Here is a 55,172-nt window from a genome sequence, read left to right as displayed (position 1 = left end):
GCGGACCTACGACCTGCTGACGGTCGATGTCCCCGCCGAGTCCTGGATCCCCGCTCTCGAAACCGCCCGCGACCGGCTGGGCTGCACCTACTTCGACTGGCTGAGCGCGGTCGACGAGCCGGGCACAGGCTTCCGCGTCTGCGCCCATGTCGTCGCCCTGGAGGGCGGTACGGTCCGCCGGCTGCTGGTCCGTACGACCGTCCCGCACGACGCGGCCGTCCTGCCCACGGCCGTCGGCGTCTACGCGGGCGCGGGCTGGCACGAGCGCGAGACGCACGAGATGTTCGGCGTCTCCTTCTCCGGCCACCCCCATCTCGTTCCCCTCCTTCTCCCCGAGGAGTTCGAGGGGTATCCGCTGCGCAAGGACTTCGTTCTGGCGGCGCGGGTCGTCAAGGCGTGGCCGGGTGCGAAGGAGCCGGGGGAGTCCGAACACGGTGGCCCGAAGCGGCGCCAGATGCTCCCGCCCGGTGTGCCCGACCCGAACGAATGGGGCCCCCTCAAGGGACAGTTGCCCCCGGCGCCGGCCCGACCCGCCCGCGGGGCACGCGCCGCGGGTGCCGGTGGCGCGGGTGCCGGTGGCGGTGGCGCCGCGGGCGACCGCCCGGTCCGCCGCGCGCGCAGCGTCACGCAGGGCTCGGCGAGCCAGCAGCCGGAGGGCACGACCCCGGACGCGCCGTGGCGCAAGCCCCCTTCGACCGAGAACCCTGAGAGCGAAAGCCCCCGGAGCGAAGGTCCCAAGCCCCGAGGTCCCAAGCCCGAAAGCCCTAAGCCCGAAAGCCCCGAGCCCGAAAACCCCGAGAGCGACCGCCGCCCCGAAGGAGACGCGTGAACGACGTACTCGACGTCGCCCTCCGGCTGGCCGTCGTCTTCGCCGTGTTCCTGGTCGTTCCCCTTGTCGTCGGTCAGACCGAACACAAGGTGATGGCCCATATGCAGGGCCGTCTCGGCCCCATGCACGCGGGCGGCTTCCACGGCTGGGCCCAGCTCGTCGCGGACGGGGTCAAGTTCGCGCAGAAGGAGGATGTGGTCCCGGCCAACGCCGACCGCCGGATCTTCCAACTCGCCCCGGCCGTCGCGCTTCTGCCGTACCTCCTCGTGCTGGTCGCGATCCCCATCGGCCCGAGCGAGGGCGCGGTCGGCCAGGTCGTCGACGCGGGCATCTTCTTCGTGCTCGCCGTGATGGGCATCGGGGTGCTCGGCTCGCTCATGGCGGGCTGGGCCTCGGCCAACAAGTTCTCCCTCCTCGGTGGTCTGCGTACCGCCGCACAACTGCTCGCGTACGAGCTGCCGATGCTGCTCGCCGCCGCCTCCGTCGCGATGGCGGCCGGTACCGTCTCCCTGCCCGGCATCCTCAACGCCTTCGAGTGGTGGTGGCTGCCCTGGCAGATCGTCGGCGCCCTCGTCTTCTTCGTCGCCGGTCTCGCGGAACTCCAGCGCCCTCCCTTCGACATGCCCGTCGCCGACTCCGAGATCATCTTCGGCGCCTACACCGAATACACGGGACTGCGCTTCGCGCTTTTCCTGCTCGCCGAGTACGCGGGCATCGTCGTCCTCTGCGCACTGACCACCGTCCTCTTCCTCGGCGGCTGGCACGGCCCGCTCGGGGACGACGGACTCGGCTGGGTCTGGACGCTCCTCAAGGCGGCCGTCCTCGCGTTCCTCGTCATCTGGCTGCGGGTGAGCTACCCGCGGCTGCGTGAGGACCAGTTGCAGAAGCTCGCCTGGACCGTTCTCATCCCGCTCGCTCTCGCGCAGATCGCGCTCACCGGCATCGTGAAGGTGGCGATCAACTAATGGCCCCCTCGTTTCCCGGCTCCGGTCTGGCCAAGGGCCTGGCCGTCACCCTGCGGACGATGACCAAGAAGACCGTCACCCACCAGTACCCGGAAGCACAGCCCGAACTCCCGCCCCGCACCCGTGGGGTGATCGGACTGTTCGAGGAGAACTGCACGGTCTGCATGCTCTGCGCCCGTGAGTGCCCCGACTGGTGCATCTATATCGACTCCCACAAGGAGACGGTGCCGGCCGCCGTCCCCGGAGGGCGCGAACGCAGCCGCAATGTCCTCGACCGGTTCGCCATCGACTTCGCGCTCTGCATGTACTGCGGTATCTGCATCGAGGTCTGTCCTTTCGACGCTCTCTTCTGGTCGCCGGAGTTCGAGTACTCGGAGACGGACATCCGTGACCTCACCCACGAGCGGGACAAGCTCCGCGAGTGGATGTGGACGGTGCCCGCGCCGCCCGCTCTCGACCCGGCGGCCGAGGAGCCGAAGGAGCTCGGCGCCGCCCGCAAGACCGTCGAGAAGCTCGCGACGGCGGCGCGGCGGGAGCGGGAACAGGAGGCGGGCGAGTGAGCCCCGCAGCGCACGGCTTCCTGTCGCCCAGCGGTGTCGAGATCGCCTTCCTCCTCGTCGGGCTGGTCACCTTCGGCGCGGCCATCGTCACCGTCACGACCAAACAGCTGGTGCACGCCGCTCTCTGGCTGGTCGTCACGCTCGGCGGCCTGGCCGTCGAATATCTGCTGCTCACGGCGGAGTTCATCGCCTGGGTGCAGGTCCTGATCTATCTCGGTTCCGTGGTGGTCCTCCTTCTCTTCGGGCTGATGCTCACCAAGGCGCCCATCGGCCGCTCCCCGGACGCCGATTCGGGCAACCGTCCGGTCGCCCTCGCGGTGGCCGTCGTCGCCGCCGGGTCCCTGGTCTGGGTGGTCGTCGACGCGTTCCGTACGACCTGGATCGACCTGGACGGGCCCGCGCAGGGCTCCACCGAGGTGACCGGCCACTTCCTGTTCCGCAACTGGGTACTGCCCTTCGAAGCACTCTCCGTGCTCCTGCTGGCCGCACTCGTCGGAGCGATCGTCCTCTCCCGTAAGCGCGGCGCGACAGCGAAGAGCAGCACAGCGAAGAGCAGCACCGCCGCGAAGAACAGCACCGCCGCCAAGAACAGCCGTAGCGGTAAGGAGCAGCGCTGATGCATCTCGCCTATCCCGCCGTGCTCGCGGCCCTGCTGTTCTGCACCGGGCTGTACGGAGTGCTCGCGCGGCGCAACGCGATCCTCGTCCTGATGTCCGTCGAGCTGATGCTCAACGCCGTCAATCTCAATCTGGTCGCCTTCGACGTCTGGCTCCGCGACACCCTGCACGCCGGCCAGGCGCTCACCCTCTTCGTCATCGCCATCGCCGCCGCGGAGATCGGCATCGGCCTGGCGATCGTCCTGATGGTCTACCGCAACAGCGGCACCTCGGACATCGACAGGCTCCGCGACACCGCCGAAGGCTCCGGGGGCCCCGACACCCTTGGGGGCGCCGGACCGGAAGCGACCGACGCCGCCCCGGCGCAGAAGGCTGAGGCCACCGCGTGACCACCACGACCCTCGCCGTTCTCGTCCCCCTCCTGCCCTTCCTGGGCGCCGTCGCGGGGCTGCTGCTCGGCCGTGTCTCACCCGGGTTCGTACGCCCGCTTGCCATCCTGCCGACCCTGGCCGCGGCGGCGTTCGCCATCGCCGTGGCCGTACGCCAGGGCGGCGGCGACGGCAACGGAACGGCACCGCTGGACGCCGCGACCCAGCTCACCCCCACCGGCTCGGTCCCCATCGACCTCGCCCTGCACATCGACGGCTTCGCGGCCCTGGTCGCCGTCCTCGTCGGCGTCGTCGCGTCGTGCGTGCAGATCTACTCGACCGGCTATCTGCGCGGCGACGCGCGCTACCCCTCCTACGCGGCTCTGGTCTCGCTCTTCACCTCCGCCATGCTGCTCGTCGTCTACTCCGGCGACCTGATGGTGCTGCTGGTCGGCTGGGAGATCATGGGCATCTGCTCGTACTTCCTCGTCGGCCACTACTGGGAGACGCCCGAGGCGCGCGCGGCCTCCCTCAAGGCCTTCCTCGTCACCAAACTCGGTGATGTCCCCTTCCTGATCGGGCTGTTCGCGCTCGCCACCGACGCCGGGACGTTCCGTATCACCGGCGTGCTGAAGACCGTCGCCGACGGTGGCCTCGACCACCCCACCCTGATCGCGCTGCTGCTGCTCGCGGGTGTGGCCGGCAAGTCCGCGCAGTTCCCGCTGCACACCTGGCTGCCCGACGCGATGGCGGGTCCCACACCCGTCTCCGCGCTGATCCACGCCGCGACGATGGTCGCCGCCGGTACCTACTTCGTGGCCCGGCTCCTTCCCGTCTTCGCCGCCTCGGCCGCCGCCCTGGTGGTGCTCGCCGTGATGGCCGCGATCACGATGGTCGGCTCGGCGCTCGCCGCCCTCGCGCAGGACGACATCAAGCGCGTCCTCGCCTACTCGACCATCGGCCAACTCGGCTATATGTCGGGCGCCCTGGCCGTGGGCGACCGTGGCGCCGCCGTCTTCCATCTCATCGCGCACGGCGCGTTCAAGGCACTCCTCTTCCTCGGCGCGGGCGTGATCATCCATGCCGCCGGCACCAACTCACTGGCCGCCATGTCCCGGATGCGCGGCCTCTCCCAGCGCATCCCGGACGCCTACTGGACGGTGACCGTCGCCCTGCTCGCGCTCGCCGCGATCCCTCCCTTCGCCGGCTTCTTCTCCAAGGAGTCCGTCCTCGTCGCCGCCGAGCACACGGCCCTCGGCGAATCCGGCGGCGCCGCCCCGGGAGCGGCGGGCTGGACCGTACTGATCGCCGGACTGCTCACCGCCCTCCTCACCGCCGCCTACGCGGCCCGCCTCTGGCTGCTGACCTTCCGCGGCCGGGGCTCCGAGGTCCCCGACTACGGCAAGCAGCCCCTCTCCATGAACGCCGTCCTGTGGGTGCTGGCCATCCCCACCATCGGCCTCGGCCTGGCCATCGGCTATCTCCCCGGCTGGTTCGACGGCCACAGCCTCGCCCCGAACCTCACCACCTCCGTCCTGGGCACGGGCGTCGCGCTCGTCGGCGGTCTGATCACCTACGGCTGCTGGCGGCACACCTCGGCGCTGGCCGCCCGCACCCCGATCGGGGCCGTCGTCCCCCACCCCGACACGGAGCCCGCCCTCGCGGAGAGGGAAGCCATCGAGATCCACACCCAGGTGTACGGCTCCATCGCGGGCGCACCCGACCCCGCGGACCCCGCCCGTCTCCTGCTGGGGCCGCTCCACCGCCACGCGGCGGCCGGCTTCCATCTCGACGCCGTCTACCACCGGCTGTTCGTACGCCCCGTCCTGGCGGCCGCCCAGCTGGTCCGCTTCCTCGACCGCGAGGTCGTCGACACGTACGTACGCGGCGCGGCCACCGGCACCGGCTGGCTCGGTGCCGCCGTACGCCGTGCCCAGACCGGAAACGTGCAGACCTACCTCAGCGCCCTGCTGGCCGGCTCCGTCGTCCTGGCGATCGCCGCCGTACTCGTCGCCGCCGGAGCGTGAGCCGTGATCGATATCAGTGAATCCGTGATGCAGTTCCTTCTCGCGTTGATCGTCGTCGGGCCGCTCATCGGGGCCGTCGCGGCGCTCCTCCCGGCCCCGCCCGGACTGCGGGGCAAGAGCCCCGACCAGGCCGTGCTGCGCCACGGCGTGACAGTGACAGGCGCGATCCTCGTCGCCGTGATCGTCCTGGCACTCGGCTTCGACCATGACCAGCCGTCAAAGATCCAGGCCACGACGGACATCAGCTGGATCGCGGCCCTGGACGTCCGGATCCACCTCGGCATCGACGGCATTTCCCTCCCTCTTCTGGTCCTGACCGCGCTGCTGACCTTCCTCTGCGCGCTCTACAGCTACTTCAAGATGCCTCCGGGCCCCTCGCCCAAGGGATTCGTCGCCCTGCTGCTCGTGCTCGAATCCGGCACGCTCGCGACCTTCGCCGTCCTCGATCTCGTGCTCTTCTTCCTGGCCTTCGAGATGGTGCTGATCCCGATGTACTTCCTCATCGCCCGCTGGGGCGGCTCGGAAGGCGTCCCCGGCGGCAGGCAGGCCGCCGCCTGGAAGTTCATCCTCTATACGCTGCTCGGCTCCGTGGTCATGCTGCTCGGCCTGCTGCTGATCGGGCTCAACGCGGGCACATTCGACATGGTGGCACTCGCCACTGACAACGGCCGTGGGCTCAGCACATCCGTGCAGCTCATCGCCGTTCTGGCGATCGGCCTCGGCCTCGCGGTCAAGACCCCGATGTGGCCGCTGCACAGCTGGCTGCCCGACGCCCACACCGCCGCCCCGACCGTCGGCTCGGTGCTCCTCGCCGGCGTGCTGCTCAAAATGGGTACGTACGGCTTCGTCCGGATCATCCTGCCCATCGCCCCCGACGGCATGCGGACCTTCGCGCCGTATCTCGCGGCCTTCGCCGTCGTCGGCATCATCTACGGCTCCCTGGCCTGTCTCGCGCTGGCCAAGCAGGGCGCGGGCGGCGACCTCAAACGGCTGATCGCGTACTCCTCCGTCGGCCACATGGGCTTCGTCCTGCTCGGCATCGCGACCATGACGCCCACCGGCGTCAACGGCGCGCTCTTCGCCAACATCGCCCACGGCCTCATCACCGGCCTGCTGTTCTTCCTGGTCGGAGCGGTCAAGGAGCGGTACGGCAGCGCCGACCTCGACACCCTCGCCGGGGCGACCGGCGCCGCGCTCTACGGCCGTGCCCCCCGCCTCGGCGGTCTGCTCGCCTTCGCGGCCGTCGCCTCCCTCGGCCTGCCCGGCCTCGCCGGATTCTGGGGCGAGATGCTCGCGATGTTCGGGGCCTTCAACCCGGCGGAGGGGCTGAGCCGCCCCGCCTTCCTCACCTTCATGGTGATCGCGGGCTTCGGCACGCTGCTCACCGCCGCGTATCTGCTGATCGTCGTACGCCGCGTCTGCATGGGCGCGCACCCGCAGGAAGCCCCGCACCCGCAGGCAGCCCCGCACGGGCACGAAGGACCGCACGGGCCCGAAGGACCGACGGTGCCGACGGCGCCGACGGCGCGCTTCACCGACGTGCGGACCTATGAGTTCGCCGCCTGGACCCCGCTCGTCGTCCTCACCGTCCTCGCCGGACTCTGGCCCGCTGTCCTGCTCGGCCTCACCGACCCCGTCGTGCAGAAGCTCCTCGCAGGAGGCAAGTCGTGACCGTGGCCGCCGAGAGCGCCGCCGGCGCCGCCAGCCTCGTCCAGTCGATCGACTGGCTCGCGATCGCGCCCCCCACCATCACGGCAGTGGTCGCCCTGATCGTGCTCGTCGCCGATCTCTTCGTACCGGAACACCGCAAGCCGCTCCTCGGCGGTATCGCGATCGCCGGTCTGGTCGCGGCGCTCCTCACCCTCCTGCCGCTGCGCGCCGGCGACCGCTCGACGTTCTGCCTCACCAACGACGCCGACGTCTGCGGCTACACCGCCGACCACTTCGCGCTGGTCATCCAGCTGCTGGTGCTCGGCGGGGCGCTGCTCACCGCACTGATCTCGCTCCACGACAGCGGGAAACTCCCCGTAGGGGAGTACTGGTTCCTGCTGCTCGCCTCGGCGGCCGGCGCCGCCCTGCTGCCCGCCTCGCGTGATCTCGCCACTCTGGTCGTCGCCCTCGAAGTGGCGTCGCTGCCCGCGTTCGCGCTCGTCGGACTGCGGCGCGGTGACCGGCTCTCCTCCGAGGCCGCGCTGAAGTTCTTCCTCTCGTCGGTGACCGCGACCGCCGTGATGCTGCTGGGCGTCAGCTTCGTGTACGCCGCGACCGGCACCCTCCACCTCACCCGGATCGCCGCGGAACTGGGGCATGTCCCCGGCCAGCTGGACACCCTCGCCAAGGCGGGCGTCGCCCTGACCCTCGTCGGCTTCGCCTTCAAGACGGCCGCCGCCCCGTTCCACTTCTGGGTGCCCGACACCTATGTGGGCGCGCCCCTGCCCATCGCCGCGTACCTCTCCGTCGTCGGGAAGGCGGTCGGCTTCTCCGGCCTCATCCTCGTGACCGTCATCGCGTTCCCCTCGTACCGCGAGGTGTGGGGCCCGGTCCTCGCGGTCCTCGCCGCGCTCACCATGACCCTGGGCAACGCGGCGGCGCTGCGTCAGTCGGCCACCCGCGCGTGGAGCGCGGTACGGCTGCTGGCCTGGTCGTCCGTGGCCCAGGCGGGCTATCTCCTGGTGCCGATCGCCGCAGCGGCGTACGCGGGCGGCGACCGGATCGGATCGACCGTCGCGTACGCCCTGATGTACGCCGTCGTGAATCTGGGCGCCTTCGCGGTCGTCGCGCTGGTGGCCCGTACGAAGCCGCTGAACCGCCTCTCCGACTACCAGGGCCTCTACGCACGGCGGCCCCTCGTCGCCCTCGCGATGGGCTTCTTCCTGCTCTGCCTGGCCGGACTGCCGCCGGGCATCATCGGCCTGTTCGCCAAGGTCACGGTCTTCTCCGCGGCCGTCGACGCGGGCCTCGGCTGGCTGGCCGTCGTCATGGCCGCCAATGTGGTGATCGCGCTGTACTACTACCTCCAGTGGACGGCGGTCCTCTTCCGCGCGCCGGAGGCGGAGCCGGAGGCCGGTACCGGCGCGGCGGAAGCCGTCGGCGCGGCCCCGGAGTCCGGGGGCGACGAGGTGGCCATCGGCCGGCCCCCCGCGGCCCTCGCCGTCGCCATCGCGCTCACGGCCGCGGCCGGTGTCGCCCTCTCCGGGGTGCCCCAGCTCGTACTACGCTTCGCCGGTACGGGCCTCTTCTGAGCCGCGCGCCAACCGGCCTCTTCTGAGCCCCGTACCGACCCCGCGCACCACGTCACACCACCACGGCCCGTACCACCGCCACCCGGACGGCGTACGCCCCTGTCCGGCGGCACAAGGGAACCCGGGCCGCCCGCCTGGCGTTGACCAGTACGGAAGGGTCCACTGAAGAGTGGAGCAGCACCAGCAAAGGGTTCCCCTGCCGCACCACTTGGAGGGCGTACCGTGCACCGCCGGCACAACGGGCTCAGGACCGCCGTACTCCTCGGGGGACTGTCCGCACTCATCATCGCGATCGGCAGTTTCTTCGGCAGTACGGGCCTGATCGTCGCGCTTGTCGTGGCGATCGGCACGAACGCGTACGCCTACTGGAACAGCGACAAGCTGTCCCTGCGCGCCATGCGCGCCCGCCCCGTCAGCGAATTCGAGGCGCCTCAGCTCTACCGCATCGTCCGTGAGCTCTCGACCGCCGCCCGCCAGCCCATGCCACGGCTCTACATCTCGCCCACACAGGCCCCCAACGCGTTCGCCACCGGCCGTAACCCGCGCAATGCCGCCGTCTGCTGCACGGAAGGCATCCTCCAGATCCTGGACGAGCGCGAGCTGCGCGGAGTCCTCGGCCATGAGCTGAGCCATGTCTACAACCGGGACATCCTGATCTCCTCCGTCGCCGGAGCCCTCGCCTCAGTGGTGATGTTCCTGGTGAACTTCGCCTGGCTGATCCCTTTCGGCCGGTCCGACGACGATGACGGCCCCGGCATCTTCGGAATGCTGCTGATCATGATTCTGGGTCCCCTCGCGGCCTCGGTCATCCAGCTCGCGGTGAGCCGTTCGCGGGAGTACGAAGCCGATGCCTCGGGCGCCCAGATCACCGGCGACCCCCTCGCTCTGGCCAGTGCGCTGCGTAAACTGGACGCCGGGACGAAACAGCTCCCGCTGCCGCCCGAGCCACGTATCGAGACCGCGAGCCACATGATGATCGCGAACCCCTTCCGTCCCGGGGACGGGGTCTCGAAGCTGTTCTCCACGCACCCGCCGATGGCGGAGCGCATCGCCCGACTGGAACAGATGGCAGGTCGCCGACCATGAAGACAATCCTGAACGTCATATGGCTCGTTCTGTGCGGTTTCTGGATGTGCCTCGGCTATCTGCTGGCAGGCGCGCTGCTCTGCATCACGATCATCGGCATCCCCTTCGGGGTGGCCGCGTTCCGTATCGGGTTCTACGCGCTGTGGCCCTTCGGCTATACGGCGGTCGACCGCCGCGACGCGGGGGCGCCCTCGTGCGTCGGCAATGTGCTGTGGCTGGTTCTCGCGGGCTGGTGGCTCGCCCTCGGCCATGTCCTCACCGGCATCGCCCTGTGCGTCACGATCATCGGAATCCCGCTGGGCCTGGCCAACTTCAAGCTGATTCCCATCTCGCTGGCGCCGCTCGGCAAGGAAATCGTCCCCACTGACCAGCCGTTCGCGGCCCGCTGACCGCTTCCCGCGCTGCCGGCCGCTTCCTGTGCATACGCCATGAACTCCCGGCGGTCACGCCTCCAGGTGCAACCGCCACCCGCCCGTACAGCGTCTTCCAGGGCAAGACCGTACGAGAGGCAGGTTCATGGCATGGGTGTCATCAGCTGGATCATTCTAGGACTTCTCGCCGGGGCCGCCGCCAAGATTCTGCTCCCCGGCCGGGACCCGGGCGGACTGATCGGTACGACCCTCATCGGTATCGCGGGAGCCTTCATCGGCGGCTGGATCTCGGCCCGTTGGCTCGACCATCCCATCAGCAAGGAGTTCTACGACGGGGCGACCTGGATTTCGGCGATCGGCGGCGCTCTTGTGCTGCTCGTTCTCTACCGGCTTCTTTTCGGCCACTCCCGCGCCCGCTGACCCGGCTCCGCTGACCCGGCGGCCGTCGACCCCGCGCCCGCTGACCCCGGCTACACGAGGCCGGCTACGCGAGGCCGGCTAGGCGAGGTCGGCTACGCGAGGCCGGTCTCGCGCAGGGTGATGTTCAGCCGTCCGCCGCCCAGGCCCGTGGCCGGGTGGGCCGTATCCGGATAGACCTTGGGCACCCCGTGGTACGCGTACCGCGACGGTCCTCCGAAGACGAAGAGGTCCCCGGAGGAGAGCTCGACATCCGTGTACGGTCGCCCCCGGCTCTCCGTATTGCCGAAGCGGAAGACACAGCGATCACCGATGCTCAGGGACACCACCGGCGCCCCGGACCTCTCGTCCTTGTCCTGGTGCATCCCCATCTTCGCGGCGCCCTCGTAGAAGTTGATCAGCGCCGTGTCCGGGGTGTACGCCGCACCGGCCGCCGGATCGCCGTACGCCTCGACCAGCGCCTCGCGCCCCAACCCGACAAGCCAGTCCGGGAACTCCGCGACCCGCGCGCCGTTCACATCGCCCGCGGTACGGGTGTACGCGTACGGCTGCCAGTGCCAGCCCACGCAGACGGTCTGTACGGACATCACACCGCCGCTCGGCAGCACGGTGTGCCGGATCGGCACCGGCCCCCGCGCCCAGCCCCGGCAAGCGACCACCAGCTCCCGCTGCCGCTCCTCGGACAGCCAGGAGGGCACGTGCACGGCGCCGGGAGCGACGACGGCTCGCGGCCTCGGGAACAGTTCTCCGCTCATCACACCAGAGCGCCCTCCAGGCCGAGGAGCCGCTCCTTGCGGTCCACTCCGCCCGCGTACCCCCGCAGCGCCCCGTCCGCGCCGATCACCCGATGACACGGCCGTACGACAAGGAGCGGATTGCGCCCGATCGCGGTCCCGACGGCCCGCACCCCGGCCCCGGACGAGCCGACCTGCCCGGCGATCTGCCCGTAGGTCACGGTCACGCCGTACGGAATGGCGTCCACCGCCTGCCAGACCCGCCGCTGGAAGTCCGTACCGCTGTCCGCGTACTCGATCCGGAACCGCGTCAGCGTGCCGTCGAAATACGCCCCGAGCTGCCCGGCGATCTCCTCGAACGCCTCCGGCGCCCGGCCCCATCCGTCCTCGACGACGGCCGCGCCCTTCTGCCCCGGCAGGGAGAGCGAGGCGAGCGCGACGCCGCCGTTCGCGGTGGCGGACTCCTCGCCGACCAGCAGCAGTTCGCCCAGCGGGCTGTCCAGCGTCGTGTACATGGTCCTGGTCATCACTCGTTCCTCTCCTCGCAGTGCGTTCAGCTGCCTACGAGTAACGAGTCTCCGCCTCCCGCACCGCCGGAGCTGGCGGAATTCGGACAGCACGCCCGGCCGGCGGCCGGGGCGGGAGCGGAGCGCGCGCCCCGCACCCGTGCCGCCTACCTCACCGACGGCTCACCAGCGGTCACCGGCGGCTCACCGGTAGTTCACGAACTGGAGCGCGAAGTCGAAGTCATGCCCCTTCAGCAGGGAGATCACGGTCTGCAGGTCGTCGCGGCTCTTCGAGCTGACCCGCAGCTCGTCGCCCTGCACCTGCGCCTTGACGCCCTTGGGGCCCTCATCGCGGATGATCTTCGCGACCTTCTTGGCGTTGTCCTGGGAGATGCCTTCCTCGATCGAAGCGAAGATCTTGTACTCCTTGCCGGACAGCTGGGGCTCGCCCGCGTCCAGCGCCTTGAGCGAGATCCCGCGCTTGATCAGCTTGGACTGGAAGACGTCGAGGATCGCGTTGACCCGCTCCTCCGAATTCGCCTGCATGAGGATCTTCTCGCCGGACCAGCCGATCGAGGCGCCGACGTTCTTGAAGTCGTAACGCTGCGCGATCTCCTTCGAGGCCTGGTTGAGGGCGTTGTCGATCTCCTGCCGCTCGACCTTCGAGACGATGTCGAAACTGGAGTCGGCCATGTCCTGTGGCTCCTTGTATCGGTGCTGTTCGGGTGCTCATCGCATGCTCGCTGCGCGACCGGACACCGCCGGCCGCTGCCGTAAAGCCTAGTCACCCACGCCCGCCTGGAGTGCTGCTCAAACCGGTGGCAGAGCACCCCCGAGCATCGGGTATCGTTTACGTCGTTGCCACGGAGCACCGCACAAAGCGGCCTCTCCACCTGGCAGCGACATCCCATGGCGGTGTGCCCGAGTGGCCAATGGGAGCGGACTGTAAATCCGTCGGCTTAGCCTACCCAGGTTCGAATCCTGGCGCCGCCACGCGATAGAGATGGCCCCTGATCCACGTCAGACGTGAATCAGGGGCCATTCTCATTTCCGGCTTGTCGTCCGGAGCCGCCCGGAGCCCTCCGGAGCCGTCCGGTCAACGCCCCGCTACCCGCCCGGGGCCAGATCGGCGAGGCGGAACGCCAGCTCCGTCTCCCCGTTGGCCGGGTCCGCTTCCACCCGTGGGTCGGTCTTGTACGACTCCAGTCGGCAGCCCCAGTGCTCCACCCCGTCGACCACGGTCATGTCCCACTCCAGCCCCTCGTGCACCGCCCACTCCCGCAGCCCCCCGGCCACCTCCAACAGCCCGCTGGGATGGCCGAGGTGAGTGATCGTCGCGTAGTGGCCGGCGGGCAGTGTCCCGACGCGGATCTCGCCCTCCGGCTCCGGTGCCGACACCAGCGGGACGCCGGCCTCCACCTCCGACTCGCCGTCCATGTCGATGGTGCGGTAGCGGAAGAACGGCGCCCCCGCCAGTTCGAGCCCCTGGCCGAGCACCCAGCCGATGAGCTCGGGCAGCCGGTCGGCGATCGTCGGAAATTCCTCCATCCGGACGGATTTTCCGATGGCCACGTACGGCTGATCGCCCCGGCGGACGATTTTCGGCAGGCTCACGGACTCGCTCCGGTCCATTTCCTCACCCACGCCCCTCACCCACGCCCTCACTCACACGCTCATCGCTCATGTCCTCGTTCATGAGAGCAAGGACCGCCGCGGGGCCCGGAACTCATCGTCCGCCCGTCGCCGCCTTCACCGCCTCGGCCACCGGCACCGTCCCGCCGATGAGCTCCAGCGTCAGACCCGCGGTCCCGGGGGTCTCCGCCAACTCGGCCAGCACCGCCGCCACATCGTCACGCGGCACCGCCCCCCGTCCCGTCGACTCGGCGAGCTGTACGAGCCCCGTCCCGGGGTCGTTCGTCAGCAGCCCCGGCCGCAGGATCGTCCAGTCGAGCGCGGACCTGGACCGTACGTACATGTCCGCCGCGCCCTTGGCCCGCTGATACACGTCGAAGACGTCGTCGCCCCGGTGCTCCGGGTCCGCGCCCATGGACGAGACGACGAGGTGACGGCGTACGCCCGCGCGCTCGGCGGCGTCCGCGAAGAGCACCGCCGCGCCCTTGTCCACCGTCTCCTTGCGGGCCGCTCCGCTCCCGCCGCCCGCGCCCGCGGCGAACACCGCCGCGTCCGCGTCCTTCAGCACCGCGGCCACCTCCTCGACCGAGGCCGACTCCAGGTCCAGTACGACCGGTTCGGCACCGGCGTCGCGCAGATCCTCCGCCTGCCCCGGGTCGCGGATGATGCCCGCGGCCTCGTGTCCGCGGGCGGCGAGCAGTCGCTCCAGCCGCAGCGCGATCTGACCATGTCCTCCGGCAATCACGATTCGCATGCTCACGACCGTACGTCCGCGGGCCGTTCGCCGCCGACCGGCATCCCGCTCAGGGGCCGGGGTTCCCCAGGACGGACCGTCCCTGCCGGGGCAGTTCGAGCGCGACCGCCGCCGCCGAGTCGCAGTACTCCCGTACGGCGCTCGTCCGCGCCACCACCCGCCCGCGGTGGATGACGATCCTGCTGTACGCGAGAGACAGCGCGCCCTCGATCCGCTCCCCGCGCACGGCGAGCAGCTCCGCCGGAAAACCCGCCTCGACCCGTACCTCGGGCAGTCCCATCACCGCCCGCGCCGCCACGCTCACCGCGTCGTACGCGTCCGCCGCCGGCATCCCGCCCCGCGACGCCAGCAGATACGCGGCCTCCAGCGGATCGCCGCGCCCCACCGGATTCGACACGTCCCGCAGCGCCCCGCTGCCCGCCGCGATCCGCACACCGGCCGCCCGCAGCAGCTGTACGGGGGCGACGCCGCGCTCGGCGCCCGGTGGCCCGGAGCACCATGAGTCCGCGCCGGGCGACGCCGTACCGTGCCGGTCCGCACCGCTCCACCGGTCCGCGCCCACCCGCTCCACATCCGCGCCTTCCACGCCTCCGCAGCCGCCCTGCGGCAGACAGATCACCGTCACGCCGGCCGCCGCCAGCTGGTCTGCGGCCCGCCCCGCCGCCTCGGCGGGCAGTCCGGCCAGCCCCGCGCACGGCCCGAGCGCCACCCCGGGCCGCAGGCCGCCCGCCATCGCGGCCAGCCGGGCGAGCCGGACCGGATCGTCACCGTCCGTATGCAGATCGACGGGACAGCCGTGCTCGGCGGCGATCCCCAGCACCGCTTCCGCGTACCCGGCCGGATCCGGGTCCAGGTCGGGGCAGCCGCCCACCACACCCGCGCCCATCTTCACCGCGTCCCGCAGCATCGCGAGCCCGTCGGCGCCCGCGAGGCCGGTCAGCAGCCGCGGTACGGCGACGGCGGTCAGATTGGCGAGACCGCGCAGCGAACGCCGGGCCTGGAGCACCGCCTCCATCCGGCCCAGCTCCCGCGCGTCCCCGATCCGTACGTGGGAGCGCAGCGCGGTCGCGCCGTGCCCGAGTTGCAGCAGGGTGGCCTCGGTGGCGCGGCGCTGGACATCCTCGGGGGAGTAGGGGCCCGGTCCGTCGGGGGTGAGCGCGGTGAGGGCGGTGTCACTGTGGGCGTGCGGTTCGGCCGGCGCGGGGAGCAGCAGATAGCCGGCCAGATCCAGCCGTGTGCCGTGCGCGGCGAGACTGCCCGCCGTGCCCACGGCCTCGATCCGGCCCGAGCCGAGCCGTACGTCCACGACGCGGCCGTCGGTGAGACGGGCGCCGCACAGGACGAGCGCGGTGGTGTCGGCCGGGGCTCCGTCGAATGGCTGCGGCTGGCTGTCGGGCATCGGGCTCCTGGTGAGGGCTTTCTGGTCGGACTCCGGCGTGCGAGCTCACGCAGCGTGAGTCGACCTTAGGGGCGCCTCGGTCGGCCTTCGAGGAGGAGCGCGACAGTCGTACCGACGAGCCCACCAGTGGCGTACGGGACACCGTGGGACGCGTGGGGCGTGGGGCGGGAAAACGGATTTGGGCGATCGGCAACCGACCGTGTAATGTCTTCATCGCTCGCCCCAATAGCTCAGTCGGTAGAGCGTCTCCATGGTAAGGAGAAGGTCTACGGTTCGATTCCGTATTGGGGCTCAGATGTTCGGTGATCCTCGCCTTCGGGCGAGGAGATCCAACATCGAAGCGGTGTAGCTCAGTCGGTAGAGCAAGCGGCTCATAATCGCTGTGTCACCGGTTCAAGTCCGGTCACCGCTACACAAAGTAGCCGATTGTGGGGTCGGTCCTTCGATCGGCTACTCTTTTCTGCGTTCATCCGTTCATCCGTTGTCCGTCCAAGGAGCACTCACGTGGCTGCCACCGACGTCCGCCCGAAGATCACGCTGGCCTGCGTGGAGTGCAAGGAGCGGAACTACATCACCAAGAAGAACCGGCGTAACAACCCGGACCGTCTTGAGATGAAGAAGCACTGCCCGCGCTGCAACTCGCACACCGCGCACCGCGAAACGCGCTGAATCAGGCTCGTATGCGAGGCCGTCCCCGGTTGGGGACGGCCTCGTGTCGTTTCTCTTGTCCACGTCAAGCTTGTCTACATCAGGCTTGTGGTCATCAACATCAGGAGGGAGCGAGCCAGTGGCGCTCGATCAGTCCTTCGTGGGGCGGAGCTATCCGCCCACCGCGCCGTACGAGGTCGGCCGGGAGAAGATCCGCGAGTTCGCCGAGGCGGTGGGCGACCCCAATCCGGCGTACACCGATCTGGAGGCCGCCAAGGCCCTCGGGCACTGCGATGTGATCGCGCCGCCGACCTTTGTCTTCGCCATCACCTTCAAGGCCGCGGGTGAGGTCATCGCCGATCCGCAGCTGGGTCTGGACTACAGCCGTGTCGTGCACGGTGACCAGAAGTTCGCGTACACCCGCCCCGTGCGGGCGGGCGACCGGCTGAGCGTCACGTCGACCATCGAGGCGATCAAGTCCCTGGCCGGGAACGACATCATCGATGTCCGCGGTGAAGTGCGCGACGAGGCCGGCGAGCATGTCGTGACCGCGTGGACCAAGCTGGTGGCGCGCGCCGCCGAGGGGGCGTGAGGCCGGTGACCGCGAAGATCGGTTACGACGAGGTCGAGATCGGTACGGAGCTGCCGGCCCGTGGCTTCCCCCTCACCCGCGCGACGCTGGTGCGGTACGCGGGCGCTTCCGGGGACTTCAACCCGATCCACTGGAACGAGAAGTTCGCCAAGGAGGTCGGGCTCCCGGACGTCATCGCGCACGGCATGTTCACCATGGCCGAGGCGATCCAGGTGGTGACCGACTGGGTGGGCGACCCGGGAGCCGTCGTCGAGTACGGCGTCCGCTTCACCAAGCCGGTCGTGGTGCCCAATGACGACCAGGGCGCGCTGATCGAGGTCAGCGCCAAGGTCGCGGCCAAGCTGGAGGACAACAAGGTCCGGGTGGATCTGACGGCGATGAGCGCGGGGCAGAAGGTGCTGGGCATGTCCCGCGCCGTTGTCCGGCTCGCCTGAGCGATCGACCGAGCCGGCGATCGACCGAGTCATCGGCTGAGCGATCGACGAGTAAGGGGTGCCCGCAATGGGGAAGAGGCGAAGGAGCGCGAGCCCGCCGCCGTCTGATCCCGTCGGGGCAGGAGCCCCGTCCCGCCGCCGGGCAGGAGCCCCGCCCCGCCGGAGCAGGACCTACGGGCCGTCGAGATCCGATCCCCGGATCCCGGCGGCCCGTACTCTTGTCCCGTGCAGGAACTCCACGACGCCCCCCTCGCCCCACTGACCACCTTCCGCCTCGGCGGCCCGGCGACCCGCCTGGTCACGGCGGTCACCGACGACGAAGTGATCGCCACCGTGCGCGAGGCGGACGCCGCCGGTACGCCGCTGCTGATCATCGGCGGCGGCAGCAATCTGATCATCGGGGACAAGGGCTTCGACGGCACCGCCCTGCGCATCGCGACCAAGGGCTTCTCGTTCGACGGCACCACGCTGGAACTGGCCGCCGGAGAGATCTGGACCGACGCCGTCGCCCGTACCGTCCAAGCGGGCCTGGCCGGCATCGAATGCCTCGCCGGGATCCCCGGCTCGGCCGGTGCCACGCCGATCCAGAACGTCGGCGCGTACGGCCAGGAGGTGTCGAGCACCCTCACCGAGGTCGTCGCCTACGACCGCTCCGCCGGCCGGACGGTCACGCTCACCAACGCCGACTGCGGCTTCTCGTACCGCCACAGCCGGTTCAAGCGGCACCCCGACCGCTGGGTCGTCCTGCGGGTCCGCTTCGCTCTGGAGGACGCGCGGGGGCTCTCCGCCCCGCTCAAGTACGCCGAGACGGCGCGCGTCCTCGGTGTCGAACCCGGCGACCGCGTCCCGGTGGAGACCGCGCGGGACACCGTCCTCAAGCTGCGGGCGGGCAAGGGCATGGTGCTCGACCCCGAGGACCACGACACCTGGTCGGCCGGCTCCTTCTTCACCAACCCGATCCTCACCGACGGGGAGCACGCGGAGTTCGTCGCGCGCGTACGGGCCCGCCTCGGCGACGAGGTGACGCCGCCCGGGTTCCCGGACGGGGAGGGGCGTACGAAGACCTCCGCGGCCTGGCTGATCGACCGGGCCGGTTTCACCAAGGGATACGGCACGGGCCCGGCCCGTATCTCCACCAAGCACACCCTCGCCCTCACCAACCGGGGCGCGGCGACCACCGAGGATCTGCTCGCGCTCGCCCGCGAGGTGGTGGCCGGGGTCCAGGAGGCGTTCGGGATCACGCTGGTCAACGAGCCGGTGACGGTCGGCGTCAGCCTCTAGCGGGTTATCCGGCCGGATAAACGGGCGTCAGTCGGCCAGCCAGCCGTCGATGCCCGTCAGCAGCTTCTCCCGTACCTCCCGCGGCGCCGCCGAGCCACGCACCGACTGCCGCGCCAGCTCGGCCAGTTCGGTGTCGCTGAAGCCCTGGTGCCGGCGGGCCAGCTCGTACTGCGCCGCCAGCCGGGAGCCGAAGAGCAGCGGGTCGTCCGCGCCCAGCGCCATCGGGACCCCGGCGTCGAACAGCGTCCGCAACGGGACGTCCTCCGGCTTCTCGTAGACGCCCAGCGCGACATTCGAGGACGGGCAGACCTCGCAGGTCACCCCGTGCTCCGCGAGTTCGCGCAGCAGTTTCGGGTCCTCCGCCGCGCGGACGCCGTGCCCGATACGGGCCGCCCGCAGATCGTCCAGACAGTCCCGTACGGACGCGGGCCCGGTCAGCTCACCGCCGTGCGGCGCGGCCAGCAGCCCGCCGTCCCTGGCGATCGCGAAGGCCCGGTCGAAGTCCCTGGCCATCCCGCGTCGCTCGTCATTGGAGAGCCCGAAGCCGACGACACCCCGGTCCGCGTACCGCACGGCGAGCCGGGCCAGCGTCCTGGCCTCCAGCGGATGCTTCATCCGGTTCGCCGCCACCAGCACCCGCATCCCCAGACCGGTCTCCCTGGACGCGGTGTCCACGGCGTCCAGGATGATTTCCAGGGCCGGGATCAGTCCGCCGAGATGGGGGGCGTACGAGGTGGGGTCGACCTGGATCTCCAGCCAGCCCGAGCCGTCGCGTACGTCCTCCTCGGCAGCCTCGCGCACCAGCCGCTGGATGTCCTCGGGCGTCCGCAGACAGGACCGGGCGATGTCGTAGAGCCGCTGGAAGCGGAACCAGCCGCGTTCGTCGGTCGCGCGAAGCTTGGGCGGTTCGCCGCTGGTCAGCGCGTCGGGGAGGTGAACGCCGTACTTGTCGGCGAGTTCGAGCAGCGTCGTGGGCCGCATCGAACCGGTGAAGTGCAGATGCAGATGAGCCTTGGGCAGCAGGCTGAGATCGCGGGGGCGGGTGGTGCTCTCCATTCGTAGATCCTGCCGCATGCTCGCGCCGACCGGCAGCCACTTTCCCCGATCGAGATCTTGTCCGAACGCAAAAACGGGCTCCCGGCGATCGCCGGGAGCCCGTCGCGGACCACTCAGTCCCTGGCCTCGCCCAGCAGCTTCTGGATCCTGCCGATGCCCTCCGCCAGGTCCTCGTCACCGAGCGCGTACGACAGCCGCAGATAGCCGGGTGTGCCGAACGCCTCTCCGGGGACGACCGCGACCTCGGCCTCGTCCAGGATCAGCGCGGCCAGCTCGACCGACGTCCGGGGGCGCTTGCCGCGGATCTCCTTGCCCAGCAGGGCCTTCACCGACGGGTACGCGTAGAAGGCGCCCTCCGGCTCCGGGCAGACGACGCCGTCGATCTCGTTCAGCAGCCGCACGATGGTCTGACGGCGCCGGTCGAAGGCGGCACGCATCTCGGCGACCGCGGTGAGGTCACCGGAGACGGCGGCGATCGCCGCGGCCTGCGAGACATTGGCGACATTGGACGTGGCGTGCGACTGGAGGTTGGTCGCGGCCTTGACGACGTCCTTGGGGCCGACGATCCACCCCACACGCCAGCCGGTCATCGCATAGGTCTTGGCCACACCATTGACCACGACGCACTTGTCACGCAGCTCCGGCACGGCGGCCGGCAGGGAGGTGAAGGCGGCGTCGCCGTACACGAGGTGCTCGTAGATCTCGTCCGTCATCACCCACAGCCCGTGCTCGACGGCCCAGCGGCCGATGGCCCCGGTGTCGGCGGGGCTGTAGACGGCGCCCGTCGGGTTCGACGGCGAGACGAAGAGGACGACCTTCGTACGCTCGGTGCGCGCGGCCTCCAACTGCTCGACGGAGACCCGGTAGCCGGTGGTCTCGTCGGCCACGACCTCTACCGGGACACCGCCGGCCAGCCGGATCGACTCGGGGTACGTCGTCCAGTACGGAGCCGGGACGATGACCTCGTCGCCCGGGTCCAGGATGGCCGCGAACGCCTCGTAGATCGCCTGCTTGCCACCATTGGTCACCAGGACCTGGGAGGGCTCGATCTCGTAGCCGGAGTCGCGCAGCGTCTTCGCCACGATCGCGGCCTTGAGCTCGGGGAGCCCCCCGGCCGGCGTGTAGCGGTGGTACTTGGGGTTGCGGCACGCCTCGACAGCGGCATCGACGATGTAGCCGGGCGTCGGGAAGTCGGGCTCGCCGGCGCCGAAGCCGATCACCGGACGCCCGGCCGCCTTCAGGGCCTTGGCCTTGGCGTCCACGGCGAGGGTCGCGGACTCGGAGATCGCGCCGATACGGGCGGAGACCCGGCGCTCGGTCGGAGGGATTGCAGCGCTCATGCGCCCATGGTCCCAGACCCGAAACCTCGTCGGCACACAGGTTTCGCTGGGTGGACACATAGAAGGAGAACGGGCGAGCGGGACGGGGCCACGACTGTCGCGGCGGAAGCTGTTCGACGCGAGGGCCGGGACCACGTACACTCACTCGTCGTTGGCCCTCAGCCACCAGGTCCGTACCGCGCACTCCGTGCGTACGGTCGGATGCGGTAGGTTGGGGAAAACGCAAAGGGTCGTAGCTCAATTGGTAGAGCACTGGTCTCCAAAACCAGCGGTTGGGGGTTCAAGTCCCTCCGGCCCTGCTACACACATCCTCGCCAGGATGTGTGCGCATGTACGTACATTGAATGCATCGCCGTGCGGCTCCCCCGGGCGCGGCACGGCCACGACCCGGAATCAGGTGAGAGAGCGTGACGGACGCCGTGGGCTCCATCGACAAGCCTGATGCCGACGACGAGTCCGCCGAGTCGAAGAAGCCGCGCAAGGGCGGCAAGCGTGGCAAGAAGGGCCCTCTGGGCCGGCTCGCGCTCTTCTACCGCCAGATCGTCGCCGAGCTGCGCAAGGTCGTCTGGCCCACTCGTAACCAGCTGACCACGTACACCACCGTGGTGATTGTCTTCGTCGTCGTCATGATCGGTTTGGTGACCGTGATTGACTATGGCTTCCAGAACGCAATCAAGTACGTCTTCGGCTGATCCCGCGGAGGGAGCCTCGGCGAGGCGTCCCTTTCGCGTGTTCCACCCAATGAGCCAGGAAGAAGCAGCCACCGTGTCTGACCCGAAACTGAACGACGCCAGCGAGTCGGTGGAGTCCCGCGAGGACGAAACCGGCATCGTCGAGGCGGCGGACGCTGTCGAGCCAGACCAGGCCGAAGCCGCTGACGTCGCCGCGGGCGAGCCGGCCGAGGAAGCCGCGCTCCATATCGAGGACGACGAGGACGGCCCCGCGGCGGACGACGCCGACGAGTTCGCCGCTGACGAGGCCGCGAGCGACGCCGACGAGATCGAAGCCGACGAAGAGCCCGAGGTTCCCGTCGACCCCGTCGCCGCCCTCCGTGAGGAACTCCGCGGGCTGCCCGGCGAGTGGTACGTGATCCACACCTACGCGGGCTACGAGAAGCGCGTGAAGGCGAACCTGGAGCAGCGTGCCGTCTCGCTGAACGTCGAGGAGTTCATCTACCAGGCCGAGGTCCCCGAGGAAGAGATCGTCCAGATCAAGAACGGCGAGCGCAAGAACGTTCGCCAGAACAAGCTCCCGGGCTACGTCCTGGTGCGCATGGATCTGACGAACGAGTCCTGGGGCGTCGTCCGTAACACCCCCGGTGTCACCGGCTTCGTGGGCAACGCCTACGACCCGTACCCGCTGACCCTGGACGAGATCGTCAAGATGCTCGCGCCGGAGGCCGAGGAGAAGGCCGCCCGTGAGGCCGCGGAGGCCGAGGGCAAGCCCGCCCCGTCCCGCAAGGTCGAGGTCCAGGTGCTGGACTTCGAGGTCGGCGACTCGGTCACCGTCACCGACGGTCCGTTCGCCACGCTCCAGGCGACCATCAACGAGATCAACGCCGACTCGAAGAAGGTCAAGGGCCTGGTCGAGATCTTCGGCCGCGAGACCCCGGTCGAGCTGAGCTTCGACCAGATCCAGAAGAACTGAGCCCAGCGGGCGGCACGCGCTTCGGCGCCCGCCCGCGCCAGCAGCTTCCGACAGGTCAGACAGGCTCATACCGCTGTCTGACCTGTCGGTTTTTGGCCGCGCACCTATACCCGTTATCGTTGTGCGGTATGCCTCCATCCGGATGACCGGACGGCTGGCTGAAAACTCTCACTAGGACCCGGAGAGAGCAATGCCTCCCAAGAAGAAGAAGGTCACGGGGCTTATCAAGCTCCAGATCAGCGCCGGCGCGGCCAACCCGGCTCCGCCGGTCGGCCCCGCGCTGGGCCAGCACGGCGTCAACATCATGGAGTTCTGCAAGGCCTACAACGCCGCGACCGAGTCGCAGCGTGGCATGGTCGTGCCGGTGGAGATCACGGTCTACGAGGACCGCTCCTTCACCTTCATCACCAAGACGCCGCCGGCCGCCAAGCTGATCCTCAAGGCCGCGGGCGTGGACAAGGGCTCAGGCGAGCCGCACGTCAAGAAGGTCGCGAAGCTCACCCGCGACCAGGTGCGCGAGATCGCCACCACCAAGATGCCCGACCTGAACGCCAACGACCTGGACGCCGCCGAGAAGATCATCGCCGGCACCGCCCGTTCCATGGGCGTCACGGTCGAGGGCTGACCCAGCCGGGCAAGCCCCAGTGGCAGGGCCATGCGCGGCCCGGACCACGACCTCCACACCTGATGAACCACCAGGAGACGAAGTGAAGCGCAGCAAGGCTCTCCGCGGCGCGGACGCCAAGATCGACCGGGAGCGTACGTACGCCCCGCTTGAGGCCGTCCGTATCGCCAAGGACACCACCACCACCAAGTTCGACGGCACCGTCGAGGTGGCCATGCGGCTGGGCGTCGACCCCCGCAAGGCCGACCAGATGGTCCGTGGCACCGTGAACCTTCCGCACGGCACCGGCAAGACCGCCCGGGTCCTGGTCTTCGCGACCGGTGACCGTGCCGAGGCCGCGCGTGCCGCGGGCGCCGACATCGTCGGCGCCGACGAACTCATCGACGAGGTTTCGAAGGGCCGTCTGGACTTCGACGCCGTCGTCGCCACCCCGGACCTCATGGGCAAGGTCGGCCGCCTCGGCCGCGTCCTCGGCCCGCGCGGTCTGATGCCGAACCCCAAGACCGGCACCGTCACCCCCGATGTCACCAAGGCTGTGAACGACATCAAGGGCGGCAAGATCGAGTTCCGCGTCGACAAGCACTCGAACCTGCACTTCATCATCGGCAAGGTCTCCTTCGACGAGACGAAGCTGGTCGAGAACTACGCCGCGGCGCTGGAGGAGGTCCTCCGCCTCAAGCCGTCCGCCGCCAAGGGCCGCTACATCAAGAAGGCGACCCTGGCCACGACGATGGGCCCCGGCATTCCGCTGGACGCCAACCGCACCCGCAACCTCCTCGTGGAGGAGGACCCGGCCGCCGTCTGACACGGACGACAGCCGCGGATCCCGCGTACGAAAAGCCGGTTCCCGCACCTCTCCGGAGGTGCGGGAACCGGCTTTTTTCCGTGCCGGTCTGTCAGAGGCATGGGTTACCGTGCACGGGAGTTGAACTCGTAACCAAGGGGTGGGGCATGAGCACGGTGGTATGGAGGCGCGGGGGCGTCTCGCTGGTGGCGGTGGCTGTCATCGCCGCTGTCGCGGGCTGTCAGAGCGCCGGCGGTACGGCACAGTCCTCGTCAGGGGTCGCGGATGTCATCACCGCCGCTTTCAAGAAGACCTCCGAGGCGAAGTCGGCCAAGGTCCGCATGTCGATGTCGATACCGGCGGGGACGGGCGCGGCGGGCGACATGGAAATGTCCGGCGTCATGGGGTGGGACCCCACGGTGATGGACATGACCATGGACGGATCGGCGCTGGCGGCCGACGCCACGGCCCCGGACAAGATCCGTGTGGTGTGGCTCGACAACGCGATGTACATGGACATGGGCGCCGACGCGGCCAAGGAGATGGAGGGCAAGCGCTGGATGAAGATCGACCTGGGAGCCGTGGCCGAAGCCTCCGGGGACAAGGCGCTCCAGAAGCAGCTGGCGGGCGGCCTGGAGAACATGAACCAGGACCCGGCCCAGCAGCTCGCCCTGCTGCTCGACTCGCCGAATCTGAAGCACGTCGGCAGCGAGAAGGTCGACGGCGTCCAGGCCGAGCACTACAAGGGCACGCTCACGCTCGACGAGATGATGAAGTCCCAGGGGTCACTCGACGTGCTCAGCGAGAAGGAGCGTGCGGACCTCCTCGACTCGATGAAGAAGTCGGGCCTGAAGGGGTACGACACGGAGGTCTGGGTCAACGAGGACGACTATCCGGTGAAGATGGACGTCGGCATGGTCACCGCTCAGGGCGAGGTCACCATGACGGCGCACTACTCCGACTACGGAGCGAAGGTGCGGGTCCAGGCCCCGCCGGCCGGAGAGATCTTCGACGTCGCCGAGCTGCTGGGCAAGCTGGGCGATGCCGGAGCCGGAGCCGCCACCGGCTGATTTGGCACGTGACGTGTCATTCCCGTATTCTTCCCCAGAAGCCAAAGACCGCTGGTCGTTGCCGTGTGCTCGTAAGAGGGTGCGGCGGCCGAAGGATCCGCTAGCTGCGGACGACCCGCGCAGGTGACTGTGGACAGTTCCCGGATTCCATTCGGTCGAGCTACGCCCCGTGCGCCTGCGCCGGGGCGTTTCGTTTTGCCCAGCCCCTTCTGAGCGGTCCTCATCACCCGGAAGGAGGCCGACGCTCATGGCAAGGCCCGACAAGGCTGCCGACGTAGCCGAGCTGACGGACAAGTTCCGCAGCTCGAACGCCGCCGTGCTGACCGAGTACCGGGGTCTCACCGTGGCGCAGCTCAAGGAGCTGCGCCGTTCTCTCGGTGAGAACGCCCAGTACGCCGTGGTGAAGAACACGCTGACCAAGATCGCGGCCAACGAGGCCGGGATCAACACGCTGGACGACCTCTTCGCGGGTCCGACGGCGGTTGCCTTCGTCACCGGTGACCCGGTGGAGTCGGCGAAGGGTCTTCGTGACTTCGCCAAGGAGAACCCCAATCTCGTCATCAAGGGCGGCGTCCTCGATGGCAAGGCGCTGAGCGCCGACGAGATCAAGAAGCTCGCGGACCTTGAGTCCCGCGAGGTTCTGCTCTCCAAGCTGGCAGGTGCCATGAAGGGCAAGCAGTCGCAGGCTGCCTCGCTCTTCCAGGCGCTTCCGTCGAAGTTCGTCCGCACCGCGGAAGCGCTTCGCGTCAAGAAGGAAGAGCAGGGCGGTGCCGGTACGCCGGCTCCCGTCGAGGCCGAGTCCGAGTAATCACGCTCGCTCGGCCGCAGCGGGCCGGTACGCCCGCGGAACTGTACATACGGCACCAGCCGAATTAGTGGAAGGACCGCCATCATGGCGAAGCTCAGCCAGGAAGACCTGCTCGCGCAGTTCGAGGACATGACCCTCATCGAGCTCTCCGCGTTCGTGAAGGCGTTCGAGGAGAAGTTCGACGTCACCGCCGCCGCCGCGGTCGCCGCGCCGGTCGCCGGTGTCCCCGGTGCCCCGGCCGAGGCCGAAGAGGTCCAGGACGAGTTCGACGTCATCCTCACGGGTGCCGGCGAGAAGAAGATCCAGGTCATCAAGGTCGTGCGTGAGCTGACCTCCCTGGGCCTCAAGGAGGCCAAGGACCTCGTGGACGGCGCCCCGAAGCCCGTCCTGGAGAAGGTCGCCAAGGAGGCCGCTGACAAGGCCGCCGAGTCCCTCAAGGGCGCCGGCGCCTCCGTCGAGGTCAAGTGACCTCGTACGAGTCCGTCACCGGCCGCCTGTAGGCGTACGGAGGCAGTCTCGGCGCCGCGAGGCGCGGTGTTGACGCGAAGGGCGATCACCCAGTCGGGTGGTCGCCCTTCCGCGTTCCCGCAGGGGCTGCCTTGCTCTTCGGCGCGCGGCGAGTATCGTGATCATCGCCGCGCTTCCACGCGCCCCGTGACCTTCCGCGTGGGGTGGGGGGCCTTGACGAACCGCACGCAGCGCGCAATTCTCAGGACGCGTCGTCACAATCGATCCGCATCCGAGGCATGGATCGACGGCGAAGAGGGCAGTATCGATGTGCGCCTACGGCGCGAGGCTTGCCGCAGTTGAGTTGCCGCAGTTGAGACAAGGGTGTTGAGAAAAACGAGGGTGTCGGAAAACCCGCTCTGGACATCAGTGTGCCAAGTGGCTACACTGACCCTTTGCGCTGCCTGTTAGCTGCTCCCTGCCCGTCACCAGGGGCACCCCCTCGCAAGAGCATCGGTGAGTGAACGGCCCTGAACTGGGCTTTCTCTCTTCGTGCCCGGCTTGGGACCGGTACGCGCGTAGTGAGTCCGAGCCCTCGGAAGGACCCCCTCTTGGCCGCCTCGCGCAACGCCTCGACCACGAATACGAACAACGGTGCCAGCACCGCCCCGCTGCGCATCTCCTTTGCAAAGATCAAGGAGCCCCTCGAGGTTCCGAACCTCCTGGCGCTGCAGACCGAGAGCTTTGACTGGCTGCTCGGTAACGCCGCTTGGAAGGCTCGTGTCGAGGCGGCTCTGGAGAGTGGGCAAGACGTCCCCAGGAAGTCAGGTCTGGAGGAGATCTTCGAGGAGATCTCTCCGATCGAGGACTTCTCCGGGTCGATGTCGCTGACCTTCCGCGATCACCGCTTCGAGCCGTCCAAGAACTCCATCGACGAGTGCAAGGAGCGCGACTTCACGTTCGCCGCCCCGCTCTTCGTCACGGCTGAGTTCACCAACAACGAGACCGGCGAGATCAAGTCCCAGACGGTCTTCATGGGCGATTTCCCGCTCATGACCAACAAGGGCACCTTCGTCATCAACGGCACCGAGCGTGTCGTGGTGTCCCAGCTGGTCCGCTCGCCGGGTGTCTACTTCGACTCGTCGATCGACAAGACGTCCGACAAGGACATCTTCTCCGCCAAGATCATCCCGTCCCGGGGTGCCTGGCTGGAGATGGAGATCGACAAGCGCGACATGGTCGGTGTCCGTATCGACCGCAAGCGCAAGCAGTCCGTGACCGTCCTCCTCAAGGCTCTCGGTTGGACCACCGAGCAGATCCTGGAGGAGTTCGGCGAGTACGAGTCCATGCGCGCCACCCTGGAGAAGGACCACACCCAGGGACAGGACGACGCGCTGCTCGACATCTACCGCAAGCTGCGTCCGGGCGAGCCCCCGACGCGCGAGGCGGCTCAGACGCTGCTGGAGAACCTCTACTTCAACCCGAAGCGCTACGACCTCGCGAAGGTCGGCCGCTACAAGGTGAACAAGAAGCTCGGCGCGGACGAGCCGCTGGACGCCGGCGTGCTCACCACCGACGATGTCATCGCGACCATCAAGTACCTGGTCAAGCTGCACGCCGGGGAGACCGAGACGGTCGGCGAGAACGGCACCCAGATCGTCGTCGAGACCGACGACATCGACCACTTCGGCAACCGTCGTCTGCGTAACGTCGGCGAGCTCATCCAGAACCAGGTCCGTACGGGTCTGGCGAGGATGGAGCGCGTCGTGCGCGAGCGCATGACGACCCAGGACGTCGAGGCGATCACGCCGCAGACCCTGATCAACATCCGGCCGGTCGTCGCCTCCATCAAGGAGTTCTTCGGCACCAGCCAGCTGTCGCAGTTCATGGACCAGAACAACCCGCTGTCGGGTCTCACCCACAAGCGCCGTCTGTCGGCGCTCGGCCCGGGTGGTCTGTCCCGTGAGCGGGCCGGCTTCGAGGTCCGTGACGTGCACCCGTCGCACTACGGGCGTATGTGTCCGATCGAGACCCCTGAAGGCCCGAACATCGGTCTGATCGGCTCGCTCGCCTCGTACGGCCGGGTCAACGCGTTCGGCTTCGTCGAGACTCCGTACCGCAAGGTCACCGACGGCCAGGTCACCGACGAGGTGGACTACCTGACCGCCGACGAGGAGGACAGGTTCGTCATCGCCCAGGCGAACGCGACGCTCTCCGACGAGCTGCGCTTCACCGAGCCCCGCGTCCTGGTCCGCCGCCGTGGTGGAGAGGTCGACTACGTGCCCGGCACGGACGTCGACTACATGGATGTCTCGCCGCGCCAGATGGTGTCGGTCGCGACCGCCATGATCCCGTTCCTGGAGCACGACGACGCCAACCGTGCCCTCATGGGCGCGAACATGATGCGCCAGGCCGTGCCCCTGATCACGTCCGAGGCGCCGCTGGTCGGCACCGGCATGGAGTACCGCTGCGCGGTCGACGCCGGTGACGTCATCAAGGCGGAGAAGGAGGGTGTGGTCCAGGAGGTCTCCGCGGACTACATCACCGTCGCCAACGACGACGGCACGTACACCACGTACCGCATCGCCAAGTTCTCCCGCTCCAACCAGGGCACCTCGGTCAACCAGAAGGTTGTCGTCAACGAGGGCGACCGGGTCGTCGAGAGCCAGGTCCTCGCCGATGGTCCCGCCACCCAGCAGGGTGAGATGGCGCTCGGCAAGAACCTCCTCGTGGCGTTCATGCCGTGGGAGGGCCACAACTACGAAGACGCGATCATCCTCAGCCAGCGGCTGGTCCAGGACGACGTCCTCTCCTCGATCCACATCGAGGAGCACGAGGTCGACGCCCGTGACACCAAGCTGGGCCCGGAGGAGATCACCCGGGACATCCCGAACGTCTCGGAGGAGGTCCTCGCGGACCTCGACGAGCGCGGCATCATCCGGATCGGTGCCGAGGTCGTCGCCGGAGACATCCTGGTCGGCAAGGTCACGCCCAAGGGTGAGACCGAGCTGACCCCGGAGGAGCGTCTGCTCCGCGCGATCTTCGGTGAGAAGGCCCGTGAGGTCCGTGACACCTCGCTGAAGGTGCCGCACGGCGAGACCGGCAAGGTCATCGGCGTACGGGTCTTCGACCGCGAGGAGGGCGACGAGCTGCCGCCGGGCGTGAACCAGCTGGTTCGCGTGTACGTCGCGCAGAAGCGCAAGATCACCGACGGTGACAAGCTCGCCGGCCGTCACGGCAACAAGGGCGTCATCTCGAAGATCCTGCCGATCGAGGACATGCCGTTCCTGGAGGACGGCACCCCGGTCGACATCATCCTCAACCCGCTGGGTGTCCCGTCCCGAATGAACCCGGGACAGGTCCTGGAGATCCACCTCGGCTGGCTCGCCAGCCAGGGCTGGAAGGTCGAGGGCAGCGAGGAGTGGATGGAGCGGCTGAAGGCCATCGGCGCCGACGAGGTCGCCGCCGGCACCAACGTCGCCACCCCGGTCTTCGACGGTGCCCGTGAGGACGAGATCTCCGGTCTCTTCGAGGCGACGATCCCGAACCGCGACGGCAACCGGATGGTCCAGCCGTCCGGCAAGGCGCACCTGTTCGACGGCCGCTCCGGTGAGCCGTTCCCGGACCCGATCTCGATCGGGTACATGTACATCCTCAAGCTCCACCACTTGGTCGACGACAAGCTGCACGCGCGTTCGACCGGCCCGTACTCGATGATCACCCAGCAGCCGCTGGGTGGTAAGGCCCAGTTCGGCGGTCAGCGCTTCGGTGAGATGGAGGTGTGGGCGCTGGAGGCTTATGGCGCCGCGTACGCCCTCCAGGAGCTGCTGACGATCAAGTCCGACGACGTGACCGGCCGCGTGAAGGTCTACGAGGCCATCGTCAAGGGCGAGAACATCCCCGAACCCGGCATTCCCGAGTCCTTCAAGGTGCTCATCAAGGAAATGCAGTCGCTCTGCCTCAACGTGGAGGTGCTGTCCTCGGACGGCATGTCCATCGAGATGCGTGACACGGACGAGGACGTCTTCCGCGCGGCGGAGGAGCTCGGTATCGACCTGTCCCGGCGCGAGCCGAGCAGCGTCGAAGAGGTCTGACGGGTTCGCCGGCCGGATCCCGTATCCGGCCGGCTCTCCCCGGACCCGTTCAGACCATTGCTGAAGTGCCCCATCTACTCGCTGACGCGAGGGGCTCGAACCCCCGAAAGAGGGATTGACGACAAGTGCTCGACGTCAACTTCTTCGACGAGCTGCGGATCGGCCTTGCCACCGCGGACGACATCCGGACCTGGTCGCACGGCGAAGTGAAGAAGCCGGAGACCATCAACTACCGCACGCTCAAGCCCGAGAAGGACGGACTCTTCTGCGAGAAGATCTTCGGTCCTACCCGGGACTGGGAGTGCTACTGCGGCAAGTACAAGCGTGTCCGCTTCAAGGGCATCATCTGTGAGCGCTGTGGCGTGGAAGTCACGCGCGCCAAGGTGCGCCGTGAGCGGATGGGCCACATTGAGCTGGCCGCGCCCGTGACCCACATCTGGTACTTCAAGGGCGTCCCGTCACGCCTCGGGTACCTGCTCGACCTCGCGCCGAAGGACCTCGAAAAGGTCATCTACTTCGCCGCGTACATGATCACGTTCGTGGACGAGGAGCGCCGCACGCGCGACCTGCCGTCGCTGGAGGCTCATGTCTCCGTCGAGCGCCAGCAGGTCGAGAACCGCCGCGACGCCGACCTCGAAGCCCGCGCCAAGAAGCTTGAGACCGACCTGGCCGAGCTGGAGGCCGAGGGCGCCAAGGCCGATGTGCGCCGCAAGGTGCGCGAGGGCGCCGAGCGTGAGATGAAGCAGCTGCGCGACCGCGCGCAGCGCGAGATCGACCGTCTCGACGAGGTGTGGAACCGCTTCAAGAACCTCAAGGTCCAGGACCTGGAGGGCGACGAGCTGCTCTACCGCGAGCTGCGTGACCGCTTCGGCACGTACTTCGACGGTTCGATGGGTGCCGCGGCGCTGCAGAAGCGCCTGGAGTCCTTCGACCTGGACGAGGAGGCCGAGCGCCTCCGCGAGATCATCCGTACCGGCAAGGGCCAGAAGAAGACCCGTGCGCTCAAGCGCCTCAAGGTCGTCTCCGCGTTCCTGCAGACCAGCAACAGCCCCAAGGGCATGGTGCTGGACTGCGTGCCGGTCATCCCGCCGGACCTGCGTCCGATGGTGCAGCTGGACGGTGGCCGCTTCGCGACCTCCGACCTGAACGACCTGTACCGCCGTGTGATCAACCGCAACAACCGCCTCAAGCGTCTCCTTGACCTCGGTGCCCCCGAGATCATCGTGAACAACGAGAAGCGGATGCTGCAGGAGGCCGTCGACGCGCTGTTCGACAACGGCCGCCGCGGTCGCCCGGTGACCGGTCCCGGTAACCGTCCGCTGAAGTCCCTGAGCGACATGCTCAAGGGCAAGCAGGGCCGGTTCCGTCAGAACCTGCTCGGCAAGCGAGTCGACTACTCGGCCCGTTCCGTGATCGTCGTCGGTCCGCAGCTCAAGCTGCACCAGTGCGGTCTGCCGAAGGCCATGGCGCTGGAGCTCTTCAAGCCGTTCGTGATGAAGCGCCTGGTGGATCTGAACCACGCGCAGAACATCAAGTCGGCGAAGCGCATGGTCGAGCGCGGCCGTACGGTCGTGTACGACGTGCTCGAAGAGGTCATCGCCGAGCACCCGGTGCTGCTGAACCGTGCGCCGACCCTGCACCGTCTGGGCATCCAGGCCTTCGAGCCGCAGCTGGTCGAGGGCAAGGCCATCCAGATCCACCCGCTCGTCTGCACCGCGTTCAACGCGGACTTCGACGGTGACCAGATGGCCGTCCACCTGCCGCTCTCCGCGGAGGCGCAGGCCGAGGCCCGCATCCTGATGCTGTCCTCGAACAACATCCTGAAGCCGGCCGACGGTCGTCCCGTCACCATGCCGACCCAGGACATGGTGCTCGGTCTCTTCTTCCTCACGACGGACGAGGAAGAGCGCAAGGTCATCGGCGAGGGCCGGTCCTTCGGCTCCACCGCCGAGGCGACCATGGCGTTCGACAACCGGGAGCTCTCGCTCCAGGCGAAGGTCGACATCCGCTTCCCGGTGGGCACCATCCCGCCGCGCGGCTGGACCCCGCCGGCCGCCGAGGAGGCCGACACGGACGGCACCGCGGTGCCGTGGCAGCAGGGCGACCCGTTCCGGCTGCGTACGACCCTGGGCCGCGCGCTCTTCAACGAGCTGCTGCCCGAGGACTACCCGTTCGTCGACTACTCGGTGGGCAAGAAGCAGCTCTCCGAGATCGTCAACGACCTCGCCGAGCGCTACCCCAAGGTCATCGTGGCGGCGACGCTCGACAACCTGAAGGCGGCCGGCTTCTTCTGGGCGACCCGTTCCGGTGTCACCGTCGCCATCTCCGATGTCGTCGTGCCCGAGGCGAAGAAGGCGATCGTCCAGGGTTACGAGGCGCAGGACGAGAAGGTCCAGAAGCAGTACGAGCGCGGTCTGATCACCAAGGACGAGCGCACGCAGGAGCTCATCGCGATCTGGACCAAGGCGACCAATGAGGTCGCCGAGGCGATGAACGCGAACTTCCCGAAGACCAACCCCATCTTCATGATGGTCAACTCGGGTGCTCGCGGAAACATGATGCAGATGCGTCAGATCGCCGGTATGCGTGGTCTGGTGTCCAACGCCAAGAACGAGACGATCCCGCGTCCCATCAAGGCGTCCTTCCGTGAGGGTCTGTCGGTGCTGGAGTACTTCATCTCCACGCACGGTGCCCGAAAGGGTCTGGCCGACACCGCTCTGCGTACCGCCGACTCGGGTTACCTGACCCGTCGTCTGGTGGACGTCTCGCAGGACGTGATCATCCGCGAGGAGGACTGCGGCACCGACCGCGGTCTGAAGCTGCGGATCGCCGAGCGCGGCGCCGACGGTGTGCTGCGCAAGGCGGAGGACGTCGAGACGTCCGTGTACGCGCGGATGCTCGCCGAGGACGTCGTCGTCGACGGCAAGGTCATCGCGCCGGCAAATGTCGACCTGGGCGATGTCCTGATCGACGCCGTCGTGGCCGCCGGGGTCGAGGAGGTCAAGACCCGCTCGGTCCTGACCTGCGAGTCCGCGGTCGGCACCTGTGCCTTCTGCTACGGCCGCTCGCTGGCCACCGGCAAGCTGGTCGACATCGGTGAGGCGGTCGGCATCATCGCCGCCCAGTCCATCGGTGAGCCCGGTACCCAGCTGACGATGCGTACCTTCCACACCGGTGGTGTGGCCGGTGACGACATCACCCAGGGTCTGCCCCGAGTCGTCGAGCTCTTCGAAGCCCGTACGCCCAAGGGTGTCGCCCCGATCTCGGAGGCGGCCGGCCGCGTCCGTATCGAGGAGACCGAGAAGACCAAGAAGCTCGTCGTCACCCCGGACGACGGCAGCGACGAGACGCCGTTCCCGATCTCGAAGCGTGCCCGTCTGCTCGTGGGCGAGGGCGACCACGTCGAGGTGGGCCAGAAGCTCACCGTGGGTGCCACCAACCCGCACGACGTGCTGCGGATCCTCGGTCAGCGCGCGGTCCAGGTCCACCTGGTCGGCGAGGTCCAGAAGGTCTACAACTCGCAGGGTGTGTCGATCCACGACAAGCACATCGAGATCATCATCCGGCAGATGCTGCGCCGTGTGACGATCATCGAGTCCGGCGACGCGGAGCTGCTGCCGGGCGAGCTGGTGGAGCGCTCGAAGTTCGAGACCGAGAACCGTCGTGTGGTCACGGAAGGCGGCCACCCGGCCTCCGGCCGTCCGCAGCTGATGGGTATCACCAAGGCGTCGCTGGCCACCGAGTCGTGGCTGTCGGCGGCGTCCTTCCAGGAGACGACCAGGGTCCTCACCGACGCGGCGATCAACGCCAAGTCGGACTCCCTGATCGGCCTCAAGGAGAACGTCATCATCGGTAAGCTCATCCCGGCCGGTACGGGTCTGTCCCGCTACCGCAACATCCGGGTCGAGCCGACCGAGGAAGCCAAGGCCGCGATGTACTCGGCCGTCGGCTACGACGACATCGACTACTCGCCGTTCGGCACGGGCTCCGGCCAGGCCGTTCCGCTGGAGGACTACGACTACGGTCCGTACAACCAGTAAGGCGTGAGCGAACGGAGGGCGGCCATCCTGTACGGGGTGGCCGCCCTTCGGCGTTTCATTCCGCTTCTTCTTTCCTTCCTCCTTTCCGTCGTATGAGTGAATGAATCTTCATCGAGTTCGTCAGGTGACAGTGGAACGCCTGTGGGGTAGTCACAGGCGAATATGTACTTGTTATGTCGGCCCATGTGGAAGGCCTTCCGTTCTGTTTGCGGTGCCGTCCCTCGTGGTGGTTCTTGTCAATCTGTACGCCTTGCGCAAGGGCGGAGATGGGAGCGGTCGGGGCGGCGTGCAGCGGGTGAATGCGTGAATCACTACTGGTCGGCCGGTGGCTACGTCGGGGTTATCTGCGAATACCCGACAGCAGATGGAGGGAAGCTTCCGTTAAATGATCCTCAAAATTCCCGCAAGGCAATGCTCTCGTTCGAAGTGACCAGTCGGGTCGGATTCGGCATGCTTATATGCTGCATAGCGGTCGCGCTGTTCGTGGCGCCTGCGGTGGGCTTTTTTCTCACGTTTTGACGACGGTACGAACCGGCGCTGGAGTGGGCGGGACCACCGTCAGGGCCGGACGTCCGGCGACGACCTCTCCGATGGGCCGCGTCGCGCCCCCGTTGCCCGCCGTTCACCAGGGGGACGTCCGGCGTGTCGGGGGGCCCGGCATTTGTTTTGACCGGAGTCCATGAGGTAGGTACGCTCAGACCTTGTGCCTGGGGTGTGCCTGGGCTCCTGTGCGTGTCCTCAACCGCACGCGAGCTTGAGCACCGGCCACCGTAATCCGCGCCCTCCTCGCCTTCGGTGAGGCCGTGCGGTATTCGACACACCCGACCGCGTGGGTCGGAGGTGTTCCAGGTTAGTTTCACTAACGGCACACAGAAACCGGAGAAGTAGTGCCTACGATCCAGCAGCTGGTCCGGAAGGGCCGGCAGGACAAGGTCGAGAAGAACAAGACGCCCGCACTTGAGGGTTCCCCTCAGCGCCGCGGCGTCTGCACGCGTGTCTTCACGACCACCCCGAAGAAGCCGAACTCGGCCCTCCGTAAGGTCGCGCGTGTGCGTCTGACCTCCGGCATCGAGGTCACGGCCTACATTCCGGGTGAGGGACACAACCTGCAGGAGCACTCCATCGTGCTCGTGCGTGGTGGCCGTGTGAAGGACCTGCCGGGTGTTCGCTACAAGATCATCCGCGGCTCCCTTGACACCCAGGGCGTCAAGAACCGCAAGCAGGCCCGCAGCCGCTACGGCGCCAAGAAGGAGAAGTAAGAATGCCTCGTAAGGGCCCCGCCCCGAAGCGCCCGGTCATCATCGACCCGGTCTACGGTTCTCCTCTTGTCACGTCGCTGATCAACAAGCTTCTGCTCAACGGCAAGCGTTCCACTGCCGAGCGGATCGTGTACGGCGCCATGGAAGGCCTCCGCGAGAAGACCGGCAACGACCCGGTCATCACGCTGAAGCGCGCGCTTGAGAACGTCAAGCCCACGCTTGAGGTCAAGTCCCGCCGTGTCGGTGGCGCCACCTACCAGGTGCCGATCGAGGTCAAGCCCGGTCGCGCCGCCACCCTCGCTCTGCGCTGGGTCGTGGGTTACTCCCGCGCCCGTCGCGAGAAGACCATGACCGAACGCCTCATGAACGAGCTGCTCGACGCCTCCAACGGTCTCGGCGCCTCGGTCAAGAAGCGTGAGGACACGCACAAGATGGCCGAGTCCAACAAGGCCTTCGCGCACTACCGCTGGTAGTCGCTACCCACATCGAGACCGAGAGAAGATTGAGCCTTATGGCCACCACTTCGCTTGACCTGGCCAAGGTCCGCAATATCGGGATCATGGCCCACATCGACGCGGGCAAGACGACGACCACCGAGCGCATCCTGTTCTACACCGGTGTGAGCTACAAGATCGGTGAGGTCCACGACGGCGCTGCCACGATGGACTGGATGGAGCAGGAGCAGGAGCGCGGCATCACCATCACGTCCGCCGCGACGACCTGCCACTGGCCGCTCGACGACGTCGACCACACCATCAACATCATCGACACCCCGGGTCACGTGGACTTCACGGTCGAGGTGGAGCGTTCGCTCCGCGTCCTCGACGGTGCGGTCACCGTGTTCGACGGTGTCGCCGGTGTGGAACCGCAGTCCGAGACGGTATGGCGGCAGGCCGACCGTTACGGCGTGCCCCGTATCTGCTTCGTGAACAAGCTCGACCGGACCGGCGCGGAGTTCCACCGCTGCGTCGACATGATCAAGGACCGCCTCGGTGCGGTTCCGATCGTCATGCAGCTTCCGATCGGTGCCGAGGCCGATTTCAAGGGCGTCGTCGACCTCGTGACGATGAAGGCCTTCGTCTGGTCCGCCGAGGCCGCCAAGGGCGAGATGTACGACGTCATCGACATCCCGGCCACGCACATCGAGGCGGCCGAGGAGTGGCGCGGCACGCTGCTGGAGACCGTCTCGGAGAACGACGACGAGCTGATGGAGCTGTACCTGGAGGGCACCGAGCCCACCGTGGAGCAGCTGTACGCGGCGATCCGCCGTATCACCATCGCCTCCGGCAAGTCCGCCGGCACCACCGTCACCCCGGTGTTCTGCGGTACCGCGTTCAAGAACAAGGGCGTGCAGCCCCTGCTCGACGCGGTCGTGCGCTACCTGCCGACCCCGCTCGACGTCGAGGCCATCGAGGGCCACGACGTGAAGGACCCCGAGCTGGTCGTCAAGCGCAAGCCCTCCGTCGACGAGCCGCTGTCCGCGCTGGCCTTCAAGATCATGAGGGACCCGCACCTGGGCAAGCTCACGTTCGTCCGGGTGTACTCCGGCCGTCTGGAGTCCGGCACCGCGGTGCTGAACTCGGTGAAGGGCCGCAAGGAGCGCATCGGCAAGATCTACCGTATGCACGCGAACAAGCGTGAGGAGATCGAGTCGGTGGGCGCCGGTGACATCGTCGCCGTCATGGGCCTGAAGCAGACCACCACCGGTGAGACGCTCTGCGACGAGAAGAACCCGGTGATCCTGGAGTCCATGGACTTCCCGGCGCCGGTCATCGAGGTCGCGATCGAGCCCAAGTCCAAGGGCGACCAGGAGAAGCTGGGTGTAGCCATCCAGAGTCTCGCGGAGGAGGACCCCTCCTTCCAGGTGCACAGCAACGAGGAGACCGGCCAGACCGTCATCGGCGGTATGGGCGAGCTCCACCTTGAGGTGCTGGTCGACCGTATGCGGCGTGAGTTCAAGGTCGAGGCGAACGTCGGTAAGCCGCAGGTCGCCTACCGTGAGACGATCCGCAAGACCGTCGAGCGCGTGGACTTCACGCACAAGAAGCAGACCGGTGGCACCGGGCAGTTCGCCAAGGTGCAGATCATGATCGAGCCCATCGAGGGTGGCGACACCTCGTACGAGTTCGTGAACAAGGTCACCGGTGGCCGTATCCCGAAGGAGTACATCCCTTCGGTGGACGCCGGCGCGCAGGAGGCCATGCAGTTCGGCATCCTCGCGGGCTACGAGATGACCGGTGTCCGCATCACGCTGCTCGACGGTGGCTACCACGAGGTCGACTCCTCGGAGCTGGCCTTCAAGATCGCCGGTTCGCAGGCGTTCAAGGAAGGTGCCCGCAGGGCGTCTCCCGTGCTCCTTGAGCCGATGATGTCCGTCGAGGTGACGACGCCCGAGGACTACATGGGCGATGTCATCGGTGACATCAACTCCCGGCGTGGCCAGATCCAGGCCATGGAGGACCGGGCCAACGCCAAGGTCGTCAAGGGCCTGGTGCCGCTGTCGGAGATGTTCGGCTACGTCGGAGACCTCCGCAGCAAGACCTCGGGTCGCGCAAGCTACTCGATGCAGTTCGACTCCTACGCCGAGGTTCCCCGGAACGTCGCCGAGGAGATCATCGCGAAGGCCAAGGGCGAGTAACTCTTCCGAGTCCACGCTTTAGGCTTGTCACCGGCAAGTCCTGGGGCAGTTCCGCCGGATCCACCGGATCATGGCGGGGCCGCCCCGGGGGCCGGCATCCCAGCAAAGATCACCTGGCGCCGATGAGTAAGGCGTACAGAACCACTCCAGGAGGACCCCAGTGGCGAAGGCGAAGTTCGAGCGGACTAAGCCGCACGTCAACATCGGCACCATCGGTCACATCGACCACGGTAAGACGACCCTCACGGCCGCCATTACCAAGGTGCTGCATGACGCGTACCCGGACCTGAACGAGGCCTCGGCCTTCGACCAGATCGACAAGGCTCCTGAGGAGCGCCAGCGCGGTATCACCATCTCCATCGCGCACGTCGAGTACCAGACGGAGTCGCGTCACTACGCGCACGTCGACTGCCCGGGTCACGCGGACTACATCAAGAACATGATCACAGGTGCGGCGCAGATGGACGGCGCCATCCTCGTGGTCGCCGCCACCGACGGCCCGATGCCGCAGACCAAGGAGCACGTGCTCCTGGCCCGCCAGGTCGGCGTTCCGTACATCGTTGTCGCCCTGAACAAGGCCGACATGGTGGACGACGAGGAGATCCTTGAGCTCGTCGAGCTTGAGGTCCGCGAGCTGCTCTCCGAGTACGAGTTCCCGGGCGACGACCTGCCGGTCGTCAAGGTCTCGGCGCTCAAGGCCCTTGAGGGCGACGCCGAGTGGGGCAAGACCGTTCTCGACCTGATGAAGGCCGTTGACGAGTCCATCCCGCAGCCCGAGCGCGACGTCGACAAGCCGTTCCTGATGCCGATCGAGGACGTCTTCACGATCACCGGTCGTGGCACCGTCGTCACCGGTCGTATCGAGCGTGGTGTCCTGAAGGTCAACGAGACCGTCGACATCGTCGGTATCAAGACCGAGAAGACCACCACCACGGTCACCGGCATCGAGATGTTCCGCAAGCTGCTCGACGAGGGCCAGGCCGGTGAGAACGTCGGTCTGCTCCTCCGTGGCATCAAGCGCGAGGACGTCGAGCGCGGCCAGGTCATCATCAAGCCGGGTTCGGTCACGCCGCACACCAGCTTCGAGGCCCAGGCCTACATCCTGTCGAAGGACGAGGGTGGCCGTCACACCCCCTTCTTCAACAACTACCGCCCGCAGTTCTACTTCCGTACCACGGACGTGACCGGCGTGGTGACCCTCCCCGAGGGCACCGAGATGGTCATGCCGGGCGACAACACCGTCATGACGGTCGAGCTGATCCAGCCCGTCGCCATGGAGGAGGGCCTCAAGTTCGCCATCCGTGAGGGTGGCCGGACCGTCGGCGCCGGCCAGGTCACCAAGATCAACAAGTAATTGCTGATCCGGCCTGGTCCCGGTCTTGAACTGACCGGGTAGCTCCTCGGAGCATCCAGCAGGGGCCCCGTGCCCCGTCCGCGAGGACGGTGGCGCGGGGCCCCTGTTCTTTTGAATTCGAAGCCGTCAGCATTCTTCCAGCCAGCTCAACCCTATCGGGAATTAAGGTTCGGAATGAATGCGAGGGGAATTTTCAGGCGGGAAGCTCTTGCCAGCTCGTCCGCGGAGAGAAGAATCCGGGAGTCGTTGTCGGCGAAACCTCGTACGGTGATCGTTACTTCGCATCCCTCCGCTCTCAGAATTGCCAGAGTGTCCGCGCATTCCTCGGCCACCCGGAGGATTGTGCCGAGCTGTTCAGAAAATACCCGGGTGGTGCGCTCGTCACATTGGAGGCGCCACTGCCCCGCAGGGTCTCCCTCGGGGTTCCATCGGTCGATTCCTGGCATTCGCACAGCCGATGGCCGCAACCCGAGTCGGTCGGTGACCGAATCCGGGTCGAGGTCATTTTTCTTCACGGTTAGAGCTACCGCCGTCAGTACCCACGGCATCGCGTCGTGCGAGTTGTCGCTCACCAATTCACCCACAGTCGGACACGGCTCGGGCTCGGGCTCGGGCTCGGGCTCGGCTCGGCTCAGGCGATCGTGCGGACGGACTCGCGGACCTTGGCGGCGAGTGTGGAGGGCAGCGGGGCGTACCCCAGGTCACTGATGGTCCTCTGCCCCTCCTCGCCGGCGGTGTAGCTCAGAAAGGACTTCACCGTGCCGAGCGTGCCGGGCTTGTTGCCCTTGTCGCAGACGATCTCGTAGGTCACGTGGAGCAGCGGGTACGCGCCCTCGGCCTTGGTCGTGTAGTCGAGTGCGAGGGCCAGATCCTTCCCCGTACCGACGACCGCGGCGGTGCCGAGAGCCTCGGACGCGTTCTTCGTGTTCGCCTCGACCGGCTCCGCCGCGCCAGTACTGATCCTGGCGGTACTCAGACCCTCGCTGCTCGCGTAGGACAGTTCGAAGTAGCCGATCGAGCCGCTGACCAGCTTCACCTGGGTGGCGACACCGGAGGAACCTTTGGCGGACTGGCCGCCGGAGCCGGGCCACGCCGGGCCGGTCTCGTACGGCCACTCGGCCGGGGCGGAGGCGCTCAGATAGTTGCCCAGAGTCCGGTTGGTGACGGAGTCCTCGCCGCGGTGGAAAGTCTGGATCGTTGAGTCGGGCAGGTTGACGCCGGGGTTCAGTTCCCTGATCGTGGCGTCGTTCCACTTCGTGATCTTCGAGTCGAAGATCTTCGCGATGGTGGGAGCGTCCAGGACGAGGTCATCCACACCGGGGACGTTGTAGCCGATGGCGATCGGACCGCCGAGCATCGGCAGATTGATACCCGATCCGCCCGGACAGACGCGCTTGGACTCGGCGGACTCCTCGGGGGCGAGGGCGGCTTCGGAGCCCGCGAAGGCGGTGGCGCCTGTCAGGAACTCGACGATGCCGGCGCCCGCGCCGGTGGCGTTGTAGTTGATCCGGACGTCGGGGCAGGCCGCCGTGTAGTCCTTGATCCACGCGTCCACGGCGTTCCTCTGGGCCGACGAACCGGAGCCCAGGAGCTGTCCGCCGTTGTGGGCGCACTCGAAGGCGCTCGGGGCGGGGGCTTTCGGGGACGATCCCGACTCCGAGCCCGAGCCCGAGACGTCGTTCGCGTCGGAGCCGTCGGACATCCAGGCGCCGACACGGGGGGAGAGAAAGCCGATGGCGCCGAGGAGCAGACAGCTGATCAGCAGCTTCGCCCGGTGTCGGCGCACCCAGCCCGCCGGTGAACCGGACGTCCCGGTGAGGGCGGACGGACGGGCCACCGGCGATGGACCGGCGCCCACCGTGCCGGCGGCCGGGGCCGGCCCGGCGCTCGGGGACGGCCCGGCAGGGGCGGGCGCCGGCTCGGCGGCGGGCGCGGGGTCAGCGGTGGACGCCGGCTCGGCGGGCTCCGTATCGGCCCGGTCGACCGCGTCCGCGAGCGGCGTGGGAAGCCACAGGGACTGCTTCCGGGGGAGGGCCAGGGTACGTGTCCGGGCGCTTGTCGCTCCCCGCTCCTCCGGGGCCGGGGCCGGGTCCGGGTCCGGTACGACCAGCCCGGCGAGCTCACGCAGCAGTTCGGGAACGGCGGGCCGGGCCGCGGGATCCTTGGCCAGGCACCGTGCCACCACGTCCCGTACGCGTGCGGGCAGCGCCGCGAGGTCCGGCTCCTCGTGGACGACGCGATAGCCCATCGCGTGCGACGAGCCGGTCCCGAACGGTCCCTGCCCGACGCTCGCGAAGGCCAGCACCGCGCCCAGGCAGAACACATCGGCGGCCGTCCCGACGGGTTGGCGGGTGAACTGCTCGGGTGCCATGAACCCCGGCGTGCCGACGATTAGACCGGTGCTCGTGAGCGCTTCGGCACCCGCCTCCATCGCGATTCCGAAGTCGATCACGCGCGGTCCGTCGGCGGCCAGCAGTACGTTCGAGGGCTTCAGGTCGCGGTGGATCAGTCCGGCGGCGTGGATGGCCTGCAGAGCCTCGGCCAGTCCGGCCCCCAGCCCGTACACCGACCACTCGGGCAGCGTTCCGTGGCGCGCGATCGCCTCGGAGAGCGAGAGCCCGGGTACGTACAGCGTGGCCAGCCACGGCGCCTCTCCGTGCGGGTCAGCGCCGACCACGGCGGCGGTGAACGCCCCGCTGACGGCCTCGGCCGCAGCGGCCTCGCGTGCGAACCGTTCCCGGAATCCCGGTTCGTCCGCCAGCTCGGGCCGGATGACCTTCACGGCCACCTGCCGCCCGCCCGGGGAGGACCCGAGATAGACCCGGCCCATCCCGCCCGCGCCCAGCCTGCCCGTGAGCCGGTAGGGACCCACTTGTCGTGGGTCGCCGACCGTCAGAGCTTTCACCGAAGACCCCACTCCCCGTACACAGCGGCCCACTTGACCCACGTGAGCGTACCGACCGCCGGTAAGAAACTCAGGGGTTGCGGTGGTCCCGGTGGACGCGGGATTCCGGGGAGGACGGGGGGTTCGGGACGGGCGACCGGCCGCGCCGGAACGGCCCCCGCGGCGTCACGCCGCGCGATGGAAGCGATACGGACCGTCGCGACGGCGTATGAGCGGGCGCGGCATGCTTGGCGGATCCGAGCGTGGGGTACCCTTTCCGGCCGCGATTGGCCAGGGCCAGGGCCCCTATGGCACACTGTTCAGGTTGCTCGGTTGAGTGCCGATGCTGCGCGCCTCCCGCCGGGAGGACCGGAAGCGAGTCCCACAGTACTCGTCGTCCCAACTGCCCTTTCGGGCAGCGCTGGGGCGGACGTACGGGAATCTTCCGGGAAGTGTCAGCGGGGCTCCGACCAGGCGCCCGGTGGCTAATCGCGATATCGCGGCCCGGCCCCGGCTCGCGGTCGCAGGACCGTACCCCTTGGCAGGGAAATTCCTTCGGGAGATTTTCATTGGCGAGGATGCGACACGCCCGACCGCGTGGGTCGGAGCGGGGCGCGGAGCTACCGGGTTCCAGAGCGTTACGAGAGACAGGACTACGAAGCAGCCATGGCGGGACAGAAGATCCGCATCCGGCTCAAGGCCTACGACCACGAGGTCATCGACTCCTCGGCGAAGAAGATCGTCGAGACGGTGACGCGTACTGGTGCGTCGGTCGCGGGCCCGGTGCCGCTGCCCACTGAGAAGAACGTGTACTGCGTCATCAAGTCGCCGCACAAGTACAAGGACTCGCGCGAGCACTTCGAGATGCGCACGCACAAGCGCCTGATCGACATCCTCGACCCGACGCCCAAGACCGTTGACTCGCTGATGCGCCTGGACCTTCCGGCCGGCGTTGACATCGAGATCAAGCTCTGAGAGGCGCGGAAGAGATGGCAAAGCAGATCAAGGGTGTCCTGGGCGAGAAGCTCGGCATGACCCAGGTCTGGGACGAGAACAACCGTGTCGTCCCGGTGACCGTCGTCAAGGCCGGGCCCTGCGTTGTTACCCAGGTCCGTACGAATGACTCCGACGGCTACGAGTCGGTCCAGATCGCCTTCGGCGAGATCGACCCGCGCAAGGTGAACAAGCCCCTCAAGGGCCACTTCGCCAAGGCCGACGTGACCCCCCGCCGCCACCTGGTGGAGCTCCGCACCTCCGACGCCGCCGAGTACACGCTCGGCCAGGAGATCACCGCCGCCACGTTCGAGTCCGGCGTCAAGGTCGACGTCACGGGCAAGAGCAAGGGCAAGGGCTTCGCCGGTGTCATGAAGCGTCACAACTTCAAGGGCCTCGGCGCCGGTCACGGCACCCAGCGCAAGCACCGCTCTCCCGGTTCCATCGGTGGCTGCGCCACCCCGGGCCGTGTGTTCAAGGGCCTCCGCATGGCGGGCCGTATGGGCAACGAGCGGGTCACCACCCAGAACCTGACCGTTCACGCCGTTGACGCGGAGAAGGGCCTGCTCCTGATCAAGGGCGCGGTTCCTGGTCCGAACGGCGGCCTCGTCCTGGTCCGTACCGCGGCCAAGGGGGCCTGAGGTAACTGATGAGCACCGTTGACATCCTTTCGCCGGCAGGCGACAAGGCCGGGACCGTCGAGCTCCCCTCGGAGATCTTCGACGCGAAGGTCAGCATCCCGCTGATCCACCAGGTCGTTGTCGCCCAGCTGGCCGCTGCCCGACAGGGCACGCACAAGACCAAGACCCGCGGCGAAGTCCGTGGCGGTGGCAAGAAGCCGTACCGCCAGAAGGGCACCGGCCGCGCCCGTCAGGGTTCGACCCGCGCTCCGCAGTTCGCCGGTGGTGGCGTCGTCCACGGCCCCGTGCCGCGTGACTACTCGCAGCGGACCCCCAAGAAGATGAAGGCCGCCGCCCTGCGCGGTGCCCTCACCGACCGGGCCCGTCACTCTCGTATCCACGTCGTTTCCGGCCTGGTCGAGGACGCGGTGTCCACCAAGGCCGCCAGGACCCTGATCGGCAAGATCAGCGAGCGCAAGAACGTGCTCCTGGTCGCCGAGAGGTCCGACGAGGCCGCGTGGCTGTCCGCCCGCAACCTGCCCCAGGTGCACATCCTGGCGCCGGGCCAGCTGAACACGTACGACGTGCTCGTCTCCGACGACGTGGTCTTCACCAAGGCCGCCTTCGAGTCCTTCGTGTCTGGCCCTTCCAAGGCCGAAGACAACGAGGGGAGTGAAGCCTGATGGCCGAGATCACCAGCAAGACCTTCCACGACCACCGCGACATCCTTGTGAAGCCCGTGGTGTCCGAGAAGAGCTACGCGCTGCTCGACGAGAACAAGTACACGTTCATCGTGGCGCCCACGGCCAACAAGACCCAGATCAAGCAGGCCGTGGAAGCGGTCTTCTCGGTCAAGGTCGCCGGGGTCAACACGATCAACCGCCAGGGCAAGCGCAAGCGCACCCGCACCGGTTTCGGTAAGCGCGCGAACACCAAGCGCGCCATCGTGACCCTCGCTGAGGGCGACCGTATCGACATCTTCGGCGGCCCGACCTCCTGACGGAGGTCGAGACGTCCAGGATCCGGAATTCTTCCGAGGACTGAGAGACAATGGGTATCCGCAAGTACAAGCCGACGACCCCGGGCCGTCGTGGCTCCAGCGTCGCCGACTTTGTCGAGATCACGCGGTCCACGCCGGAGAAGTCGCTGGTCCGCCCGCTGCACAGCAAGGGCGGCCGTAACAACGCCGGTCGTGTGACCGTTCGCCACCAGGGTGGTGGACACAAGCGCGCCTACCGAGTGATCGACTTCCGTCGTCACGACAAGGACGGCGTGCCGGCCAAGGTCGCGCACATCGAGTACGACCCGAACCGCACCGCGCGCATCGCGCTGCTGCACTACGCGGACGGCGAGAAGCGCTACATCATCGCGCCGCGTGGCCTCGCGCAGGGCGCGCGTGTCGAGAACGGTCCGGCCGCCGACATCAAGCCCGGCAACAACCTGGCGCTGCGCAACATCCCGGTCGGTACGACCATCCACGCCATCGAGCTGCGGCCCGGCGGCGGCGCGAAGTTCGCCCGCTCCGCGGGTGCCTCCGTGCAGCTGCTGGCGAAGGAGGGCTCCATGGCCCACCTTCGTATGCCGTCCGGTGAGATCCGGCTGGTCGACGTCCGCTGCCGCGCCACCATCGGTGAGGTCGGCAACGCCGAGCAGTCGAACATCAACTGGGGCAAGGCCGGCCGTATGCGCTGGAAGGGCGTACGCCCGACCGTCCGCGGTGTCGCGATGAACCCGGTTGACCACCCGCACGGTGGTGGTGAGGGCAAGACCTCCGGTGGACGTCACCCGGTCAGCCCGTGGGGTCAGAAGGAGGGTCGTACTCGCTCGCCGAAGAAGGCAAGCAGCAAGTACATCGTCCGCCGCCGCAAGACGAACAAGAAGCGCTAGGAGCGGGTTTAGATGCCGCGCAGTCTCAAGAAGGGGCCCTTCGTCGACGACCACCTGATCAAGAAGGTGGACGTCCAGAACGAAGCAGGCACCAAGAACGTCATCAAGACCTGGTCCCGTCGCTCGATGATCGTCCCGGCCATGCTGGGCCACACGATCGCGGTGCACAACGGCAAGATCCATGTCCCGGTGTTCGTCACCGAGTCCATGGTCGGCCACAAGCTCGGCGAGTTCTCGCCGACTCGCACCTTCCGCGGCCACGTCAAGGACGACCGGAAGTCGAAGCGCCGCTAACGCGGGGTGACTGACTATGACTTACACCGAAGGGACAACCATGGAAGCCAGGGCCCAGGCGCGGTACATCCGCGTCACGCCCATGAAGGCCCGCCGCGTGGTGGACCTCATCCGTGGCATGGATGCCACGGAGGCTCAGGCGGTCCTGCGCTTCGCCCCGCAGGCCGCGAGCGTGCCGGTCGGCAAGGTGCTTGACAGCGCCATTGCCAACGCCGCGCACAACTACGACCACACCGACGCCTCTTCGCTGGTCATCAGCGAGGCGTACGTGGACGAGGGCCCGACCCTGAAGCGGTTCCGTCCGCGTGCCCAGGGCCGTGCCTACCGGATCCGTAAGCGGACCAGCCACATCACCGTGGTCGTCAGCAGCAAGGAAGGAACCCGGTAATGGGCCAGAAGGTTAACCCGCATGGGTTCCGGCTCGGTATCACCACGGACTTCAAGTCCCGTTGGTACGCCGACAAGCTGTACAAGGACTACGTCAAGGAAGACGTCGCCATTCGTCGCATGATGACGAAGGGCATGGAGCGGGCCGGCATCTCCAAGGTGGAGATCGAGCGCACCCGTGACCGCGTCCGCGTTGACATCCACACCGCACGTCCGGGCATCGTCATCGGCCGCCGCGGCGCCGAGGCCGACCGTATCCGCGGCGAGCTGGAGAAGCTGACCGGCAAGCAGGTCCAGCTGAACATCCTTGAGGTCAAGAACCCCGAGGTGGACGCTCAGCTGGTGGCCCAGGCCGTCGCCGAGCAGCTGTCCTCGCGTGTCTCCTTCCGTCGCGCCATGCGTAAGAGCATGCAGTCGACGATGAAGGCCGGCGCCAAGGGCATCAAGATCCAGTGCGGTGGCCGTCTCGGCGGCGCCGAGATGTCCCGCTCGGAGTTCTACCGCGAGGGCCGCGTGCCCCTGCACACGCTCCGCGCGAACGTCGACTACGGCTTCTTCGAGGCCAAGACGACCTTCGGCCGTATCGGTGTGAAGGTCTGGATCTACAAGGGCGACGTCAAGAACATCGCCGAGGTGCGCGCCGAGAACGCCGCGGCCCGCGCCGGCAACCGTCCGGCCCGTGGTGGTGGCAACGACCGTCCCGCCGGCCGTGGTGGCCGCGGTGGCGAGCGTGGCGGCCGTGGCCGCAAGCCGCAGCAGAACCCGGCAGCCGAGGCCCCCAAGGCCGACGCCGCCGCTGCTCCGGCCGCTGAGGCGACGTCCTCTTCTACCGGCGGAACGGAGGCCTGACCGAAATGCTGATCCCCCGTAGGGTCAAGCACCGCAAGCAGCACCACCCGAAGCGCAGCGGAATGTCCAAGGGTGGGACGCAGGTTGCGTTCGGCGAGTACGGCATCCAGGCGCTGACCCCCGCGTACGTGACGAACCGTCAGATCGAGGCCGCTCGTATCGCGATGACCCGTCACATCAAGCGTGGCGGCAAGGTCTGGATCAACATCTACCCGGACCGTCCGCTCACCAAGAAGCCTGCCGAGACCCGCATGGGTTCCGGTAAGGGTTCCCCCGAGTGGTGGATCGCGAACGTCAAGCCCGGTCGGGTGATGTTCGAGCTGTCCTACCCGAACGAGAAGATTGCGCGTGAGGCGCTTACCCGCGCTGCTCACAAGCTTCCGATGAAGTGCCGGATCGTTCGGCGCGAGGCAGGTGAGTCGTGATGGCGGCCGTGACCAAGGCGTCCGAACTGCGCGAACTGGGCAATGAGGAGCTTCTCGCCAAGCTTCGCGAGGCCAAGGAAGAGCTGTTCAATCTCCGCTTCCAGGCGGCGACGGGTCAGCTCGAAAACCACGGGCGGCTGAAGCTCGTGCGCAAGGACATCGCGCGGATCTACACCCTGATGCGTGAGCGCGAGCTGGGCATCGAGACGGTGGAGAGCGCCTGATGACTGAGAGCAACGTGACCGAGACCAACACTGCCGAGCGCGGATTCCGCAAGACCCGTGAGGGTCTGGTCGTCAGCGACAAGATGGACAAGACCGTCGTCGTCGCTGTCGAGGACCGCGTCAAGCACGCGCTGTACGGCAAGGTCATCCGCCGTACGAACAAGCTCAAGGCGCACGACGAGCAGAACGCCGCCGGCATCGGCGACCGTGTCCTCCTGATGGAGACCCGGCCGCTGTCCGCCACGAAGCGGTGGCGCATCGTCGAGATCCTTGAGAAGGCCAAGTAACAACCCCTGAGGGTTTGCCAGCAGGGCATTTCCCTCGGACTAGTTCCGCCAGGCTCCGGGGGCCGAGTGATCGGCCCCCGGGGAACCGGCAGACGATCAGGAGATAGACGTGATCCAGCAGGAGTCGCGACTGCGTGTCGCCGACAACACGGGTGCGAAGGAAATTCTCACCATCCGTGTTCTCGGTGGTTCGGGTCGCCGCTACGCGGGCATCGGTGACGTCATCGTCGCCACCGTCAAGGACGCGATCCCCGGTGGCAACGTGAAGAAGGGTGACGTCGTCAAGGCGGTCATCGTTCGCACCGTCAAGGAGCGCCGCCGTCCGGACGGCTCGTACATCCGCTTCGACGAGAACGCCGCCGTCATTCTGAAGAACGACGGCGACCCTCGCGGCACCCGTATCTTCGGCCCGGTGGGCCGTGAGCTGCGCGAGAAGAAGTTCATGAAGATCATCTCGCTCGCGCCGGAGGTGCTGTAAGCATGAAGATCAAGAAGGGCGACCTGGTTCAGGTCATCACCGGTAAGGACAAGGGCAAGCAGGGCAAGGTCATCGTGGCCTACCCCACGCAGGACCGTGTTCTCGTCGAGGGTGTCAACCGGGTCAAGAAGCACACCAAGGCCGGCCAGACGGCTCGCGGTTCGCAGACCGGCGGCATCGTGACCACCGAAGCCCCCATCCACATCAGCAATGTTCAGCTGGTCGTGGAGAAGGACGGCAAGAAGGTCGTCACCCGCGTCGGCTACCGCTTTGACGACGAGGGCAACAAGATCCGCGTTGCCAAGCGGACCGGTGAGGACATCTGATGACTGCCACCACTACCGCGCCGCGTCTGAAGCTGCGCTACCGCGAGGAGATCGCCGGAAAGCTGCGTGAGGAGTTCTCGTACGAGAACGTCATGCAGATCCCCGGTCTCGTCAAGATCGTGGTCAACATGGGTGTGGGCGACGCCGCCCGCGACTCCAAGCTGATCGAGGGTGCCATCAAGGACCTCACCACGATCACCGGCCAGAAGCCGTCCGTCACGAAGGCCCGGAAGTCCATCGCGCAGTTCAAGCTGCGCGAGGGCCAGCCGATCGGTTGCCACGTCACCCTCCGCGGTGACCGCATGTGGGAGTTCCTGGACCGTACGCTGTCGCTCGCGCTGCCGCGTATCCGTGACTTCCGCGGTCTGTCCCCGAAGCAGTTCGACGGCCGTGGCAACTACACCTTCGGTCTCACGGAGCAGGTCATGTTCCACGAGATCGACCAGGACAAGATCGACCGGGTCCGGGGCATGGACATCACCGTGGTCACCACGGCGACCAATGACGACGAGGGTCGTGCCCTCCTTCGTCACCTCGGCTTCCCGTTCAAGGAGAACTGACCGTGGCGAAGAAGGCTCTGATCGCTAAGGCCGCCCGCAAGCCGAAGTTCGGTGTGCGCGGTTACACCCGCTGCCAGCGCTGCGGCCGTCCCCACTCCGTCTACCGCAAGTTCGGCCTGTGCCGTGTGTGCCTTCGTGAGATGGCCCACCGCGGCGAGCTGCCGGGCGTCACCAAGAGCTCCTGGTAGTCCTGCTTTTCAGGACCACCCGGAGCTCTCGGTAAGCAATTGGTTGGCGGGAGCCCTCCCTCATATGCCGTAGGCTTGTGGGGTTGGGCGCCCGTCGTCCAAATCAGACTTACTACGCCGTAGGTCCCCGCACCGCACCCGTCCCGACTCTGATCGGGGAGAGGGATGGCGCATACAGGAAACCCCGGCGAGAGAGGCCGAAGGCCAATTCATGACCATGACTGATCCCATCGCAGACATGCTCACGCGTCTGCGCAACGCGAACTCGGCGTACCACGACGAAGTCGTGATGCCGCACAGCAAGATCAAGTCGCACATCGCGGAGATCCTCCAGCAGGAGGGCTTCATCACCGGCTGGAAGGTCGAGGACGCCGAGGTCGGCAAGAACCTCGTCCTGGAGCTGAAGTTCGGCCCGAACCGCGAGCGTTCGATCGCCGGCATCAAGCGCATCTCCAAGCCGGGTCTGCGTGTGTACGCGAAGTCCACCAATCTGCCGAAGGTTCTCGGCGGCCTGGGCGTGGCCATCATCTCCACGTCCCACGGTCTCCTGACCGGCCAGCAGGCCAGCAAGAAGGGCGTAGGTGGGGAAGTCCTCGCCTACGTCTGGTAGTCGGGAACGGAGGAATAGCTCATGTCGCGAATCGGCAAGCTCCCCATCCAGGTTCCCGCCGGTGTGGACGTCACCATCGATGGCCGAACGGTCGCCGTGAAGGGCCCCAAGGGTTCCCTCTCGCACACCGTCGCCGCGCCGATCGAGGTCACCAAGGGCGAGGACGGCACCCTTCAGGTGCTGCGCCCGAACGACGAGCGTCAGAACAAGGCCCTGCACGGCCTGTCCCGCACGCTGGTGGCGAACATGATCACCGGCGTGACCCAGGGATACGTCAAGGCGCTCGAAATCAGCGGAGTCGGCTACCGCGTCCAGGCGAAGGGCTCCAACCTGGAGTTCGCCCTGGGCTACAGCCACCCGATCCTCATCGAGGCCCCCGAGGGCATCACCTTCAAGGTCGAGACGCCCACGAAGTTCTCTGTCGAGGGCATCGACAAGCAGAAGGTCGGCGAGGTCGCCGCTAACATCCGCAAGCTGCGGAAGCCCGACCCGTACAAGGCCAAGGGCGTCAAGTACGCGGGCGAGGTCATCCGCCGCAAGGTCGGAAAGGCGGGTAAGTAAGCCATGGCATACGGTGTCAAGATTGCTAAGGGTGACGCGTACAAGCGCGCCGCCATCAAGCGTCGCCACATCCGCGTCCGTAAGCACGTCTCCGGTACGCCGGAGCGTCCTCGCCTGGTCGTGACGCGCTCCAACCGCAACATCGTCGCGCAGGTCATCGACGACATCGCGGGCCACACGCTCGCTTCGGCGTCGACCCTGGACACCTCGATCCGTGGTGGCGAGGGCGACAAGAGCGCCCAGGCACAGAAGGTCGGCGCCCTGGTCGCCGAGCGTGCCAAGGCCGCCGGCGTCGAGGCCGTCGTGTTCGACCGTGGTGGCAACAGGTACGCCGGGCGCATTGCCGCTCTGGCTGACGCCGCCCGCGAAGCCGGGCTGAAGTTCTGAGCCCCGGTTCCGGGACTAACGGACGTAACAGAGAGAGGTAAATCCAATGGCTGGACCCCAGCGCCGCGGAAGCGGTGCCGGTGGCGGCGAGCGGCGGGACCGGAAGGGTCGCGACGGTGGCGCTGCCGCCGAGAAGACCGCTTACGTTGAGCGCGTTGTCGCGATCAACCGCGTCGCCAAGGTTGTGAAGGGTGGTCGTCGCTTCAGCTTCACCGCGCTGGTCGTGGTGGGCGACGGTGACGGCACCGTGGGTGTCGGTTACGGCAAGGCCAAGGAGGTGCCGGCCGCCATCGCCAAGGGTGTTGAGGAGGCCAAGAAGCACTTCTTCAAGGTCCCCCGTATCCAGGGCACCATCCCGCACCCGATCCAGGGCGAGAAGGCCGCGGGCGTTGTCCTGCTCAAGCCGGCTTCCCCCGGTACCGGCGTGATCGCCGGTGGCCCGGTGCGTGCCGTGCTGGAGTGCGCGGGCGTGCACGACATCCTGTCGAAGTCGCTCGGCTCGGACAACGCGATCAACATCGTGCACGCGACCGTGGCGGCCCTCCAGGGCCTGCAGCGTCCCGAGGAGATCGCGGCCCGCCGCGGTCTGCCCCTTGAGGACGTCGCCCCCGCGGCTCTGCTCCGTGCGCGTGCGGGAGCGGGTGCGTAATGGCCCGTCTCAAGATCACGCAGACGAAGTCGTACATCGGCAGCAAGCAGAACCACCGCGACACCCTGCGCTCGCTCGGCCTCAAGCGGGTCAGCGACACGGTTGTCAAGGAGGACCGCCCCGAGTTCCGCGGCATGGTGCACACCGTCCGCCACCTCGTGACGGTTGAGGAGGTCGACTGACATGGCGGAGAACAACCCGCTGAAGGTCCACAACCTCCGTCCTGCCCCGGGCGCCAAGACCGCCAAGACCCGTGTGGGTCGTGGTGAGGCGTCCAAGGGTAAGACCGCAGGTCGTGGTACCAAGGGCACCAAGGCCCGTTACCAGGTTCCGGAGCGCTTCGAGGGTGGGCAGATGCCCCTCCACATGCGTCTCCCGAAGCTCAAGGGCTTCAAGAACCCGTTCCGCACCGAGTACCAGGTCGTGAACCTGGACAAGCTCTCCGCTCTCTACCCCGAGGGCGGCGAGGTCACGGTGGCCGATCTGGTCACCAAGGGCGCGGTGCGCAAGAACAGCCTCGTCAAGGTCCTGGGCCAGGGCGAGATCTCCGTGGCGCTGCAGGTTTCGGTTGACGCCGTCTCCGGCTCCGCCAAGGAGAAGATTGCCGCCGCCGGCGGCACCGTCACCGAGCTCGTCTGAGACAACTCGATGGCCTGAACATCCGACCGGGGATGCCTCTCATAAGGGGCATCCCCGGTTGGTCGTTCCAAGGGGGGCACTGTCGCCGGTAAGGTGGCGTGCATTGTTGCTGTATCGCTTGTTCCGTATCCGTCGATCCTCAATACCGTCACCTCTGACGCAGTAGCGCGGGGGTCGCAGGAGGCACCGTGCTCACCGCGTTCGCCCGGGCGTTCAAGACGCCCGACCTGCGCAAGAAGCTGCTCTTCACACTCGCCATCATCGTGCTGTACCGGCTCGGGGCACATGTCCCGGTACCGGGCGTCAGCTACGAGAATGTCCAGACGTGTGTCGACGCGGCCCAGAAGGGCAACAACAGCCTGTTCGGTCTGGTGAACATGTTCAGCGGCGGGGCGCTGCTGCAGATCACGATCTTCGCGCTCGGCATCATGCCGTACATCACCGCGAGCATCATCCTGCAGCTGCTGACCGTGGTCATCCCCAGGCTGGAGGCCCTCAAGAAGGAGGGCCAGTCCGGTCAGGCGAAGATCACGCAGTACACCCGCTATCTGACGGTCGCCCTCGCCGTGTTGCAGGGCACCGGCCTGGTCGCCACCGCTCGTAGCGGCGCGCTCTTCAGCGGCTGCCCGGTCGCCTCGGAGATCGTGCCCGACCAGTCGATCTTCGTCACCGTCACCATGGTGATCACCATGACCGCGGGCACCGCCGCCGTCATGTGGCTCGGTGAGCTCATCACCGACCGCGGGATCGGCAACGGCATGTCCATCCTGATGTTCATCTCGATCGCCGCCGGCTTCCCCGGCGCGCTGTGGGCCATCAAGGAGAGCGGCACGCTCGCCAAGGGCTGGATCGAGTTCGGCACGGTCATTCTGATCGGCTTCGTGATGGTGGGCCTGGTCGTCTTCGTCGAGCAGGCGCAGCGCCGGATCCCCGTGCAGTACGCGAAGCGGATGATCGGCCGCAGGTCCTACGGCGGTACGTCCACGTACATCCCGCTGAAGGTGAACCAGGCGGGTGTGATCCCCGTCATCTTCGCGTCGTCGCTGCTCTACATCCCGGCGCTGGTCGCGCAGTTCTCCAGCGGGAACTCCGCGTGGAAGACCTGGATCGAAGCGCACTTCGTCAAGGGCGACCACCCGTACTACATCGCGACGTACTTCCTGCTGATCGTGTTCTTCGCCTTCTTCTACGTGGCCATCTCCTTCAACCCCGAAGAAGTCGCCGACAACATGAAGAAGTATGGTGGCTTCATCCCGGGTATCCGGGCAGGTCGACCTACAGCCGAGTATCTGAGCTACGTGCTCAACAGGATCACTTGGCCGGGCTCGCTGTACCTGGGTCTGATTGCTCTCGTCCCGACGATGGCGTTGGCAGGCTTCGGCGGTGCGAACCAGAACTTCCCGTTCGGCGGGACGAGCATCCTCATCATCGTGGGTGTGGGTCTGGAAACCGTGAAGCAGATCGAGAGCCAGCTTCAGCAGCGTAATTACGAAGGGTTCCTCCGCTGATGCGAATCGTCCTCGTCGGGCCGCCCGGTGCCGGCAAGGGAACGCAGGCCGCGTACCTCGCCAAGAACCTGAAGGTCCCGCACATCTCCACGGGCGACCTCTTCCGAGCCAACATCAGCCAGGGCACGACCCTCGGCAAGCTCGCGAAGTCGTACATCGTCGTCGGGAACCTGGTGCCCGACGAGGTGACCATCGCGATGGCACAGGAGCGGATGGCCCAGCCGGACGCCACCAACGGCTTTCTGCTGGACGGCTTCCCGCGCAATGTCTCGCAGGCGAAGGCGCTGGACGAAGCCCTCGCGCAGGACGGCGTGAAGCTGGACGCGGTGCTGGACCTGGAGGTTCCGGAGGACGAGGTCGTCACGCGGATCGCGGGGCGCCGGGTGTGCCGCAATGACAGCGCGCATGTCTTCCATGTCACGTACAGCCCGCCGAAGAAGGAGGGTGTCTGTGACATCTGCGGCGGCGAGCTGTACCAGCGGGGCGACGACTCCGAGGAGACGGTGCGGACCCGTCTTGAGGTCTACCACACGCAGACCGAGCCGATCATCGACCACTACCGGGCCCAGGGCCTGGTGGTCACGATCTCCGCGCTCGGCAAGGTCACCGAAGTGACCGAGCGTGCGATGGAGGCGCTTGAGCGGGGCAGGGCCGCGTAGGTCCCAGCAGTGCAGCGGTACCAAGTACGGCCGTGGGGGGGGGGGGGCGCCCCGCCCCCCGCCCCCGGGGAGTTGACAATGAAAAAAACCACCCACCCAACAAACCCACAACAAAAAGAGGGAAGAGGTGGGG

The 55,172-nt window shown here is 67.7% G+C and carries 61 protein-coding genes, 4 tRNA genes and 1 pseudogene (1 of these 66 running past the window's edge); 55 read left to right on the top strand and 11 right to left on the bottom strand.

Features of this window, described 5'->3' with window-relative positions:
* From ACFRMN_RS03815 to ACFRMN_RS03765, 11 genes are all read left to right on the top strand, one after another.
* Window positions 1–829, top strand: the 3' portion of a protein-coding gene (locus ACFRMN_RS03815) for an NADH-quinone oxidoreductase subunit C (RefSeq protein WP_383012677.1). It extends 65 nt beyond the left edge of the window; the window shows 829 of its 894 coding nt (coding positions 66–894); its start codon lies beyond the left edge, outside the window; its stop codon occupies window positions 827–829.
* Entirely contained in the window at window positions 826–1,794 is a 969-nt protein-coding gene (locus ACFRMN_RS03810) for an NADH-quinone oxidoreductase subunit H (protein WP_383012674.1), read from the top strand. The genes ACFRMN_RS03815 and ACFRMN_RS03810 overlap by 4 nt, the downstream gene beginning before the upstream one ends.
* Complete coding sequence (locus ACFRMN_RS03805) at window positions 1,794–2,354, top strand: NuoI/complex I 23 kDa subunit family protein (RefSeq protein ID WP_383012671.1); 561 nt, start codon at window positions 1,794–1,796, stop codon at window positions 2,352–2,354. Before ACFRMN_RS03810 ends, ACFRMN_RS03805 begins: the two co-directional genes overlap by 1 nt.
* Window positions 2,351–2,971 carry an NADH-quinone oxidoreductase subunit J gene (locus ACFRMN_RS03800; protein WP_383012668.1) on the top strand — a complete coding sequence of 207 codons (621 nt, stop codon included), beginning with the start codon at window positions 2,351–2,353 and terminating at the stop codon, window positions 2,969–2,971. The genes ACFRMN_RS03805 and ACFRMN_RS03800 overlap by 4 nt, the downstream gene beginning before the upstream one ends.
* Complete coding sequence (gene nuoK / locus ACFRMN_RS03795; protein WP_383012665.1) at window positions 2,971–3,360, top strand: NADH-quinone oxidoreductase subunit NuoK; 390 nt, start codon at window positions 2,971–2,973, stop codon at window positions 3,358–3,360. The genes ACFRMN_RS03800 and nuoK overlap by 1 nt, the downstream gene beginning before the upstream one ends.
* Complete coding sequence (locus ACFRMN_RS03790) at window positions 3,357–5,366, top strand: NADH-quinone oxidoreductase subunit L (RefSeq protein ID WP_383012662.1); 2,010 nt, start codon at window positions 3,357–3,359, stop codon at window positions 5,364–5,366. The genes nuoK and ACFRMN_RS03790 overlap by 4 nt, the downstream gene beginning before the upstream one ends.
* Window positions 5,367–5,393: 27 nt before the next feature.
* Window positions 5,394–7,037, top strand: a complete 1,644-nt coding sequence (locus ACFRMN_RS03785; protein WP_383013032.1) for a NuoM family protein — start codon at window positions 5,394–5,396, stop codon at window positions 7,035–7,037.
* Complete coding sequence (locus tag ACFRMN_RS03780; protein ID WP_383012659.1) at window positions 7,034–8,608, top strand: NADH-quinone oxidoreductase subunit N; 1,575 nt, start codon at window positions 7,034–7,036, stop codon at window positions 8,606–8,608. The genes ACFRMN_RS03785 and ACFRMN_RS03780 overlap by 4 nt, the downstream gene beginning before the upstream one ends.
* 222 nt (window positions 8,609–8,830) lie before the next feature.
* Window positions 8,831–9,694 (top strand): zinc metalloprotease HtpX, encoded by an 864-nt coding sequence (gene htpX, locus ACFRMN_RS03775; RefSeq protein ID WP_030351401.1) that lies wholly within the window; start codon window positions 8,831–8,833, stop codon window positions 9,692–9,694.
* Entirely contained in the window at window positions 9,691–10,083 is a 393-nt protein-coding gene (locus ACFRMN_RS03770; protein ID WP_383012656.1) for a YccF domain-containing protein, read from the top strand. Before htpX ends, ACFRMN_RS03770 begins: the two co-directional genes overlap by 4 nt.
* A 132-nt stretch (window positions 10,084–10,215) precedes the next feature.
* Window positions 10,216–10,485, top strand: coding sequence for a GlsB/YeaQ/YmgE family stress response membrane protein (locus ACFRMN_RS03765; protein ID WP_383012653.1), 270 nt, complete (start codon window positions 10,216–10,218; stop codon window positions 10,483–10,485).
* A 92-nt stretch (window positions 10,486–10,577) separates the two neighbouring features.
* Here ACFRMN_RS03765 and ACFRMN_RS03760 read toward each other — a convergent pair whose 3' ends face one another.
* The 3 genes from ACFRMN_RS03760 to ACFRMN_RS03750 form a co-directional block, all read right to left on the bottom strand.
* Window positions 10,578–11,237, bottom strand: a complete 660-nt coding sequence (locus ACFRMN_RS03760) for an alpha-ketoglutarate-dependent dioxygenase AlkB family protein (RefSeq protein ID WP_383012650.1) — start codon at window positions 11,235–11,237, stop codon at window positions 10,578–10,580.
* Entirely contained in the window at window positions 11,237–11,743 is a 507-nt protein-coding gene (locus tag ACFRMN_RS03755) for a methylated-DNA--[protein]-cysteine S-methyltransferase (RefSeq protein ID WP_383012647.1), read from the bottom strand. Before ACFRMN_RS03755 ends, ACFRMN_RS03760 begins: the two co-directional genes overlap by 1 nt.
* Window positions 11,744–11,926: 183 nt before the next feature.
* A complete protein-coding gene (locus ACFRMN_RS03750) occupies window positions 11,927–12,415 on the bottom strand; it encodes a YajQ family cyclic di-GMP-binding protein (RefSeq protein ID WP_383012644.1) in 489 nt (162 codons plus the stop codon).
* 218 nt (window positions 12,416–12,633) lie between these two features.
* Between ACFRMN_RS03750 and ACFRMN_RS03745 the strand changes: the two genes are divergently transcribed.
* Window positions 12,634–12,715, top strand: a tRNA-Tyr gene (locus ACFRMN_RS03745).
* A gap of 114 nt (window positions 12,716–12,829) precedes the next feature.
* On the opposite strand, the gene ACFRMN_RS03740 is transcribed toward ACFRMN_RS03745, so the two are convergent.
* The 3 genes from ACFRMN_RS03740 to ACFRMN_RS03730 all read right to left on the bottom strand — a co-directional run bounded on the left by ACFRMN_RS03740 (window position 12,830) and on the right by ACFRMN_RS03730 (window position 15,507).
* Window positions 12,830–13,336: a GyrI-like domain-containing protein gene (locus tag ACFRMN_RS03740; protein ID WP_383012641.1), complete on the bottom strand. Its 507-nt coding sequence runs from the start codon at window positions 13,334–13,336 to the stop codon at window positions 12,830–12,832.
* Between the two features lie 112 nt (window positions 13,337–13,448).
* Entirely contained in the window at window positions 13,449–14,108 is a 660-nt protein-coding gene (locus ACFRMN_RS03735) for an SDR family oxidoreductase (RefSeq protein ID WP_383012638.1), read from the bottom strand.
* Between the two features lie 49 nt (window positions 14,109–14,157).
* Window positions 14,158–15,507, bottom strand: coding sequence for an amidohydrolase family protein (locus tag ACFRMN_RS03730; RefSeq protein ID WP_383012635.1), 1,350 nt, complete (start codon window positions 15,505–15,507; stop codon window positions 14,158–14,160).
* 219 nt (window positions 15,508–15,726) lie between these two features.
* On the opposite strand from ACFRMN_RS03730, the gene ACFRMN_RS03725 reads away from it, so the two are divergent.
* The 6 genes from ACFRMN_RS03725 to ACFRMN_RS03700 all read left to right on the top strand — a co-directional run bounded on the left by ACFRMN_RS03725 (window position 15,727) and on the right by ACFRMN_RS03700 (window position 18,462).
* A tRNA-Thr gene (locus ACFRMN_RS03725) sits at window positions 15,727–15,799 on the top strand.
* A gap of 47 nt (window positions 15,800–15,846) precedes the next feature.
* A tRNA-Met gene (locus ACFRMN_RS03720) sits at window positions 15,847–15,919 on the top strand.
* Between the two features lie 92 nt (window positions 15,920–16,011).
* The gene (gene rpmG, locus ACFRMN_RS03715) at window positions 16,012–16,176 is read left to right on the top strand and encodes a 50S ribosomal protein L33 (protein WP_003956487.1); all 165 of its coding nucleotides are present in this window, start codon (window positions 16,012–16,014) and stop codon (window positions 16,174–16,176) included.
* 118 nt (window positions 16,177–16,294) lie between these two features.
* Window positions 16,295–16,747: a MaoC family dehydratase N-terminal domain-containing protein gene (locus ACFRMN_RS03710; protein ID WP_249948353.1), complete on the top strand. Its 453-nt coding sequence runs from the start codon at window positions 16,295–16,297 to the stop codon at window positions 16,745–16,747.
* 5 nt (window positions 16,748–16,752) lie between these two features.
* On the top strand, window positions 16,753–17,181 hold the full coding sequence (locus ACFRMN_RS03705; protein ID WP_383012632.1) for a MaoC family dehydratase: 429 nt from the start codon (window positions 16,753–16,755) through the stop codon (window positions 17,179–17,181).
* Window positions 17,182–17,406: 225 nt separating this feature from the next.
* Window positions 17,407–18,462, top strand: coding sequence for a UDP-N-acetylmuramate dehydrogenase (locus tag ACFRMN_RS03700; protein WP_383012629.1), 1,056 nt, complete (start codon window positions 17,407–17,409; stop codon window positions 18,460–18,462).
* A 27-nt stretch (window positions 18,463–18,489) separates the two neighbouring features.
* Here ACFRMN_RS03700 and ACFRMN_RS03695 read toward each other — a convergent pair whose 3' ends face one another.
* A complete protein-coding gene (locus tag ACFRMN_RS03695) occupies window positions 18,490–19,536 on the bottom strand; it encodes an adenosine deaminase (RefSeq protein ID WP_383012626.1) in 1,047 nt (348 codons plus the stop codon).
* Window positions 19,537–19,631: 95 nt separating this feature from the next.
* A complete protein-coding gene (locus ACFRMN_RS03690; protein WP_383012623.1) occupies window positions 19,632–20,858 on the bottom strand; it encodes a pyridoxal phosphate-dependent aminotransferase in 1,227 nt (408 codons plus the stop codon).
* Window positions 20,859–21,084: 226 nt separating this feature from the next.
* Between ACFRMN_RS03690 and ACFRMN_RS03685 the strand changes: the two genes are divergently transcribed.
* From ACFRMN_RS03685 to tuf, 14 genes are all read left to right on the top strand, one after another.
* Window positions 21,085–21,157 (top strand) — tRNA-Trp (locus ACFRMN_RS03685).
* Between the two features lie 108 nt (window positions 21,158–21,265).
* Window positions 21,266–21,550: a preprotein translocase subunit SecE gene (gene secE, locus ACFRMN_RS03680; protein WP_249948346.1), complete on the top strand. Its 285-nt coding sequence runs from the start codon at window positions 21,266–21,268 to the stop codon at window positions 21,548–21,550.
* 73 nt (window positions 21,551–21,623) lie between these two features.
* Window positions 21,624–22,505 (top strand): transcription termination/antitermination protein NusG, encoded by an 882-nt coding sequence (nusG, locus tag ACFRMN_RS03675; RefSeq protein WP_383012620.1) that lies wholly within the window; start codon window positions 21,624–21,626, stop codon window positions 22,503–22,505.
* Window positions 22,506–22,695: 190 nt separating this feature from the next.
* A complete protein-coding gene (rplK, locus tag ACFRMN_RS03670) occupies window positions 22,696–23,130 on the top strand; it encodes a 50S ribosomal protein L11 (protein WP_030351419.1) in 435 nt (144 codons plus the stop codon).
* Window positions 23,131–23,212: 82 nt separating this feature from the next.
* The gene (rplA, locus tag ACFRMN_RS03665) at window positions 23,213–23,935 is read left to right on the top strand and encodes a 50S ribosomal protein L1 (protein ID WP_365748952.1); all 723 of its coding nucleotides are present in this window, start codon (window positions 23,213–23,215) and stop codon (window positions 23,933–23,935) included.
* A 146-nt stretch (window positions 23,936–24,081) separates the two neighbouring features.
* Window positions 24,082–24,984 carry a hypothetical protein gene (locus tag ACFRMN_RS03660; protein ID WP_383012617.1) on the top strand — a complete coding sequence of 301 codons (903 nt, stop codon included), beginning with the start codon at window positions 24,082–24,084 and terminating at the stop codon, window positions 24,982–24,984.
* A gap of 247 nt (window positions 24,985–25,231) precedes the next feature.
* Window positions 25,232–25,792 (top strand): 50S ribosomal protein L10, encoded by a 561-nt coding sequence (rplJ, locus tag ACFRMN_RS03655; protein ID WP_383012614.1) that lies wholly within the window; start codon window positions 25,232–25,234, stop codon window positions 25,790–25,792.
* 84 nt (window positions 25,793–25,876) lie between these two features.
* The gene (gene rplL / locus ACFRMN_RS03650) at window positions 25,877–26,260 is read left to right on the top strand and encodes a 50S ribosomal protein L7/L12 (RefSeq protein ID WP_382882982.1); all 384 of its coding nucleotides are present in this window, start codon (window positions 25,877–25,879) and stop codon (window positions 26,258–26,260) included.
* A gap of 590 nt (window positions 26,261–26,850) precedes the next feature.
* A complete protein-coding gene (gene rpoB, locus ACFRMN_RS03645; protein ID WP_365908020.1) occupies window positions 26,851–30,333 on the top strand; it encodes a DNA-directed RNA polymerase subunit beta in 3,483 nt (1,160 codons plus the stop codon).
* 125 nt (window positions 30,334–30,458) lie between these two features.
* A complete protein-coding gene (locus ACFRMN_RS03640) occupies window positions 30,459–34,373 on the top strand; it encodes a DNA-directed RNA polymerase subunit beta' (protein ID WP_030351424.1) in 3,915 nt (1,304 codons plus the stop codon).
* Window positions 34,374–35,260: 887 nt separating this feature from the next.
* Window positions 35,261–35,632, top strand: coding sequence for a 30S ribosomal protein S12 (rpsL, locus tag ACFRMN_RS03635; RefSeq protein WP_003948652.1), 372 nt, complete (start codon window positions 35,261–35,263; stop codon window positions 35,630–35,632).
* A gap of 2 nt (window positions 35,633–35,634) precedes the next feature.
* Window positions 35,635–36,105, top strand: a complete 471-nt coding sequence (rpsG, locus tag ACFRMN_RS03630) for a 30S ribosomal protein S7 (protein ID WP_030351427.1) — start codon at window positions 35,635–35,637, stop codon at window positions 36,103–36,105.
* Between the two features lie 38 nt (window positions 36,106–36,143).
* Complete coding sequence (gene fusA / locus ACFRMN_RS03625; protein ID WP_383012610.1) at window positions 36,144–38,270, top strand: elongation factor G; 2,127 nt, start codon at window positions 36,144–36,146, stop codon at window positions 38,268–38,270.
* Window positions 38,271–38,430: 160 nt separating this feature from the next.
* Window positions 38,431–39,624: an elongation factor Tu gene (gene tuf / locus ACFRMN_RS03620; RefSeq protein ID WP_129770864.1), complete on the top strand. Its 1,194-nt coding sequence runs from the start codon at window positions 38,431–38,433 to the stop codon at window positions 39,622–39,624.
* A 152-nt stretch (window positions 39,625–39,776) separates the two neighbouring features.
* Here the strand turns inward: tuf and ACFRMN_RS03615 are convergent, their stop codons facing one another.
* From ACFRMN_RS03615 to ACFRMN_RS03605, 3 genes and pseudogenes are all read right to left on the bottom strand, one after another.
* Window positions 39,777–40,196, bottom strand: a complete 420-nt coding sequence (locus tag ACFRMN_RS03615; RefSeq protein ID WP_383012607.1) for a DUF4279 domain-containing protein — start codon at window positions 40,194–40,196, stop codon at window positions 39,777–39,779.
* 59 nt (window positions 40,197–40,255) lie between these two features.
* Complete coding sequence (pstS, locus tag ACFRMN_RS03610) at window positions 40,256–41,374, bottom strand: phosphate ABC transporter substrate-binding protein PstS (RefSeq protein WP_383013029.1); 1,119 nt, start codon at window positions 41,372–41,374, stop codon at window positions 40,256–40,258.
* A 378-nt stretch (window positions 41,375–41,752) separates the two neighbouring features.
* Window positions 41,753–42,496: pseudogene (locus ACFRMN_RS03605) on the bottom strand (serine/threonine-protein kinase); the annotation flags it as partial.
* Between the two features lie 678 nt (window positions 42,497–43,174).
* Here ACFRMN_RS03605 and rpsJ point away from each other — a divergent pair.
* The 23 genes from rpsJ (at window position 43,175) to ACFRMN_RS03490 (ending at window position 55,039) form a co-directional block, all read left to right on the top strand.
* The gene (gene rpsJ, locus ACFRMN_RS03600; protein WP_003948644.1) at window positions 43,175–43,483 is read left to right on the top strand and encodes a 30S ribosomal protein S10; all 309 of its coding nucleotides are present in this window, start codon (window positions 43,175–43,177) and stop codon (window positions 43,481–43,483) included.
* Between the two features lie 14 nt (window positions 43,484–43,497).
* Window positions 43,498–44,142 carry a 50S ribosomal protein L3 gene (rplC, locus tag ACFRMN_RS03595; RefSeq protein WP_030351433.1) on the top strand — a complete coding sequence of 215 codons (645 nt, stop codon included), beginning with the start codon at window positions 43,498–43,500 and terminating at the stop codon, window positions 44,140–44,142.
* Window positions 44,143–44,150: 8 nt separating this feature from the next.
* Window positions 44,151–44,804 carry a 50S ribosomal protein L4 gene (gene rplD / locus ACFRMN_RS03590; RefSeq protein ID WP_383012604.1) on the top strand — a complete coding sequence of 218 codons (654 nt, stop codon included), beginning with the start codon at window positions 44,151–44,153 and terminating at the stop codon, window positions 44,802–44,804.
* Complete coding sequence (gene rplW / locus ACFRMN_RS03585; RefSeq protein ID WP_249948333.1) at window positions 44,804–45,121, top strand: 50S ribosomal protein L23; 318 nt, start codon at window positions 44,804–44,806, stop codon at window positions 45,119–45,121. The genes rplD and rplW overlap by 1 nt, the downstream gene beginning before the upstream one ends.
* Window positions 45,122–45,171: 50 nt before the next feature.
* Entirely contained in the window at window positions 45,172–46,008 is an 837-nt protein-coding gene (gene rplB, locus ACFRMN_RS03580) for a 50S ribosomal protein L2 (protein ID WP_129770859.1), read from the top strand.
* 12 nt (window positions 46,009–46,020) lie between these two features.
* Window positions 46,021–46,302, top strand: a complete 282-nt coding sequence (rpsS, locus tag ACFRMN_RS03575; protein WP_030351437.1) for a 30S ribosomal protein S19 — start codon at window positions 46,021–46,023, stop codon at window positions 46,300–46,302.
* A 40-nt stretch (window positions 46,303–46,342) separates the two neighbouring features.
* On the top strand, window positions 46,343–46,690 hold the full coding sequence (gene rplV / locus ACFRMN_RS03570; RefSeq protein ID WP_004571827.1) for a 50S ribosomal protein L22: 348 nt from the start codon (window positions 46,343–46,345) through the stop codon (window positions 46,688–46,690).
* Window positions 46,690–47,538, top strand: a complete 849-nt coding sequence (rpsC, locus tag ACFRMN_RS03565) for a 30S ribosomal protein S3 (protein WP_030351439.1) — start codon at window positions 46,690–46,692, stop codon at window positions 47,536–47,538. Before rplV ends, rpsC begins: the two co-directional genes overlap by 1 nt.
* Before the next feature lie 5 nt (window positions 47,539–47,543).
* Window positions 47,544–47,963 (top strand): 50S ribosomal protein L16, encoded by a 420-nt coding sequence (gene rplP, locus ACFRMN_RS03560; RefSeq protein ID WP_014047785.1) that lies wholly within the window; start codon window positions 47,544–47,546, stop codon window positions 47,961–47,963.
* A complete protein-coding gene (gene rpmC, locus ACFRMN_RS03555; RefSeq protein WP_129770858.1) occupies window positions 47,963–48,187 on the top strand; it encodes a 50S ribosomal protein L29 in 225 nt (74 codons plus the stop codon). The genes rplP and rpmC overlap by 1 nt, the downstream gene beginning before the upstream one ends.
* On the top strand, window positions 48,187–48,474 hold the full coding sequence (gene rpsQ / locus ACFRMN_RS03550) for a 30S ribosomal protein S17 (protein WP_383012600.1): 288 nt from the start codon (window positions 48,187–48,189) through the stop codon (window positions 48,472–48,474). The genes rpmC and rpsQ overlap by 1 nt, the downstream gene beginning before the upstream one ends.
* 109 nt (window positions 48,475–48,583) lie before the next feature.
* The gene (gene rplN, locus ACFRMN_RS03545; protein ID WP_003974257.1) at window positions 48,584–48,952 is read left to right on the top strand and encodes a 50S ribosomal protein L14; all 369 of its coding nucleotides are present in this window, start codon (window positions 48,584–48,586) and stop codon (window positions 48,950–48,952) included.
* A gap of 2 nt (window positions 48,953–48,954) precedes the next feature.
* On the top strand, window positions 48,955–49,278 hold the full coding sequence (gene rplX / locus ACFRMN_RS03540) for a 50S ribosomal protein L24 (RefSeq protein WP_030351442.1): 324 nt from the start codon (window positions 48,955–48,957) through the stop codon (window positions 49,276–49,278).
* Window positions 49,278–49,838, top strand: coding sequence for a 50S ribosomal protein L5 (rplE, locus tag ACFRMN_RS03535; protein ID WP_030351443.1), 561 nt, complete (start codon window positions 49,278–49,280; stop codon window positions 49,836–49,838). Before rplX ends, rplE begins: the two co-directional genes overlap by 1 nt.
* A 2-nt stretch (window positions 49,839–49,840) precedes the next feature.
* Complete coding sequence (locus ACFRMN_RS03530) at window positions 49,841–50,026, top strand: type Z 30S ribosomal protein S14 (RefSeq protein WP_003948630.1); 186 nt, start codon at window positions 49,841–49,843, stop codon at window positions 50,024–50,026.
* Between the two features lie 211 nt (window positions 50,027–50,237).
* Window positions 50,238–50,636 (top strand): 30S ribosomal protein S8, encoded by a 399-nt coding sequence (gene rpsH / locus ACFRMN_RS03525; protein WP_046504649.1) that lies wholly within the window; start codon window positions 50,238–50,240, stop codon window positions 50,634–50,636.
* Window positions 50,637–50,657: 21 nt separating this feature from the next.
* Window positions 50,658–51,197, top strand: coding sequence for a 50S ribosomal protein L6 (gene rplF / locus ACFRMN_RS03520; RefSeq protein ID WP_383012596.1), 540 nt, complete (start codon window positions 50,658–50,660; stop codon window positions 51,195–51,197).
* A gap of 3 nt (window positions 51,198–51,200) precedes the next feature.
* Window positions 51,201–51,584, top strand: coding sequence for a 50S ribosomal protein L18 (rplR, locus tag ACFRMN_RS03515; RefSeq protein WP_114659653.1), 384 nt, complete (start codon window positions 51,201–51,203; stop codon window positions 51,582–51,584).
* A gap of 46 nt (window positions 51,585–51,630) precedes the next feature.
* A complete protein-coding gene (gene rpsE, locus ACFRMN_RS03510) occupies window positions 51,631–52,233 on the top strand; it encodes a 30S ribosomal protein S5 (RefSeq protein ID WP_030351447.1) in 603 nt (200 codons plus the stop codon).
* Window positions 52,233–52,415: a 50S ribosomal protein L30 gene (rpmD, locus tag ACFRMN_RS03505; RefSeq protein ID WP_066943591.1), complete on the top strand. Its 183-nt coding sequence runs from the start codon at window positions 52,233–52,235 to the stop codon at window positions 52,413–52,415. The genes rpsE and rpmD overlap by 1 nt, the downstream gene beginning before the upstream one ends.
* A 1-nt stretch (window position 52,416) precedes the next feature.
* Window positions 52,417–52,872, top strand: a complete 456-nt coding sequence (gene rplO / locus ACFRMN_RS03500; protein ID WP_030351448.1) for a 50S ribosomal protein L15 — start codon at window positions 52,417–52,419, stop codon at window positions 52,870–52,872.
* Window positions 52,873–53,060: 188 nt separating this feature from the next.
* Window positions 53,061–54,380: a preprotein translocase subunit SecY gene (gene secY, locus ACFRMN_RS03495; protein WP_030351449.1), complete on the top strand. Its 1,320-nt coding sequence runs from the start codon at window positions 53,061–53,063 to the stop codon at window positions 54,378–54,380.
* Window positions 54,380–55,039: an adenylate kinase gene (locus tag ACFRMN_RS03490; protein ID WP_383012593.1), complete on the top strand. Its 660-nt coding sequence runs from the start codon at window positions 54,380–54,382 to the stop codon at window positions 55,037–55,039. The genes secY and ACFRMN_RS03490 overlap by 1 nt, the downstream gene beginning before the upstream one ends.
* The last annotated feature ends 133 nt before the right edge of the window (window positions 55,040–55,172 follow it).

Origin of the sequence: Streptomyces sp. NPDC056835 (genome assembly GCF_042789485.1) — a bacterium.
Taxonomy (GTDB): Bacteria; Actinomycetota; Actinomycetes; order Streptomycetales; family Streptomycetaceae; genus Streptomyces.
The sequence above is the reverse complement of the archived record's forward strand: the minus strand, read 5'-3'. Positions and strand labels throughout refer to the sequence as shown.

Bases quoted from the DNA above. Each gene is read 5' to 3' on its own strand.
- rplK (WP_030351419.1), top strand. From the start codon at position 22,696: ATGCCTCCCAAGAAGAAGAAGGTCACGGGGCTTATCAAGCTCCAGATC.
- rplX (WP_030351442.1), top strand. From the start codon at position 48,955: ATGAAGATCAAGAAGGGCGACCTGGTTCAGGTCATCACCGGTAAGGAC.
- rpsC (WP_030351439.1), top strand. From the start codon at position 46,690: ATGGGCCAGAAGGTTAACCCGCATGGGTTCCGGCTCGGTATCACCACG.
- rplO (WP_030351448.1), top strand. From the start codon at position 52,417: ATGGCGGAGAACAACCCGCTGAAGGTCCACAACCTCCGTCCTGCCCCG.
- ACFRMN_RS03750 (WP_383012644.1), bottom strand. From the start codon at position 12,415: ATGGCCGACTCCAGTTTCGACATCGTCTCGAAGGTCGAGCGGCAGGAG.
- rplL (WP_382882982.1), top strand. From the start codon at position 25,877: ATGGCGAAGCTCAGCCAGGAAGACCTGCTCGCGCAGTTCGAGGACATG.
- rpsS (WP_030351437.1), top strand. From the start codon at position 46,021: ATGCCGCGCAGTCTCAAGAAGGGGCCCTTCGTCGACGACCACCTGATC.
- rplB (WP_129770859.1), top strand. From the start codon at position 45,172: ATGGGTATCCGCAAGTACAAGCCGACGACCCCGGGCCGTCGTGGCTCC.
- rpsE (WP_030351447.1), top strand. From the start codon at position 51,631: ATGGCTGGACCCCAGCGCCGCGGAAGCGGTGCCGGTGGCGGCGAGCGG.
- rpsH (WP_046504649.1), top strand. From the start codon at position 50,238: ATGACCATGACTGATCCCATCGCAGACATGCTCACGCGTCTGCGCAAC.
- ACFRMN_RS03765 (WP_383012653.1), top strand. From the start codon at position 10,216: ATGGGTGTCATCAGCTGGATCATTCTAGGACTTCTCGCCGGGGCCGCC.
- rplP (WP_014047785.1), top strand. From the start codon at position 47,544: ATGCTGATCCCCCGTAGGGTCAAGCACCGCAAGCAGCACCACCCGAAG.
- ACFRMN_RS03770 (WP_383012656.1), top strand. From the start codon at position 9,691: ATGAAGACAATCCTGAACGTCATATGGCTCGTTCTGTGCGGTTTCTGG.
- ACFRMN_RS03805 (WP_383012671.1), top strand. From the start codon at position 1,794: ATGGCCCCCTCGTTTCCCGGCTCCGGTCTGGCCAAGGGCCTGGCCGTC.
- ACFRMN_RS03490 (WP_383012593.1), top strand. From the start codon at position 54,380: ATGCGAATCGTCCTCGTCGGGCCGCCCGGTGCCGGCAAGGGAACGCAG.
- ACFRMN_RS03660 (WP_383012617.1), top strand. From the start codon at position 24,082: ATGAGCACGGTGGTATGGAGGCGCGGGGGCGTCTCGCTGGTGGCGGTG.
- rplC (WP_030351433.1), top strand. From the start codon at position 43,498: ATGGCAAAGCAGATCAAGGGTGTCCTGGGCGAGAAGCTCGGCATGACC.
- ACFRMN_RS03755 (WP_383012647.1), bottom strand. From the start codon at position 11,743: ATGACCAGGACCATGTACACGACGCTGGACAGCCCGCTGGGCGAACTG.
- rplJ (WP_383012614.1), top strand. From the start codon at position 25,232: ATGGCAAGGCCCGACAAGGCTGCCGACGTAGCCGAGCTGACGGACAAG.
- rplR (WP_114659653.1), top strand. From the start codon at position 51,201: ATGGCATACGGTGTCAAGATTGCTAAGGGTGACGCGTACAAGCGCGCC.
- ACFRMN_RS03690 (WP_383012623.1), bottom strand. From the start codon at position 20,858: ATGAGCGCTGCAATCCCTCCGACCGAGCGCCGGGTCTCCGCCCGTATC.
- ACFRMN_RS03760 (WP_383012650.1), bottom strand. From the start codon at position 11,237: ATGAGCGGAGAACTGTTCCCGAGGCCGCGAGCCGTCGTCGCTCCCGGC.
- ACFRMN_RS03735 (WP_383012638.1), bottom strand. From the start codon at position 14,108: ATGCGAATCGTGATTGCCGGAGGACATGGTCAGATCGCGCTGCGGCTG.
- fusA (WP_383012610.1), top strand. From the start codon at position 36,144: ATGGCCACCACTTCGCTTGACCTGGCCAAGGTCCGCAATATCGGGATC.
- rplW (WP_249948333.1), top strand. From the start codon at position 44,804: ATGGCCGAGATCACCAGCAAGACCTTCCACGACCACCGCGACATCCTT.
- rplD (WP_383012604.1), top strand. From the start codon at position 44,151: ATGAGCACCGTTGACATCCTTTCGCCGGCAGGCGACAAGGCCGGGACC.
- rpmD (WP_066943591.1), top strand. From the start codon at position 52,233: ATGGCCCGTCTCAAGATCACGCAGACGAAGTCGTACATCGGCAGCAAG.
- ACFRMN_RS03730 (WP_383012635.1), bottom strand. From the start codon at position 15,507: ATGCCCGACAGCCAGCCGCAGCCATTCGACGGAGCCCCGGCCGACACC.
- rpsG (WP_030351427.1), top strand. From the start codon at position 35,635: ATGCCTCGTAAGGGCCCCGCCCCGAAGCGCCCGGTCATCATCGACCCG.
- rpsQ (WP_383012600.1), top strand. From the start codon at position 48,187: ATGACTGAGAGCAACGTGACCGAGACCAACACTGCCGAGCGCGGATTC.
- rplV (WP_004571827.1), top strand. From the start codon at position 46,343: ATGGAAGCCAGGGCCCAGGCGCGGTACATCCGCGTCACGCCCATGAAG.
- ACFRMN_RS03695 (WP_383012626.1), bottom strand. From the start codon at position 19,536: ATGCGGCAGGATCTACGAATGGAGAGCACCACCCGCCCCCGCGATCTC.
- nuoK (WP_383012665.1), top strand. From the start codon at position 2,971: ATGCATCTCGCCTATCCCGCCGTGCTCGCGGCCCTGCTGTTCTGCACC.
- rpmC (WP_129770858.1), top strand. From the start codon at position 47,963: ATGGCGGCCGTGACCAAGGCGTCCGAACTGCGCGAACTGGGCAATGAG.
- ACFRMN_RS03785 (WP_383013032.1), top strand. From the start codon at position 5,394: ATGCAGTTCCTTCTCGCGTTGATCGTCGTCGGGCCGCTCATCGGGGCC.
- rpsJ (WP_003948644.1), top strand. From the start codon at position 43,175: ATGGCGGGACAGAAGATCCGCATCCGGCTCAAGGCCTACGACCACGAG.
- rplE (WP_030351443.1), top strand. From the start codon at position 49,278: ATGACTGCCACCACTACCGCGCCGCGTCTGAAGCTGCGCTACCGCGAG.
- rplF (WP_383012596.1), top strand. From the start codon at position 50,658: ATGTCGCGAATCGGCAAGCTCCCCATCCAGGTTCCCGCCGGTGTGGAC.